A 56,314-nucleotide genomic window follows, 5' to 3' on the forward strand; every position below is an offset into this window, starting at 1 on the left:
GACCGAGTCAGCCCTAATTATCAGGGCAGGTCGTGGCTTGCATAAAACGCACCCAACACCTTCACCAGATGCGCCAGGTCATGGCTGCCGCACAGTTCGCGAATGGAGTGCATGGCGAACGTCGGCAGGCCGATGTCCACGGTGCGCACACCCAAGTGGCTGGCGGTGATCGGGCCGATGGTGGAACCACAACCCATGTCGCTGCGCACCACGAAGCTCTGCACCGGCACTTCCTGGGCCATGCACAGGTGGCGGAAGAACCCGGCGGTCTCGCTGTTGGTGGCGTAGCGCTGGTTGCTGTTGACCTTGATCACCGGGCCGGCGTTGAGCTTGGGGCCGTGGTTGGCGTCGTGCTTCTCGGCGTAGTTCGGGTGCACGCCGTGGGCGTTATCGGCCGACACCAGCAGAGATTTCTGAATGGTGCGTACGAATTCATCACCTTCCGGCAGCAAGCGACGCAGGGTCTGTTCGAGCATCGGGCCATCGGCGCCGCACGCCGAGCAGGAGCCGACTTCTTCGTGGTCATTGCACACCAGCACACAGGTTTCCTCGCTGTCACTGGTGAGCAGGGCCTGCAGGCCGGCGTAGCAGGACAGCAGGTTGTCCAGGCGCGCGCCGGCGATGAAGTCGCCGTTCAGGCCGATCACTGCGGCGCTCTGGGTATCGTAGAAGCTCAGCTCGTAGTCGAGCACCACGTCGGCGTTCAGCCCATGCTCGCGCGCCAGTTGCTCGGTGAGCACGGCGCGGAAGTCGACGCGCTCATCACCGGCAAATTGCGCGAGGATCGGCGGCAACTCGGTCTGGGCATTGATCGCCCAACCCTGGTTGGCTTCACGGTTCAGGTGAATGGCCAGGTTAGGGATGATGGCAATCGGCAACTTGAAGTCGATCAACTGGCTTTCGACCTTGCCGTCGCGGCGGAACGTCACGCGGCCGGCCAGGGACAGGTCGCGGTCGAACCATGGCGCCAGCAGCGCACCGCCGTAGACTTCCACGCCCAACTGCCAGAAACCCTGGCGTTGCAGCTCGGGCTGCGGCTTGACCCGCAGGCACGGGCTGTCGGTGTGGGCACCGACCAGGCGGATGCCGCCCTGCAGCGGCGAATGGCGGCCGAGCTTGAACGCGATGATCGAGGAGTCGTTACGGGTCACGTAATAGCGCCCGTTGGCCTCGGTGGTCCAGGTTTCGCGCTCGTCGAGACGCTGGTAGCCGGCGGCTTCCAGGCGCTGGGCCAGGGCCGCGGTGGCATGAAAAGGAGTAGGGGAGGCCTTGAGGAAGTCGATCAGGCCTTGATTCAACGCTTCGCGCATAAATAGCTCCAGACAGCAATGCGCGGAGTTTACCGTATTGGCTCGCGATTTGGCGTGAAGCTACCTTCTTGAGCAACACACAAAACTACTGTGGGAGCTGGCTTGCCTGCGATAGCGGTGTGTCAGTCAATACATTTGGCACAGATAGACCGCTATCGCAGGCAAGCCAGCTCCCACAATGTACTGCGTTCGCAGCTTTAAAAAGGGGCCGGGCACTCGAAGCGCAAACGCTCGCCACTCTGCGGGTGGGTGAAGCTCAGCATGCTGGCGTGCAGGCACAGGCGCGGCCAGGCGGCCAGGGCTTGCTCATGGGCATACAGGCCATCACCCAGCAGCGGGTGGCCAATGGAGAGCATGTGCACGCGCAACTGGTGCGAGCGCCCGGTGATCGGCGTCAGCTCGACGCGGCACCAGTCGCCGCAACGTTCCAGCACCTTCCAGAAGGTCAGCGCATGCTTGCCGAACTCGTGGTCCACCACGTGCCGGGGCTTGGTCGGCGGGTCGTAGCGCAATGGCAAATCGATACTGCCGCTGTCCAGTTCCGGTTGGCCCCAGGCCAGGGCGGTGTAGGCCTTTTCGGTTTCACGGTCGTGAAACTGGCGGGACAGTTCGCGATGGGTATCGGCGTCCCGAGCCAGCAGGATGATCCCCGAGGTTTCCCAGTCCAGGCGGTGCACGATTCGGGCTTCGGGGTAGCCGTTTTCCTGGAGGCGAGTGATCAGGCAGTCCTTGTTGTCATCGGCGCGGCCAGGCACCGAGAGCAGCAGGGTGGGCTTGTTCACCACCAGGACGGCGTCGTCCTGATACAGGATGTGGATATTGGACAGCGGCATTCAACAGCCTCGTAACAAACGCCAACGGCGGCTCGCCCACCCGACCCGTAAAACGGGTCAGGGTGAACGAGCCGCCGTGGCGGCCGCCTGTTCGATCAACGATCAGGCAGGGTGATATTGAGTTCCAGAATCGAGCAGCTGCCGTCATTTTCCAGGGCGACGTGCACGTCATCGTTGCCGATATTGACGTACTTGCGGATCACCTCGACCAGTTCCTTCTGCAAGGCTGGCAAGTAGTCCGGCGTGCTGCGTTGGCCGCGTTCGTGCGCCACGATGATCTGTAGACGCTCTTTCGCTACCGACGCGGTACTTGGCTTTTTGTTGGCGCGAAAGAAGTCGAGAAATTTCATTGTTTAGTTGCCTCCAAAGATACGCTCGAAGAATCCCTTCTTCTTGACATCGAGGAAGCGATGTTCCACGGTCTTGCCCAGCAAGCGATCAACGGCATCGCTGTACGCCTGGCCGGCGTCGCTCTGGTCGTCAAGAATCACCGGAACACCCTGGTTGGAAGCCTTGAGGACTGCCTGGGATTCCGGGATCACACCCAGCAGGGTCACTGCGAGGATTTCCTTCACGTCTTCAACGCCGAGCATTTCGCCGTTGCTGACGCGCTCAGGGTTGTAGCGGGTGAGCAGCAGGTGCTCCTTGATCGGGTCTTCGCCTTTCTCGGCGCGCTGAGACTTGCTGGCCAGCAGGCCGAGCATGCGGTCCGAGTCACGTACGGAGGAGACTTCCGGGTTGGTCACCACGATGGCTTCATCGGCGAAGTACATCGCCAGGTGCGCACCGGTCTCGATACCGGCCGGCGAGTCGCAGACCACGTATTCGAAGGTTTCCTTCAGCTCGGCCAGGACCTTGCCTACGCCTTCCTTGGTCAGCGCGTCTTTGTCACGGGTCTGGCTGGCGGCCAGTACGTACAGGTTCTCAAGGCGCTTGTCCTTGATCAGGGCCTGTTGCAGGTTGGCTTCACCGTTGACCACGTTGACGAAGTCATACACCACGCGGCGTTCGCAGCCCATGATCAGGTCGAGGTTACGCAAGCCGACGTCGAAGTCGACGATAACTGTCTTGTGGCCGCGCAGCGCGAGACCGGTACCGATAGCGGCGCTGGTGGTGGTCTTACCCACACCACCCTTGCCGGATGTAACCACGAGAATCTTGGCCAAGGTGTTTCACCCCTAAGGAAAAAGGACTTTTCGGTCCCTGAAAAACATCTCTTGGAACTCGCTGCAGGCGGACAGCCTTTGTAGGAAAAAGATGGGGTTTCCCAGAGGAAACGCCTACTTCCAATTATTCCTACGCAAGTCTTGCCGGTTTCGCTGTGCTATCAGAGTCTAGAGATGCTTGGAAAATGCGGCAGTATCCGTTAAAGACGGATGATGTTCAACACATCGCCCGACAGGTTGACCTGCACCGAAGCCCCCCACAGCGGATCACGGCGCAAATCTTCTGAAACCTTGTACTGGCCTGCGATGGACACTAGCTCAGCGGTCAACTGCTGGCAAAAAATACGGGCCTTGGTATCGCCCTTGATGCCAGCGAGAGCACGTCCGCGCATCGGGCCGTATACATGGATATTGCCATCGGCCAGAAGTTCCGCCCCCGGACTGACCGAGGAGATCACCACAAGGTCGCCACCCTGGGCGTAAATCTGCTGCCCGCCGCGTACGGGCGAGGTGATGATCTTTGTAGGCTTGATCGCAGGCTCGGGTGGTTTTTCCGGTTTTTTCTTCTCTTCACCGACCAATGGTTCGAGCGGACGATCGCGCGCGCCGGACGGCGGCAGTACTGGCAGTTCAATAGCGATGGCAGCGGCAATGTCTTCAATACGGCTGGCGCGAATCGCCAGGGTGCGCAGGCCATGGGAGCGGCATACGCGCATCAGGCCGGGCAGGTCGATGCTGCCCTGGCCGGCGGGCAGTTTGTCCAGGGCCAGCACCAGCGGGGCATTGTTGAAGAAATTCGGCGCCAGGGCGACCTTGGCGGCGAGCTGGCGGTCCAGGGCGTCGAGGTCGTTGCGGGCGAGTTCCAGCACGGTGATGGCGAGCATGCTGCCTTTCAGCTGGAACACGGGATCTTGGTCTAGCGGTTCGGTTTGGCTCATGGTCGGCAAAAGCGGCTTGTCACGAAAAGTGTCGAGACTTATAACGAGAACACTCACGGGCCGCAAGCCGAGTCGAACCGTTGTAGAATGCGCGGCCCTTGTCTTTACCGGAATCTGTAATGGATCGCCCGCGTTTTCGAGCTGTATTTTTTCACCCGCGTTTTTGGCTGTTATGGCTGGGACTCGGCCTGCTGTGGCTGGTCACTCAACTGCCGTACCGTGCGCTGCTGACCATCGGTCGGCTGCTGGGGGCGGGCATGTACCGCGTGGCCGGCGAACGTCGCCGCATCGCCGCGCGCAACCTGGAACTGTGCTTCCCGGAAAAATCCGCCAAAGAGCGTAAACAGTTGCTCAAGGAAAACTTTGCCTCCACCGGCATCGCGTTCTTTGAAATGGCCATGAGCTGGTGGTGGTCGCGCCAGCGCCTGGCGCGCCTGGCCCACGTCGAAGGCCTGGAACACCTCAAGCAGGCGCAGTTGGATGGCAAGGGCGTGATCCTCATGGCCCTGCACTTCACCACCCTGGAAATCGGCGCCGCGCTGCTGGGGCAGAAGCACACCATTGACGGCATGTACCGCGAGCACGGCAACCCGCTGTTCGACTTTATCCAGCGCCGTGGCCGCGAGCGCCACAACCTCGATTCCCTGGCCGTGGAGCGCGAAGACGTGCGTGGCATGCTCAAGTTGCTGCGCGCCGGCCGCGCCATCTGGTACGCACCGGACCAGGACTACGGCGCCAAGCAAAGCATCTTCGTGCCGCTGTTCGGCATCCAGGCCGCGACCGTGACGGCCACCAGCAAGTTTGCCCGCCTGGGCAAGGCGCTGGTGGTGCCGTTCACTCAGGAGCGCCTGGCCGATGGCAGCGGCTACCGCCTGGTGATCCACCCGCCGTTGACCGACTTCCCCGGCGAGAGCGATGAAGTCGACTGCCTGCGCATCAACCAGTGGGTCGAAGCCTCGGTACGTGAATGCCCCGAGCAATACCTGTGGACCCATCGCCGCTTCAAGAGCCGGCCACCGGGTGAAGCCAAGCTGTACGAAAAACGCCGCTGATAAGACCGAACCTTCCCTTGATGGCCCACATGGAGTGACGCAATGCGCCCAGCTGAACCGGTTACAGGCTTGATTCTTTCCGGCGGTGGGGCGCGAGCGGCGTATCAGGTAGGGGTGTTGGCGGCGATTGCCGAGCTGTTGCCGCCAGGGGCGCCCAACCCGTTCCCGGTGATCGTCGGCACCTCGGCCGGCGCGATCAATGCCGTGACCCTGGCCAGTGGCGCCATGGACTTCACGGCGGCCATCCAACGCCTCACCGCGTTCTGGCAGGGCTTTCGCAGCCACCTGGTGCTGCGCAGCGATTGGCCCGGGGTGATTCGCCAGGCGAGCCGCTTTCTCATCCACAGCCTGCTGGGGATCGGTGCCCAGGTGCCGGTGGCGCTCCTGAACAGCTCGCCGCTGCGTGACTTGTTGCAGGAGCGCTTGAACCTGGACGGCATCGACGAGGCCATCCGCCACAAGCATCTGCACGCGGTGGCGGTGACGGCCTTCGGTTACGAGTCCGGGCAGGCGGTGACCTTCTACCAGGGCGGCGGCACCATTGACGCCTGGTTGCGCCATCGCCGCATCGGCGTGCCGACCCAACTGACGGTGGAACACCTGCTGGCCAGTTCGGCGATTCCGTTGCTGTTTGCCCCGGTGAAACTCGACCAGGAATATTTCGGCGACGGCGCCGTGCGGCAATCGGCGCCCATCAGCCCGGCCTTGCACCTGGGGGCCAGTCGCGTGCTGGTGGTCGGTGTCAGCGGTAACCCGCGAGGTAACGAACCGGCGACGCAACGCACCTACACCGGCCAGGAGCCGACCCTGGCGCAGATCGGTGGGCACATGCTCAACAGCACCTTCATTGACAGCCTGGAAAGCGATATCGAATTGTTGGAGCGCTTGAATCAATTCAGTCATGCCGCACCTGGGGTGGCGGCGGTGGACGTGCTGGTGATTGCGCCGAGCCAGCCGATCGATGAAATCGCGGCGCGGCACCGGCAGGAATTGCCGGCGGCGTTGCGTCTGTTCTTGCGTGGGCCGGGGGCGACCAAGACGAGCGGGGCAGGGGTGTTGAGTTATTTGCTGTTCGAGGCGGGGTATTGCAGCGAATTGATCGAATTGGGGCGGCGCGATGCGTTGGCCAAGCGTGAAGAGCTGTCGAGGTTCCTGGGCCTCACGCCGAACCTGTAGGCGCCCGGCTTGCCGGCGATGGCGTCCTCAGGACCGCTATCGCCGGCAAGCCGGGCTCCTACAAGGGTAGGGGCATGGAAATCAGCCAGGGTCAGAAGTGGTACTTGACCAGGAAGCTCGCCGTGTCCTGGTTGGTCTTGAACGCGCCGGAATCTTCGATCCCGTACTTGTTCTTCCAGTAGTCGTATTCAAAACCGACATACAACTGCTTGTCGCCCCAATGCAGCGCTTTACCCAGGTCATATTTGACCTGCGGGTTGAAGTGCAGGTTGGCGTGGTAAGTGCCACGGGCGTTCTTGTCGTTGTCGACTACCCAGTCCATGAAACCGTCGATCAGGATATTCGAGTTGCCCACCGGGATCGTGTACGACCACACCGGGGTGATCTGCCAAACACCGTCGCCCGGGCGATTGCCTTCGGTCTGGCGCTGGTAGAAGTTCAACTGGAAGTAATCGAAACCGGGGATGTTCAAGTCAAAGCCAGGGCCGACCAGGTACGACTCGTTATCGCCTTCGCCGAACTCGTAGGTGAGTGCCAGCAATACATCCTTGATCGGGCCGAATGACAGGTCCTTGTCCAGAATCTTGCCGAACGACAAACGCGGGCTGAACTCGCCGTAGTAAGTATTCGGGCCCACATTGCCGTCTTCCTTGCCGTTATAAAAGATGCGGTCGAGGAAGAAGAAGTTGTCGCCGTACTTCCAGGCATCGGCATGTTCGAACGTGACGGTTTGCTGGATCTGCGGGTTGACGGTGAAGCTCTTGCCCCACAAGTAAGTCAGGCTGTTGTTCTGCCACTGCAACAGGTCACCGGCCACGGCTTGGCCACCGGCCAGCAGGGATCCCGCCAGCATCAGGCCTTTGAACATAGGTTTCATTCGGTTGCTCCCGAGTTAAAGTTTTATGGTTTTTCTTCTACGCAAGCGCTCTGGTGTGGCGCCTTTTGGTTCGCTGCAAAAATCGTCTGTTCGGTCAGCTTTAATGCTTTTAGCAAGAGCTGCGCCAAGGTGTTTGAAAAGCCAAAAAATCCCCGTCGGCTGCATCGGATGCAGTCGAATTCAGAGGACTTTTGCGCACTTTGGCCGCAGACATAAGGCCGGGATAAGTTGGCCTTGCAGTCAGCTTTTACATTCGCTGTTTTTTTTTGAGTCGATTCGAGCGGGCGCGGAGAATACTGGCTCCAAAGCCTGGGCTCAAGTGCGCTGTAACAGAGCGCGTGGGGCAAGAATGGGGCACGGCTCGTGGCCGGCCCCAGGTCAATGGCGTGCATGTGGATGTTCCCTGTCTGTTGTTATTGTTTTACGAACAAAGGAATCAATGCGTGTGAGCAACGGCAGGCCGTTCAGCGCCGCCGAGAATGTTGAACAGGATATTCAGCGACAACGCGCTGAGGGTGGCCATGGCGATGCCACTGTGGGTAATCGGGCTCATCCACAGCGGCAACTGCGCGAAGAACTCCGGGCGCACTACCGGGATCAGGCCCATGCCGATGCTCACCGCCACCAGCAACTGGTTGCGACGGTCGGCGATGTCGGCTTCCTGGAGGATCTTGATCCCGGTGGCCGCCACCATGCCGAACATGGCAATCGCCGCGCCACCGAGTACCGCCGGTGGAATCGACGCCACCAGGTAGGCGGCCTTGGGCAGCAGGCTGAGCACGATGAGGAAGGCCCCGGCCATGATCGTCACCGAGCGGCAACGCACGCCGGTCATCTGCACCAGGCCGATGTTCTGTGCAAACGAAGAGTGGGTAAAGGTGTTGAAGAAGCCGGCCACGAACGACGCGCCCGCATCACATAGCAAGCCACGGCGCAGCATCTTCGGGGTGACCTCCTGGCCGGTGATCTTGCCCAGCGCAAGGAACATCCCGGTGGACTCGACAAAGATGATCACCACCACCAGGCACATCGACAAAATCGGCGCCAACTCGAACTTGGGCATGCCGAAGTGCAGCGGTGTCACCACTTGCACCCACGGCGCCTGGGCCAGGCCACTGAGATCGACCATGCCCATGGCCCCGCACAAGGCGTAGCCCAGGCCCATGCCGATCAGCACCGAAATGTTGACCCAGAAGCCGCGCATGAAGCGGTTGATCAGCAGGATGGTGGTCAGCACCAGCGCGGCAATCGCCAGGTAAATCGGTGAGCCAAACGTCGCGGCGGCGCTGCCACCCCCGGCCCAGTTCACGGCCACCGGAAACAGCGACAGGCCGATTGCGGTGATCACCGTGCCGGTCACCAGGGGCGGGAAGAAGCGCACGACTTTGGACATGAACGGTGCGATCAGCATGCCGAAGAACCCGGCGGCGATGGTCGCGCCGAAGATCCCCTGCAAGCCGATGCCGGGCATGCCGGCCATGGCGACCATGCTGCCGACGGCGGCGAAACTGGCGCCCATCATCACCGGCATGCGGATGCCCACCGGGCCGATGCCGAACGACTGCACCATGGTGGCGATGCCGGCCACCAGCAGGTCGGCGTTGATCAGGAAGGCGATTTCTTCACGGCTCAGGCCGGCGGCCTGGCCAATGATCAGGGGGACGGCGACGGCGCCGCCGTACATCAGCAAGACGTGTTGCAGGCCTACCAGAATCAGTTGCAAGAGGGGCAGCCGCACCATGGCGGGCGCGGCAGGAATCTGCGGTTCGGCTAACTCGGTCATGCAACACCTCGGATCTTTTTTATTTTTGTATTGTTTGGCATTCAATTGCCGGGTGGAACTCAATCTACAAACTTGCACGGTGCCAGCTGTGGGAGCTGGTTTATGTGGGAGCTGGCTTGCCTGCGATAGCATCACCTCGGTATATCTGATGCACCGAGGTGCCCGCATCGCAGGCAAGCCAGCTCCCACACAAGTCCTCTCCCACAGTTGGATTTGTGTGGATCAGTTAGTTGGTACGCGCCCCCTGATTGATCCAGGTGCCAATCAAATCCCGCTCCTGCTGGGTCATCTGCGTGATGTTGCCCAGTGGCATGATCTGGCTCGCCACGGCCTGCGCCTGAATGCGCGCTGCCTGCTGCTGGATCTGTGCCGGTGTGTCAAACATCACGCCAGCTGGCGCGGTGCTGAACAGCGGGCTGGTGGGCTTGGCCGAGTGGCACACGGCGCAGCGTTCCTGGATCACTCCGTGCACCTTGTCGAAATCAATCGTCGCCTGGGCGGGCGCAGCGGGGGCTGCAGCCGGCTCGGCAGGTTTCAGGCCACCACCCAATGCGGTTTCCGGCAATGGCTGGTATTCGATCGCCGCCGGTGCCTTGGCCACTTCTGGAGACGTTGACACCGGTTTTGGACCGGTCACATACGCCAGGCAAATCATCGCCAACGCGCCCACCGGCAAGGTCCACGCATACTTCTGGCTGTTATGCCGGGTGTTGAAGTAGTGCCGCACCAACACCGCCGCCACCGCGATGCCCGCCAGGATCAGCCAGTTGTATTGGCTGCCGTAGGTGCTCGGGAAGTGGTTGCTGATCATGATGAACAGCACCGGCAAGGTGAAATAGTTGTTGTGGCGTGAACGCAGCAGTCCTTTGGCCGGCAGCGCCGGGTCCGGCGTGCGGTTCTCCGCGATCGCCGCGACCAGCGCACGTTGTGCCGGCATGATGATGCGGAACACGTTGCCGACCATGATGGTGCCGATCACCGCACCCACGTGCAGGTAGGCGCCACGGCCACTGAACACTTTGCTGAAACCGTACGCGGCGGCAATCAACAGCACGAACAGGATGAAGCCGAGCAGGGCAGGGCGCTTGCCCAGGGCCGAGTCGCAGAGGAAGGAGTAGATGAACCAGCCGGCGAACAATGAGCCAATGCCCAGCAACACGCCTTCCGGACCACTGAGGCTGCTGCCCGGAGCCAGCAGGTACAGCGTGGGGTTCCAGTAGAACACCACGCACAGCAGTGCAATGCCCGACATCCAGGTGAAATAGGCTTCCCATTTGAACCAGTGCAGGTTGTCCGGCATGGTCGGCGGGGCCAGTTTGTATTTTTCCAGGTGGTAGATGCCGCCACCGTGGATCGCCCACAGGTCACCGGCCAGGCCGCTCCTGGGGTTGACGCGATTGAGGTTGTTTTCCAGCCAGACGAAGTAGAAAGAAGCGCCGATCCACGCGACGCCCGTGATCATGTGAACCCAGCGCACGCTCAGGTTCAGCCATTCCATCAAATGTGCTTCCACAGTCTTTACCTCTCGCCTGTCACCCTTGTTGTCGGGTGATCAGACCTTCTCTTATTGGTGGGGGGCGAGGATCAACCGCTCATCCTCTTTGAAAAAATGCTCATCGCAGTTATTGCCTGTGCCACTGCGATCAACCACCAGGAAGTCATCCCGCTTTTCGATCGTCAGCACCGGGTGGTGCCAGACGCCGCGATGGTAATTAATGCCCTGCCTGCCGTTGGTGACGAAGGCGCGGACCAAGCCTGATACAGGTGCATCGCCAAGTGGCGCGACCACGATCAGAAAGGGGTTGCCGAGCAGCGGAATGAAAGCCTGGCTGCCCAGCGGGTGTCGTTCCAGCATGCACACGGTCAGCGGCATATCCAGCGCGTCGGCGCGGAAGATGCTGATGATCGCGTTGTCCTCCGGCGTCGCGGTTTCCACCGTTGCCAGTTTGTGGAAGCGCATGGTCGACCCGTTGTTGATCATGAAGTGATCGCTGCCATCGGTTTCGATAACGTCTCCGAAAGGGGCGAAGGCTTCTTTGGTCAGGGGTTCGATCATCAGTGTGCGCATGGCTGTCTCTTATCCGAGTTCTGTGTTGTTTGTTCTATTGCTATCGCGGGCAAGCCCGGCTCCCACATTTTGATCTGCGAATACATTCAAATGTGGGAGCTGGCTTGCCTGCAATGGGCTCACCGCTTATTTAGCTACTTTGCCCAAGACCCGCAGGCGGCTCACGCCACCATCCGGGAACACATTCAGGCGGATATGGGTAATCGGGCCCAGTGCCTTGATCTGCTCGGCAAACGTGTGTTCAGCGTGCATTTCCAGCTTCTGCGCCGGCAGCAGTTCGCGCCAGAACAGCGATTGGGTTTCGATCTGGCTGTCGGTGCCGCCCTTCACGAACGCGCCCTGGATCGAGCAGGTGTCCGGGTAGTTACCCTTGAAGTGCAGGGTGTCGACGATGATCTTCTCGATCTCGCCCGGGTGGCCCAGTGCGACGATCACCCAGTCATTGCCCGGCGTACGACGACGCGCGGTTTCCCAGCCATCGCCCATGTTGATGCCACGGCCTGGGTTGAGGATGTTGCTCATGCGGCCGAAGTGTTCATCGGAGCAGGCCAGTGCGCGGCCACCGTTCAGGGCTGCGGCCAGGTCGACCTGTTCGTTGTCGCCCACGGCCGACCAGTCGCGGAACGGAATGCCGTACACACGCAGACGGGCCACGCCACCGTCCGGGTAGATGTTGAAACGCAGGTGGCTGAATGCCTGGTCGTTGTTGATCTCGTGGAAGTGATGGCTGTTGCCTTGCAGCTCGACAGCCGACAGCACTTCAACCCACTGGGTGTTGTCATCCGGCTCGCCGCTTGCGAGGAAGCAGGCTTCCAGGGACGCCGATGGCGGGAAGTTGCCGGTGAAGAATGAAGTGTCGATGTCCACGCCTTTGATCGAGCCCGGTACGCCCAGACGGATCACTGCGCTGTCGTAGCCTTCGAAGCGCTTGCGGCGCGACTCCCAGCCGTCCATCCACTTGCCGTTGTCATCGAAAACGCCCTCCTTCCACACGGCCGGGGTCGGCTGGAACAGGCGGTTGGCGTCGGCGAACCAGTCATCGGTGACAGAGATGATCTTGGTGCCCAGGCGGGCGTCGGCCAGGTTGACGAACTTCTCGAAAGGTACGGCGTAAGCTTTCATTCTTCTTGTCTGCCTTAGATAAAGTGGCTGGGGATGGTCGTTTAGAGGGTCAGTAAGCGGAACAACGCGATCTTGTTGATCTCGTCCAGCGCGCACTTGAACTCAGTGTCCACCGAGTTGTGAATGCGCGTTTCGAACGCGGCGAGAATCTGGTGCCGGTTGCTGCCTTTTACCGCCATGATGAAGGGAAACTTGAACTTGGCCTTGTAGGCATCGTTCAGCTCGGTGAAGCGCGAGAACTCTTCGGCCGTGCATTGGTGAATCCCCGCGCCAGCCTGTTCATCAGTGCTGGCTTGGGTCAGTTGGCCCTGGACGGCGGCTTTGCCGGCCAGGTCCGGGTGAGCGTTGATCAGCGCAAGTTGGCTTGCATGATCGGCGCTCAACAGGATGTCGCTCATGCGCTGGTGCAGGGTTTCGATCTGGTCGATCGAAGCGTCCTGGCCCAGGTCGAAGGCCTTTTCGGCCACCCATGGCGAATGCTCATAGATGTCGGCGAAGGCAGCGACAAACGCATCGCGGCTCAGGGTCGAGGGTTTCAAGGTCTGGAACGCAGTCATTTTGCTGCTCCCGTGTACGGGTGGGTTGCCTGCCAATGCCGGGCAATATCCACGCGGCGAGTGAACCACACCTGTTCGTGACTTTTGGCGTACTCGATAAAGCGCTTCAACGACGCCAGGCGCGCCGGGCGGCCGATCAGGCGGCAGTGCAAGCCAATGGAGAGCATTTTCGGTGCGTCCGCGCCTTCGGCATACAGCACGTCGAAGGCGTCTTTCAGGTATTCGAAAAAGTCGTCGCCCTTGTTGAAACCCTGGACCTGGGTGAAGCGCATGTCGTTGGTGTCCAGGGTGTAGGGGATCACCAGGTGCGGTTTGCCGGTCGGGTTGTTGGGTTCCCAGTAGGGCAGGTCGTCGTCGTAGGTGTCGCAATCGTAGAGAAAACCGCCTTCCTCCATCACCAGCCGCCGGGTGTTGGGGCCGGTGCGGCCGGTGTACCAGCCCAGTGGGCGCTCGCCGGTGAGTTCGGTGAGGATGCGGATCGCTTCGAGCATGTGCTCGCGCTCCTGGGCCTCGTCCATGTATTGGTAGTCGATCCAGCGGTAGCCGTGGCTGCAGATCTCGTGGCCGGCGGCGACCATCGCGCGGATAACGTCCGGGTGGCGCTGGGCGGCCATGGCCACGGCGAAGATGGTCAGCGGAATGTCGAATTCCTTGAACAGCTTGAGGATGCGCCACACGCCGGCTCGGCTGCCGTATTCATACAGCGACTCCATGCTCATGTTGCGCTCGCCTTGCAGCGGCTGGGCCGAGACCATTTCCGACAGGAAGGCTTCGGACTCTTTGTCGCCGTGCAGGATATTGCGCTCGCCGCCTTCTTCGTAGTTGAGTACGAAAGACAGCGCAATGCGCGCCTTGCCCGGCCAGTGGGGGTGAGGAGGGTTACTGCCGTAACCGATCAGGTCGCGTGGGTAGTCAGCGCTCACTGCAGTCTTCCTTCTTGTTCGTCGTAGTAGCGATGAGTGATTGTATACAACTTATCGTCGACTTTGTAAGCCTGCATTTCTGCATTTTTTCTGAACGGTGCGCACTGAAGCTACTGCAAGAAACCTGCCTGACTGGTCAGCTAAACGTCAAAAACTTTTTGCCGTACGCCCACCTGCAGGAGCTGGCTTGTCGACGAGCGTCTCATCTGGGTCTATTAGGTGTACCTCTATCGCCGTCACACCGGCGCCTGTGGGGCGCAGGATATTGGTTGAATTTATTGTGTACAATTTTTTTGAAAAATGTCTTAATCAGCCGTCGCCGGCTTTTTTGATGCCCTGAAAAAGTGCGGATCCTCTTTCTACTGATCACAGGAGGCGCGTAGACGCCATGGGACGTTTGACCACACACGTATTGGACGCCGCACACGGCTGCCCTGGCAGCGCGATCAAGGTTGAGCTGTACCGCGTCGAAGGCGCACAGCTGGAACTGGTCGCCACCGCGCTGACAAATAGCGACGGCCGCTGCGACGCACCGCTGCTGCAGGGCGACGACTACCGCAGCGGCGTGTACCAATTGCAATTCAGTGCCGGCGACTATTACCGCGCCCGTGGCGTGCAACTGCCAGAACCGGCCTTCCTGGATGTGGTGGTGCTGCGCTTCGGCATCAGCGCCGAGCAGGATCACTACCATGTTCCCCTACTGATTTCGCCTTACAGCTATTCCACTTATCGCGGTAGCTGAGCGTCACCTCGCTTCACACCCCCAAAGCTCTTCGTTGGTTTTTCGCCCGCCCACACTGCGGGCTTTTTTTTGCGCGTAGATAGTTCAACTATCTAGCGCCTTGTGTTTGCCGGTGATGCCTAGGCTGGGAGCTTTCGTCCTAGAGAAGAAAACTCCATGACCTTGGCCCCCGATCACCCGAGCGTTGCGCCCCCTTTTGATATGGACGACCCCGGCGAGTCTGCGTCCATTCGTGATCTGCTGGCTCGGCGGATCAACGCAGCCCCCCAGCCCAGCCGACTGATCAATCAGATCGTGCTTGCCGACTGGCGGTGTAAAGACTCGACGCAGGAACTTGCCCGCCTGATAGGGCGCTCGCCCAAAGTCCTGGCGGTGATTCGCACCGAATTGCGCAAAGCATTCGAGATCGATCCTGACAGCCTGTTGTTCACCGAGCCCAAACCGCCCGACCCGCCACGCAAAGTCGAGAGTTTGACCGAGCGCGCGTTGTCGTTGCTGGTCCTGCCGACGGTGGAGATCAACGTTAATCGGTTCACCGCTCTGAGCATTAAAGATGATCCGAACAGGCGTTTACCGTACAGGCCGCTGGAAGTATTGCAGCGGGTGATCGCGATGAGGCTCTTTGAACGACTGGATCACGCGGCCTCCAACTATTGGAACACCTTGGCGTTGGGGTCCTGGCGCACACGCCGCGAGCGTTGGGTCGAGTTGCAGAAGACGCTCTTCGCTGACCGCGCCTTCATGGCGCATCAGCTGGAGGAACTAACAAATGCAGGCATGGCCATGGTTCAAGCCCTGATCGATGCCCCGACCGCAGACGCGCGTGAGCGGGCAGGCCGGGAGTGGGCCAGCGTGAAAGTGAGTCAATTGATGTGGCCGGGTACTCCTGCTGTCGCGATTCCCGGTGCGTTGTATCTTTATCGAGAAGGCAGCCCCAGCGACGCGCCGCATGTGATTTACCTGCCGGGTGCGGTCCGGAATTTTTACGAGGCCGCGTCCTTCTCTGCCCTTCAGTGCACCTTGCTGGGGTTGAACCGCTCGCTGTTCCACCAACTCTGGCATTGCTTGCCGTTAAGTCGACGCAAGGCATTGCACCGGCCGGCAGATATGTCGCCAGCGACCGGCTTCATGTGTGGCCTGGAGGTGATGGACGATGCGCTGGCACAGGGCGCTCAGGCGTTGCTGGCCGGACAATGGGCCAACGAACTGGGGTGTGCCGTGAAGGTTTATTTTTCGCACGTATTCTCCGACACGCGACCCGTACCTCAACCACTGGATGCCGCAGATGTTCTCGCGCACGTTGAGCGTTCCAGGAAACAGCTGGTCGGGGGCGCCCGCCTCGGCGTCATTGGCGATCAATTGCTTAAGTGGGACCAGCAGCGACGTGCCGAAGAAATAGTCTTCGCCAGTGTGGCGCCGGGTTTGGCCCTGCGCACCGTAGAGCAGCAGGTCAAGCGCTACGAAAAAGGCCTGGTCGCGCTGCTCGACCCGGATGACCTCAGCGCAGAGACGCCAGCCTACCTGGGGGTCATGTCCCTTGTGGGGCAACTCGGCGTCCATACCTGTGATTTGAATACATTGATGCAAGCCGCGCCGTCCCGGCTGCTCGAGGTGGCTTTCTGGACGGAGCGCCCTACCCGGGAGTGTACTGCCAGGGAGTGCGCGGCCAAGGAGAGCCCTGCCATGGAGTGCACGGCCACGGAGAATCCCGCCAAGGAGTGTACGGCCAGGGAACGCCCTGCCGGGAAGTGCACGACCAGGCGTGTTTCCCTGTTTATGCAAGCCCAGACCGAGGCCCTGCTTTGCGAGGTTCAGTTGCTGCACCGGCTCAAGTTGATCGGTACGGCCCATCGAGACCTGGTGTTCGAAGTGATGGAGCAGCCCTTGGCAACCAAGCGCCCGGTCAGTGATACCCAGGTACTGTCGATCGCGGTGGGCAGCGAGCCGGACGCCTTCTACCCGCTCCATAATGTCTGGGTGATGACTACGGCGGCTGCGGTGAGGGTCCCGACCCGGCAGCGACCGGTAGTGCTCTACGCTTTCGGAGCGGAGGGTGGAGTAAAGGCCTTTGCCTGCGTGGACGCATTGACCCGAGGCCTCAAGGCCAGCCTGAGCAGCCCGGACGGCTCCGTGCTGTGGGGGGCTGTCGAGCGTGATAAGCGCTCCGACCTGCGTGCACATGCGGCACGTGGCACGCTCGCGGTTCGCTACCTTGAGATCAAGGGCCGTCCTTTGCTGGCCGCTCTCAAAAAACTGCTGGGTTGTCACCACCGCCTGTACAACAGTACCGAGGACATCGCGCGTATTTTCAGTGAGGTGAAGGACGCCGAGTTGAGTCGCGCGCTGTTAAGGGGGGAGCTGGAAGGGCAGCTGAAAATTCCCGTCAACAACGCCTTGGACCAGGCCAGGGCGAATGTCGAGCTGCTGCGCAAGACCGCGTCTGAAGCGAAGAAACTGCCCCCCTGGTTGGCGTATGCCACGCGCGCCCAACGTAAAAAATTCATGCATTTGCAGCGCCTGTATCTGAACAGCACCTATGCATTTGAAAACCGACGTGAACACGCTTTGCCCGACCTGGACACATTCGCCCGTCGCGCCTTGACGGCTCGATTGAGCCAGGATGGCATCTCGCCGTCGTGGGATATCGACCAGTGCTTTATTGATATGCCTGATGGTGTTTTCGGCAGCTTTTGTGGGGATTCACCCGAGTGCCCGGTGGGCGATCGAAACATAAAATTGACCGCTACCCCTGAGCGGACAACGTTCAGTCTGTTGAAACTGGCGTTGCATAACCTGGACCCTCAGGCACCCTGGACGAAGTGGCGATTCGACCGTGCCCGCTATCTGCAGCCTGACTGGAAACCGCGGCTGAGTGCCAGTTACCTGATCGGTCTGGTGTCTTCCCTGGATATTGGCGGCCAGTATGATGCGTTGATCAATAAGGTGTTTTACCCGCGCATTGACGCCCCCCACAGGCCCGACGAAGGACGTATTCCCGAGTTGTTGAATCGCGCCTTGCGCACCGGTTTTCAGTACCATCTTTTCCTGGCGACTCAGCAGGGCATGTCGGCGACCGCGCAGAGCATATTCAAGACGGCGATGGCGGCACGAACGCCACAGGACCTGTTGAAAAACCAGCATCAGTTGCAGCTGCATGTGCTTCATGTGGTGGGTCACACGATGCAGCATGATCGCTACATCGCGGGGATAGTGCTTGTGCACGACACGTCTTCCGGGGTGTGCGTGGTCTATTGGCCCGAGGCTCCGCCAGCCCTGGTCCTCACCGAATACGCCAGCCTGCAACGGGCCCATGACGAACTGAATCGTATCGGTGCATTGCCGGAGAACGTCAAGGTACTGGCACGACAGGTTGCTCCCGGTTGGGCATTTGAGGCCATTGCCCATCATCCGGAGGTTGCCGACAGACCCCGCCAGGCATTCAGTACGCTTCATCAATTACCTGTTTTTGTCATGAAGATGGGGATTTGGCAGGCGGGCAAGTTTATTCGCTCATTCAGCATCAGGCATGTGGAGCCGACGCCGTTAGAGTGCGAGGTCGAAAAACAAGCGATGGAACAGATTGCCAGTGATCCACAGCATTGGCTGGCTGTTGTCCCCACCTCTCTCGGCAACGCCCGGGCATTGCTGTACCGCGCCAGCGTGCTTGAACTGCAACGCCGGACCCAGGCGCTCAGTCAGTCCGGCAAGGAGTTGCAAAAATATCGAGTTCGTCGCCTTGGCGAGCAGAGCGATACCACCCGGCGGAGGTTGGTGGCATTTTTCTCTCCGTCATTCGGGCTGTTTAATGATGCTTATGAGCTGCTGCTTGCTGCGCGGCGCTACCATCGCTCTGGCGACCCCCATGATGCGGTCGATGTGGGCTTTATGACCGTCTTTTTGGCACTTGAGCTGTTATCGAACTTCATACCCGGCCCCAAGAAAGCGGGCACTGCATTGCCCCATGCTCCACGGCCGACACCGAGCACCCTGCTGGGACGGATACGTCGCTTGCGCATGACCGCACTCGGCGAGCCTTTGCGCTTGGCGCCCCCGTCGGTCACTCAACTCAAGGCCCTGGAGCGTTTCAAGATCAAGGGCGTGCCTGAGGGCGCTGTAGCGCTCAAAGGGGAGGGCGAGCATGGGGTCTACGTAAAAAATGGCGAATTTTTCGTGACGGATGACACTCACCACTATCCGCTTTACAGGCGCGGCAGCGAGCGGTCGTTGCGCGTGAAAAACCGGCAGTCGCCGGGTCAAGACGAACTGATTCTGAATATCCACCAGCCCAGGGAATGGTTACTGGGCGCGGATGCGCCGGTGGCGGGGCCGAGCTCGGGCAGGCTCAACCCTTGGCCGGGGCAAGTGCCAGCGACGCCAGACTGGTGGCCACCCAGTGTGCGCGCCGCTACAGAACTGCGCATACTCCAATCACCTGCGCCAGCCTCCGATTGGTTCGATTGGAGGGTTCAGATGCCTGCGGGGCAGGTGCCTGCTTTTTCGGCGCTCGGGACGTTTCACGTGAACATGGGCGCCGAGAGATTATCCTACGACGCCATCTACATTGGAGCGTGGTATGACACGCAGTCAGCCTCTGGGATCGGGTATTACAGGTTGCTTGATGAGGGGAGCAATGCGCCAAGGAGCGGCATTGCGTTTATTACTCCGGATCAACTGCTGGTCTCACGTGCCTACATTGATATTGAGCGTTGGACCACGATTGCGCTTGGGGAGCAGCCCATACCGGTATCGCGCACCGCGATGGGGGACTGGCAGTTGCATGCGCGCTTGTTTGACCGGCCTTTGGAGCGTTATGTAGGTGCTGCATTCCCCACTATGACCCTTCACAGCCAGAGAATGGCCGTCAGAAGGTTGATTGAATTGGCGGATACAACCTACGAGGCCACTGCCTCTCATCTGCTCAATATCCGTGCAACGCTGGACAATTGGTTGACTCCGCACACCATGGGCCTCGGCCAGACAGATGACTTGCTGAGAATGCTACGGACCACCGAAAGGCGCGGCACCTCGATCACCATCGGTAACGCGAGCCGGGCACCGGGTTTTACTCGCGTCGACTTCAGCGTGCAGGGGTTGGATTCGGCGTTGCGCTCCAGTGGAGCAGGGAAAAAAGAACAGCGAAACAGCGTGCAACGCGCGGCGATCCGCAACGTTCTGGAACAGCAGGGTTTCAACGTCTATGAAGTCGAGGTACGACGTACCGCCTATGCCATGCATGAACTGATCGCGATGCACCGATCCTCCAACTCAGGCAAGGTGTACTACATCACCCCCCAGTGGGTTGAGCGAGGGAGTGTTCAGATAAAGAAGAGGCTGACGGACCGGTGGTTGAATCACGCCATCAATGCTAATCCTGGTTCGCCTCCATTCGTGGCTGTCCAGCGTGCCATGCAGGAAAATCGATTGGTTCGGATAGTGGCGGGCGTTCAATGGCCCGTCGTTCAAGCGGACCCGCCCAGCGTCTATTTTGTGAGGGTGTGAGGCGTCAGCGGCTTAACAGAGAGGCTGCGCCGGCCCCGCTGAATAATACCGCGCTGACGCGGTTGAACCCGACCTGGCCCTTGCCGCTGCGCAGGTAGCGTGCCGCGCCCTGTGCACCAAGCCCGTAGGCCAACTTGCACAGCAGGTCGAGCAGGGCCCAGGTGGCGATCATGATCAGCAGCTGTGAGAGGAACGGCAGTTCGCTGCTGAGAAACTGCGGCAGGAAGGCGGCAAAGAACAGGATGTCCTTGGGGTTGCTGGCGCCCAGCACGAATGCGCGGCCAAACAAGGCGCGAAAACGCGGCGTAGCGACGGCCTGGGGCACTACCGCGCCCTGGGACGGTTGACGCGATTGCTGCCAGCTCTGCCAGGCGAGGTAGAACAGGTAGAGCGCGCCGATGATCTTCAGCGCGCTGAACAACTGTTCTGAGGCCAGCAGCAGCGCGCCCAGGCCAAGTGCCGAGGCGCTCAACAGGCAGACCGAGGCAAACACGCCTCCCAGAAACGCCGGGTACGAGCGACGCAGACCATAGTTGAGGCTGTTGCTGATCATCAGCAAGGACAGCGGGCCGGGGATCAGGATCACGATCAATGCAGCACCGCTGAACAGCAGCCAGGTTTCCAGGGTCATGCGTTACTCCTTCTTATAGAAATATGAACTTGGCGATGAAAATCGCGCACAGCACCCACAGGCTGACGGAAATCTCGCGGTACTTGCCGGTGCCCGCCTTCAGCGCCACATACGTGATAAAGCCCAGGGCGATACCGTCGGCGACCGAGAACGTCAGCGGCATCATGATCGCGGTGACGATCGCCGGGATGCTGTCGGTGGCTTCGTCCCAATTGATGTGGGCCATGCTAGCCATCATCAGCATCGCCACATAAATCAGCGCACCCGCAGTGGCATAGGCCGGAATCATCCCGGCCAGTGGCGCAAAAAACATCGCCGCCACAAACAGGATGCCCACGGTGACGGCGGTGAGCCCGGTACGACCCCCTGCAGCCACGCCCGCAGCACTTTCCACGTAGCTGGTCACCGGCGGTACGCCGACCATGGCGCCGAACACGCTGGAAGCACTGTCGGCCTTCAGCGCACGGGACAGGTTATCGATCCTGCCGTCGGCATTGACCAGCCCGGCGCGTTGCGCAACGCCCATCAGTGTACCTGCGGTATCAAACATGTGTACAAAAAGAAACGCAAATACCACGCTTATCATGCTGACATTGAACACACCTTTCACATCCATCGCCATCCAGGTCGGTGCCAGGCTGGGTGGCGTGGAGAGGATGCCGTTGTAGTGCACCAGGCCCAAGCCCCATCCGGCCAGGGTCACGGCGATGATGCTGATGAGGATCGCGCCGAACACGCGGTGGTAACTGAGGATGGCGATCAGCAAAAAGCACACCGCTGCCAGCAGCGGGGCGGGTTCGTGCAGTGAGCCGAGTTTGATCAAGGTCGCCGGGCTGTCGACGATGATACCGGCGGTCTTCAACCCGATCACCCCTAGAAACAAGCCGACACCGGCGCCCATGGCGTGGCGCAGGCTGACCGGAATGCTGTTGAGCAGCCATTCACGCACCCGCGAGAGCGTCAGGCCCATGAACAGCACGCCGGAGATGAACACCGCGCCCAGCGCGGTTTCCCAGGTGTAGCCCATGGTGCCGACCACTGTGTAGGTGAAAAACGCGTTCAAGCCCATGCCCGGCGCCAGGCCCACCGGCCAGTTGGCGTACAAACCCATCAACAGGCAGCCCAGCGCGGCGGCGATGCAGGTGGCGACAAAAGCCGCGCCATGATCGATACCGGCGTCGGCCATGATGTTCGGGTTGACGAAGATGATGTAGGCCATGGTAATGAAGGTCGTGAGGCCGGCAATCAGCTCGGTCTTCACTGTGGTGCCATGCAAGCGCAGTTTGAACAGGCGTTCCAGCCAGCCACTGTGCGTCGGTGAAAGATCCAGCGTTGGGGCATCGGATTTGCGGCTATCCACAGCGAGTACTCCTCAAGAGTTTTATTGTTATTTCCAGCGCCGGTCACACATGTGGGCAACAGCGCTTTGAGGTACTGGCGGGTTTTGTTGACCAATAGGTCAGGAACTCGCACGAAGCGAATTATGCTTTTGTATACAAAGAAAGCAAATAATGTTTTACGTTTGGCGTTCGAAAGAGATGAAAGGCGCACCCACTCGCCACAGGGATCAAGGTTGGTGTGCGAGCGCCTGGTTCACCGCCAGCCACCCGGCCACTGCGTCTTCGCCCGCGTCACTGAATGCGCGCTGCAACAATTTTACTTGCTCGCGGCGCAGTGACTGCTCGAAACGCAGACCTTCTTCGCTCAACGCCAACAGGCGTTTGCGTTTGTCGGTCTCGGACGCGACGCTGTCCACCAGGTGCATTTCCTGCAACTGGCGCAATGGCATGTTCAGCGCCTGCTTGCTCACGCCCAGCAGTTCCAGCAGTTCCTTCACGCTCAATGTTGGGTAGCGTGCGATAAAAAACACAATGCGCTGGTGCACCCGGCTCAGGCCGCGGCGCTCGAGCATTTCGTCAGCCTTGGCGGTGAACGCCTGGTAGCCGAAGAAGAATGCTTCCATGGCCTCTTGCTGGGCGGTTGGGTTTTTAAGGTCAAGCATATTGACGTATCCGTGCAAGTCATCGTAATTTCGGTCAACAAGTTTGACGTATTTTCCATCGTCTTCGCTACCGGTGACCCCATGGCCTTCTCTGAACGTGTTACGCGCCTCAAAAGCTCCTTGATCCGTGAAATCCTCGCGGCAGCCCAGCGTCCGGAAGTGATGTCGTTCGCCGGTGGCCTGCCCGCAGAAGCCATGTTGCCCGCGCTGGACTGGGATGACCTGCCGCTGAATATCGGCCAGTACGGCATGAGCGAAGGCGAACCGCAGCTGCGCGAGTTGCTCGCCGCCGAAGCGCGCGCGTTGGGTGTGCCGTGCCAGGCCAGCCAGGTGCTGGTGGTCAGCGGGTCCCAGCAAACCCTGGACTTGGCGGCCAAGCTGTACATCGACAAAGGCACGCAGATCTTGCTGGAAGGCCCGACCTACCTGGCCGCGTTGCAGATCTTCCAACTGTTCGGCGCGGACTGCCTCACCGTGCAACTGGAGGCCGACGGCCCGAACCTCAGCGCGTTGCGCACCCACCTCGAACGCCATCGGCCGGCGTTCATCTACCTGATCCCGACGTTCCAGAACCCCTCGGCCGTGCGCTACAGCGAAGCCAAGCGCGAGGCTGTTGCTGCGCTGCTCGATGAGTTCGGCGTGACGCTGATCGAAGACGAACCCTATCGCGAGCTGACCTTTGACGGCGGCAGCGCCAAACCCATTGCCGGGCGCCTGAGAAAGGCCAGCTGGATCTACACCGGCACCGTCTCCAAAACGTTGTTGCCGGGCCTGCGCGTCGGTTACCTGATCGCCAGCCCCGACTTGTTCCCGCACCTGCTCAAGCTCAAGCAGTCGGCGGACCTGCACACCAGCCGCGTCGGCCAATGGCAGGCGATGCAGTGGATCGGCACGCAAAAATACCAGCAACACCTGATGGAACTGCGCCGCTTCTACCGCGAGCGCCGCGATGCATTCCAGGCCGCACTCGAACGGCATTTCAGCGACCTGGCGGACTGGCAGGTGCCCCAGGGTGGATTATTCTTCTGGCTGACCTTGAAACAGCCGCTCGACACCCGCACCTTGTTGGCTCAAGCGCTCGACCAGAACGTCGCGTTCATGCCCGGTGAACCGTTCTTTTCCGAGCCAGACCGACACCTTGGCTCGTTGCGGCTCAATTTCAGCCATATCGACCCGGCCCGTTTGGACGAAGGTCTCAAGCGCCTGGCCGCGGTGGTCCGTCAAGCACAGCACGCGCAAGCGGCATAAGGGGAGCCCCATGTACAAGGTTTATGGCGACTACAAGTCGGGCAACTGCTACAAGGTCAAATTGATGCTCAGCCTGCTGGGCATCCCGTATCAATGGGTGGATGTGGACATCCTCAAGGGTGACACCCAGACCGCCGAATTCCTGGCGAAGAACCCCAACGGCAAGATCCCCGTGCTGGAGCTGGAAGACGGCACCTGCCTGTGGGAGTCCAACGCGATCCTCAACTTCCTCGCCGATGGCAGCGAGTTCCTGCCGACCGAGCCGCGCCTGCGCACTCAAGTGTTGCAATGGCAGTTCTTCGAGCAGTACAGCCACGAGCCGTACATTGCGGTGGCGCGGTTTATCCAGTTTTACCTGAGGCTGCCCGAGGAACGCCTGGAGGAATACAAGAAGTTGCACAAGGGCGGTTACAAGGCACTCAAAGTCATGGAGCGCCAGCTGCAGTTGACGCCGTACCTGGTGGGCGATCAGTTCTCCATCGCGGACGTGGCCTTGTATGCCTACACCCATGTGGCGAATGAAGGTGGTTTTGAGTTGGATGCTTATCCGGGTGTGCAGGCGTGGTTGAAGCGTGTTGCCAGCCATCCCAAGCACGTGCCAATGCTCGACTGAACCCCCCTGATCTGTAGGAGCCCGGCTTGCCGGCGATGCGTTTTCAATCGCGCCATCGCCAGCAAGCCAGGCGCCTACACAGGTCGCATTTCAGTGTTCAAGAGCTCGAAGCAGCGTTGCGCCGCCGGACTCAACCCCATCCCGCTGCGACTGATCAGCCCGATCTCCCGGTTCACGCCGGGGTGATCGATGTCGATGCGCTTCAACCCCTCCAGGCTGTCCGCCGCCGACTCCGGCAGCACACTGATCCCCAACCCCTGGCGCACCAATGCCAGCACGGTCGACATGTAGTTGGCCTCCATCCCCGCATTCATCGTCAGGCGTGTCTCATCGAACAGCGCGTCCACTTGTTCACGCACGCTGCTGTCACGCCCTGTGAGGATGATCGGTTGGTCCGCCAGTTGTTCCAGGGCCAGTGTGCGATGGCGGGTCAGCGGATGATCCACCGGCACAAATGCACACAAGCGATCATTCAGCACCGGCACGAAGTCCAGGCCATGGCTGAGCCGTGCGCGCACGCCGATGCCAAAATCCACTTCGCCGGAACGCACCTGGGCATGAATGCGATGGGCCACCAGGTCATGCAGGCGTACTTCAATCCCGGCAAAACGTTCACGGAACAGGCGTAGAACCGGCGGCAGAGTGCCGGCACACACCGAGGGCAGGGCGGCGATGGTGACCACGCCACGGCGCAAGGCGGCGAGGTCGCGGGAGCCGGTGACAATGTTGTCCAGGTCGAGCAGCAGTTTTTCCATCGGCCCGCGGGCGTCCTGGCCGGCGGCGGTGATGCTGACATGGCGCGGGCTGCGATCGAGCAGGGTGACGCCTAGCCAGTCTTCCAACTGTTGGACTTGCACCGTCAGCGCCGACGGCGACAGATGCAGCTCATTGGCTGCCTTGGTGAAACTGCCGGTGCGGGCGACCGCAAGGAACGCCTGAATGTGCTGGATGCTGTTCTTCATTTTGTTTTTCCGAACACTGGCTGGTGAATATTCCAATTTACAAAGACTAACCCGCTTCCAATACTTCAGGGAAAACAATAACCGGCCACCAAGGCCGCTCTGGAGTAACCCATGCTCGCTACCCTGGGTGTCATCACCATCCTGTGCCTGCTCGCTGCCGTCATGAGCAAACGCCTGTCACCGCTGGTGGCCCTGATCGCCTTGCCGATCATCGCCGCACTGCTCGGCGGGTTCGGCCTGCAAACCAGCGCCTTCATCATCACCGGTATCAAGAACGTCGCCCCCGTGGTCGGCATGTTTGTGTTCGCGATCCTGTTTTTCGGGATCATGACCGATGCCGGCATGCTCGATCCCATCATTGATCGCATCCTGCGCACGGTGGGGACGCGTCCTACACGGATTGTCGTCGGCACCGCGACCCTGGCGCTGCTGGTGCACCTGGACGGCTCCGGCGCGGTGACGTTCCTGGTGACGGTACCGGCGATGCTGCCGTTGTATACACGGCTGGGCATCGACAAACGCATCCTCGCCTGCGTCTGTGCGATGGCGGCCGGGGTCAACTTTTTGCCGTGGACAGGGCCGGTGCTGCGCTCGTCGGCGGCGCTGCATGTGCCGGTGGCAGACCTGTTCCAACCGCTGATTCCGGTGCAGATCGTCGGCCTGATTTTCGTGTTTGCCTGTGCCTGGTGGCTCGGCCGTCGCGAAGAAAAACGCCTGGGCCTTGGCGCCGGCGCCAGCGTTGATGCGGTGCCACAGCGGGTGCTCAGTGACGATGACATCAAGCTGCGTCGCCCGCGCCTGTTCTGGGTCAACCTGATCCTCACCGTGCTGGTGATGGTGGTGATGATCGCCGGCTGGGTCGACCCGGTGGTGATGTTCATGCTCGGCACCGTGGTGGCGCTGTGCATCAACTACCCGAACGTCGACGCTCAGCGCGCCCGCATCGACGCCCATGCAAAAACCGCCCTGACCATGGCCAGTATCCTGCTCGCCGCCGGGGTGTTCACCGGGATCATGCAAGGCACCGGGATGCTCAAGGCGATCGCCGAAGTGGCGGTGGCGCAGATTCCGGCCGGCCACGGCAAGCTGATCCCGGCTGTCGTGGGCTTTATTTCCATGCCACTGAGCATGCTGTTCGACCCCGATTCCTACTATTTCGGCGTGATGCCGGTGATCGCCGAAGTCGGCAAGGCCCTCGGCGTCGACCCGCTGCAAGTGGCCCAGGCCTCGTTGCTGGGCGTGCACACCACCGGTTTCCCGGTCAGCCCGCTGACCCCCGCGACCTTCCTGTTGGTGGGCCTGTGCAAGGTCGAGTTGGCCGACCACCAACGCTTCACCATTCCGTTTCTGTTTGCCGCGTCGGTGTTGATGACCCTGACGGCGTTGCTCCTGGGAGTTATTTGAGATGAAAACCTTGCGCATCGGTTCCGGCGCCGGCTATTCCGGTGACCGTATCGAACCTGCAGTCGAGTTGGCCGAACAAGGCGATCTGGATTATCTGGTCTTCGAATGCCTGGCTGAACGTACGATTGCCCTGGCGCAACAGGCGCGGATCAGCCACCCGCAGGGGGGCTACGACCCACTGCTCAGTGAGCGCATGCGCCGGGTATTGCCGTTTGTTGGCGCGAAGGCCGGGCGTCGTCGTTTGCGGGTGATCACCAATATGGGCGCGGCCAACCCGCTGTCAGCGGCTGTTGAAGTACGGCGGATTGCGAGCGAGCTGGGCCTTGATCTCAAGGTGGTTGCCGTGGTCGGCGACGATGTGTTGAACGTGTTGCAGCCCGAATGGTTGCTGGACAACGGCCAGACCGTCGGCGCCCTGGGTGAGCGGTTGATCTCTGCCAATGCCTACCTGGGTGTCGACGGCATCCTGGAAGCGCTGCGCGCTGATGCCGATGTGGTAATCACCGGGCGCGTGGCCGACCCTTCCTTGTTCCTGGCGCCGCAGATGTTTGAGTTCGGCTGGGCCGCGGACGATTGGCAGCGCTTGGGGCGCGGTACGCTGGTGGGGCATTTGCTCGAATGTGCCGGGCAAGTCAGCGGCGGCTATTTTGCCGACCCTGGTTTCAAGGATGTGGAGGACCTGGCTCGCCTGGGCTTCCCCTTGGCCGAGATCGATGCCGACGGCGAAGCCCTGATCACCAAGGTCGGCGGTTCCGGTGGGCGGGTCAGCCGCGCGACCTGCACTGAGCAACTGATCTACGAAGTGCACGATCCGGCGGCGTACCTGACGCCGGATGTGACGGCCGATTTTTCCCAGGTGGGGTTTGTCGAAGAGCGTGTTGATTGTATTCGCGCTGTGGGGGCAGATGGCCGTGCGCGACCCGAGCAGTTAAAGGTCAGCGTCGGTTACCTGGACGGTTGGATCGGCGAAGGGCAGATGTCCTACGGTGGCCCCGGTGCTGTTGCACGGGCGCAGTTGGCGCGGGATGTCGTCCTCAAGCGTCTTGAGTTGATGGGCGTGAAGATGCAGGACGTGCGCGCCGAACTGATCGGCATGGACGCGCTGCACGGGCCGCGCAGCACGGTCGAGCCCTGGGAAGTGCGCCTGCGCGTGGCGGCTCGCTGTGAAGAACGCAGCGATGCGGTGCGCGTGGGCAATGAAGTCGAAACCCTTTACACCAATGGCCCGTCCGGTGGTGGCGGCGCCAGCAAAAGCGTACGCCAGGTGGTGGCGGTGGCGTCATTGTTGCTGCCGCGTGGTGCGGTCAACCCGAGGATCGAAGCATGAAGCTGCACACGCTGGCCCATTCCCGCACAGGGGATAAGGGCGATACGTCGAATATCTCGATCATTGCGTACCGTGCCGAGGATTACCCGTTGCTGTGCGAGCAACTGACGGCCGAGCGCGTGGCAGCATTCTTTGCGGACCTGCTGGAGCCTGGCGCCGCACCGGTGCGGCGTTACGAATTGCCAAATGTGCAGGCACTCAACTTCGTGCTGCCGGGGATCTTGCGCGGCGGGGTCACCCGCTCGCTGGCGCTGGATGCCCATGGCAAGTGCCTGGGGTCCGCGCTGCTGGATTTAGACATCGACCTGCAGGCGCCCGGCTTGCCGGCGATGGGCTCGAAAGCCAGGCGGTGATTTTCTGGATGCCATCGCCGGCACGCCGGGCCCTACAGGAGGGCGGTGCCTGTCAGATCGCGGCGAAGCGCTTGTCGAGGTAATCGATGATCACCTTGGAGTCGTACATCCAGGTGGTCTGGCCGTTTTCTTCAATGCGCAGGCACGGCACCTTGATCTTGCCACCTTGCTCCAGCAGGGTCTGGCGGTCTTGCTCGTTGTTCTTCGCATCTTTCAACGCGACGGGCACATTCAAGCGGTGCAGGGTGCGGCGGGTCTTCACGCAGAACGGGCAGGCATGGAATTGATAGAGCGTCAGTGCCTTGGCCGCTGCATTGACCTGCGCCTGTTGTTCGGCAGGGCGTTGCTTTTTGCGTGGGCGGGTCAGGTAGTCGCCCGCGATGATGACGTGGCCGAGGCCCACTCGAAGTGCTTTGACGAACATGGCTGAAACCTCTTGCCCATAACTGAGGGGCGGCAGCTTACCTGAATTTTGCGGGCGAAAAAAAACCGGCGATGAACGCCGGCCTTTTCGTACGCAGCCTGTTACTTGATCAGGCTGAGGAATTCGCTGCGGGTGGCCGCGTTTTCGCGGAACTCACCCAGCATCACCGAGGTGATCATCGACGAATTCTGTTTTTCCACACCGCGCATCATCATGCACATGTGTTTGGCTTCGATCACCACGGCCACGCCCAGGGCGCCGGTCACCTGCATCACGGCATCGGCGATCTGGCGGCTGAGGTTTTCCTGGATCTGCAGGCGGCGCGCATACATGTCGACAATCCGCGCGACCTTCGACAGGCCCAGCACTTTGCCGCTCGGGATATACGCCCCGTGTGCCTTGCCGATAAACGGCAACAGGTGGTGTTCGCACAGCGAGTACAACTCGATGTCCTTGACCAGCACCATTTCGCTGTTGTCGGAGCTGAACAAGGCACCGTTGGTGACTTCTTCCAGTGTCTGCTCATAGCCGCGGCAGAGATACTGCATGGCCTTGGCGGCACGTTTTGGCGTGTCGAGCAGGCCCTCGCGGGAAACGTCCTCGCCGAGTTGGCCGAGGATCGCGGTGTAATTCTGTTCCAGGGACATGAAACTACCTGTGGGATTTTCGCAAAGCGCAAGGTTACGGTGGCGGGCACATCGCTGCAAGCCTGACGAGGACACTTGTTACTCGTCGCGGCCTTCCATCATGGTGCGCTTGAGCATCACGTACACCGCACCCGCGCCGCCGTGGCGGGCCTGGCACGAGGTGAAGCCGAGTACCTGGGTGTGCTGGCGCAGCCAGGTGTTGACGTGGCTCTTGATCATTGGCCGCTTGCCGTCCAGGCGTACGGCCTTGCCATGGGTGACGCGCACGCAGCGGATTTCGAACTTGGTGGCTTCGGCCAGGAAGGCCCACAGGGTTTCCCGGGCCTTTTCCACGTTCATGCCGTGCAGGTCGAGGCTGCCTTCGAACGGGATCTGGCCGGCCTTGAGCTTGCGCATCTGGCTTTCCTGCACGCCGTCGCGGGCCCACATCAGCTCGTCTTCGGGGCCGACATCGATCACGAACTGGTCCGACAGGCCGTCCACGGTGGTGGCATCGGTGCGCACGGTCGCGGCCTGGCGCAGCTTGGCGATCTGCGCCCGGTCAGCCTTGGGTTTGCCGGTGTCGGCTCGGTCGTGCTTGATCGGCTTGACGCCGCGCAGCTCGTTTTTGAACAGGGAAAAATCGTCGTCTTGCATGTCAGCCTCCGCGAAGGGCGGGCAGTTTACCTAAATCGCGGCGGCCGGGGCGCAGGAAACGCTATCCAAGCGCCATCAGTCGTGCTTTTTCATCAGGTGCGAAGCGATATTCAGTGACAACGGTTGGCGCATTTTCCGACGACTACGGCGCCACAACCAGACGCCCAACCACACTACCAGCAAGCCGATCACCAACAGAATCGCCGAGCCGCCGGGGCTGGCATTCAGTTCGCCAAGGGCCGGCGAATGACCAAACAGGCCGGCGCCACCAGCGCCGGTCAACAGCAGGCCTACGATCGCCAGCAGCGCGGCAATGCCGGCCACCAGGCGCAGACGCCAATTGCTCGGGCCCTTGGGGCGCAAGCGACGAGCGTCAAAACCATCGGATATCTTCATTCCGACCTTTCCTCCAGGGTATCGGCCCTTCGACCGGACAATACACAGGTTGTTCCTGTACCAGAGGCAATTGCGGCAAATGGCAGGCATTTGCGGATGAGCGGGGCCGTAAACAGGCCGCGCCGCTCATCAGAAGGTCGATCAGATCAGATCTTTGGTCAGCGCCAGGGTGGCGAAGTTGTCGGCCATGATGGCCATTTCGGTCTGCTGCACGTGTTCGGCGCTCAGGATGCCGCCTTTGTAAGGCAGGTCACGGGTGGCGCAGGCGTCTTCCACCAGGGTGCAGCGAAAGCCCAGGTTCTTGGCGGCACGCACGGTGGTGCTGACGCTGGAGTGGCTCATGAAACCGCAGACGATCAGGTCCAGGGAGCCTAGGTCCTGCAAGTGTTTTTCCAGCCCGGTGCCGTGGAAAGCGCTGGGCAGCAACTTGCCGATGATGGTTTCGTCGCCTTCAGGCTCAAGGCCCGGGATGAATTCGCCGCGTTCGCCCTGAGGGTCAAACAGGCCGCCAACGGTGCCCAGGTGGCGCACATGCACGATCGGGCGCCCGGCGTTGCGGGCCGCGGCGACCAGTTGCTTGATATTGCCAACCGCTGCGTCCATGCCCGAGAGGGCGAGTGGACCGCTGAGGTATTCCTTCTGGGCGTCGATGATCACGAGGGTCGCATGGCTGAGGTTCGCTGCTGCGTAACCACGACCGCTGAGTTGAAACATCGTCTTTGGAACGGACATTCTGGGGCTCCTGTGAGGGGGGCTTTTGTGACATTGTCCACTGGCTGAGCGGTTCTGTGAATCGCTACCATCGTAAGGTACGCCGTTGTTGACGTGCAGCCATGTCAAGAGGTGTGCTTGTTTAACCCAATGATGGCAATTTGGATGAAATCCGACAGATGGCGAAGGCGTTTCGTACATCGAAGGGACAGGCGAAGGCTGTTAGAATCGCCAGTCGTTTTTTCCAGGAGCTTGCCCCCGTGATCACATCCCGCCTGCGCACCGTGCGCGACCACATCCGTTGGGCTGTCAGCCGTTTCCATGGGGAAGACCTGTTTTTCGGGCACGGCACCGACAATGCCTGGGACGAAGCCCGTCAATTGGTGCTCGGCGCCTTGCACCTGCCGTGGGAGATTGCCGACAGCTATCTGGATTGCAACCTGGAAGAAGAGGAAATTTCCCACGTGCAGCGTTTGCTGCATCGCCGTATCCATGAACGTGTGCCCACCGCTTACCTGCTGAAGGAGGCCTGGTTCTGCGGCCTGTCGTTTATCGTCGACGAGCGTGTGCTGATCCCGCGTTCACCGATCGGTGAGCTGATCGAAAACCGCTTCGAACCCTGGCTGGCCCAGCCGCCGGCGCGCATCCTCGACCTGTGCACGGGCTCCGGTTGCATTGGCATCGCCTGCGCCTACGAGTTCCAGGACGCTGAAGTGGTGCTGGGAGACTTGTCCTTCGAAGCCTTGGAAGTCGCCAACCAGAACATCGAGCGCCACGGCGTCGACGAGCGGGTGTACACCGTGCAGGGCGATGGCTTCGACGGCCTGCCGGGCCAGCGCTTTGACCTGATCGTCTCGAACCCGCCGTATGTGGACGCCGAAGACTTCGCCGACATGCCGGATGAGTACCAGCACGAACCGGAACTGGGCCTGGCCTGCGGCGACGATGGTTTGAACCTGGTGCGGCGCATGCTGGCCGAAGCGGCGGACCACCTGACCGAGAAGGGCTTGTTGATTGTTGAAGTGGGCAACAGCCAGGTGCATGTCGAAGCGCTGTACCCGGAAGTAGACTTCGCCTGGCTGGACTTCCAGCGCGGTGGCCACGGCGTGTTCATGCTGACGGCCGAGCAGTGCCGCCAGCATCAGGCCGTCTTCGCCGCCCGAGTGTGACGCACGACCTGTAGGCGCCCGGCTTGCCGGCGATGGTACTCTTGTGGTCGCCATCGCCGACAAGCCGGGCTTCTAGCGTTGAATTACCGGTGTGTCGCAATCCAGATCAACAACCCCGCCTGAAACACCGTAAACGCCACCAGGCATGTGATGGTAAAGCGCAACCCGCTGTCTTCACGCTTGAACTTGGTGACCTTTTCTTCTTCCTTGCGCAGCTTCACTTCCTGCTCCGCCAGGTTCTGCTCGGCCTGTTGCAGCATCTGCGCGGCTTCGAGAATCTCCACGAATTGCAGTTTTTCGGTGTTCCAGCTGTCCAGCACATCGCTGACCTTACCCGGTTGCACGTTGCCCTTCAGGTGCTGTACGTCGGCGTAGGCCACGTCAAAACCCTGGATGCGCAGGAAATGATCGCGGCGCAGGCGGGTGGATTCGTTGAGTGCATCCTTGTTGGCCAGGTCGACGCCGTCGACGCGGTAGTGTGACCATTTCTTCTTCGCCCATGCAGCGCCCTGGGCCACCAGGAAGCGCCCGATGCCACGGTTGGCCGGTTCGATCTCCAGGCTGTTGCCCGGGCCGAAATGCACACGCTGCTTGTCATGGTCGACCCAGATATCCAGGTGATTCTGCTCGCGGCGCACCCGTTGCCCCGGCAGTTGGATGACCATGCGCAGCAGGCTGTGGTGTTTGTCATTGCGCTCGGCATAGCCGAACTGCACGAACCGCAACGGCCGCACGCCGGTGGCACGGTCGGTGGCCAGGGGCGCCAGGCGCAGCATTTTGAAATGCTCGGCCTGAACCTCCGTCCACGGCAGGGGCGCCGCGTCGACGGCCTCGGTTTTTTCAGCCGGGGTTTCGGCGGTAGATTCCGGTGTTGCTTCAGTGGTTGTCATGCGGCGCGATCCTGTCCAAACCCAGCGAGTCGACAGTCTTTTTGCTGTCGACTCTGGGCTTATCGGCCGCTTTTCTCAGGACTGGAGGCAAATTGTCGCTTAACGGGGGTGAAGTCCGTCGATAAAGCGTACCAGGCGGCTTCCGAGCTCGGCGGCGAGGGGCAGTTGCGGGTCATTGTAGGAAGCCAATTGCTGTTTTACCTCGTTGGGGACGATGCGCATCACGTGGTTCATGCCTTCGATGACGGTCAATTGCGCGTCGGGCTTGGCCTTTTTCAATCGCTCGGCATCACCGACGCCCACCTGGAGGTCGTTGGTGCCCTGGATGATCAGCGCCGGCATACGCAACCTGGCGAAGGCTGCCGAGGGATCGGCGCGGAACAGGCTGATCAGATAAGGCTGCACGCTGGGTCGGAAAATACCTTCCAGCGGGCCGGGCACCTCGGCGTCCACCTGGCCGGCCTTGAGGTGATCGAGGATTTGATTGCTGCGCAGCAGCAGGGCAGGGGGCAAGTGGTCGGCCAGTTGCTGGCGGATCACCTGGTCCACCGGCCGGGCGCTGCCGGACAATGAAATAACGCCGGCCGGGTCCAGTTGCGGCGCGGCGAGGGTTGCCACCAACGCGCCTTCGCTATGGCCGAGCACAATCAGCGGGCCCATGCGTTTGTCGGCCTTGAGCAGTTTGCCCCAGGCCACGGCGTCGGCCACGTAGGCGTCCAAGGTCAGGTTGCGTTCATCCGGCGTGGCCGCCAGGCTGGCGGCCACGCCGCGCTTGTCGTAGCGCACGCTGGCGATGTTGTGCCGCGCCAGCACCCAGGCCAGGCGCTTGAGGCTGTCGTTGCGCGCGCCGTCGGCGCTGTTGCCGTTGCGGTCGGTGGGGCCGGAGCCGGCGATGATCAGCACCACCGGCACGGGTGTGTCGGATTGGGGCAGTAACAGTGAACCAAACAGCTCGCCGCTGCCGGTGTCCAGGCTGATCGGCCGTTGCAGCACCACAGGGGAGGCGGCAAAGCCAAGGCTGGAAAACAGGGTGAGGGTCAAGAGCAGAACTCGCAGCATCATCGCGCCATCATGAGGAAGGTGCCGGTTGGACCAAGGTCTACCGGTAAGGTTTCGAGGATGAACTAGTCGGTTAGCCTGCGTATACTGGTCGACTTAAGTTATTACGGTTGACTTGATTCAACTGATTTCACGGAGCGCCCTGCATGTCCGGCAATACCTTCGGCAAGCTGTTCACTGTCACCACCGCGGGCGAAAGCCATGGCCCGGCGTTGGTCGCCATTGTCGACGGCTGCCCGCCCGGCCTCGAGCTGTCCCTGGACGACCTGCAGCGTGACCTCGACCGCCGCAAGCCCGGTACCAGCCGCCACACCACCCAGCGCCAGGAGCCCGACGAAGTCGAGATCCTCTCCGGCGTGTTCGAAGGTCGCACCACCGGTTGCGCCATTGGCCTGCTGATCCGCAACACCGACCAGAAGTCCAAGGACTACTCGGCGATCAAGGACCTGTTCCGCCCGGCCCACGCCGATTACACCTACCATCACAAATACGGCGAGCGCGACTACCGCGGCGGCGGCCGCAGTTCGGCCCGCGAAACCGCCATGCGTGTGGCCGCCGGTGCCATCGCCAAGAAATACCTGGCCACCCAGGGCATCATTGTCCGCGGCTACATGAGCCAACTGGGCCCGATCGAAATCCCGTTCAAGACCTGGGACAGCGTTGAAGACAATGCTTTCTTCAGCCCCGACCCGGACAAAGTGCCGGAGCTGGAGGCCTACATGGACCAGTTGCGCCGCGACCAGGACTCCGTCGGTGCCAGGATCACCGTGGTTGCCGAGGGGGTCAAACCGGGCCTGGGCGAGCCGATCTTCGACCGCCTCGATGCGGAGCTGGCCCACGCGCTGATGAGCATCAACGCGGTCAAAGGCGTTGAAATCGGCGCCGGCTTTGCCTGCGTGGCCCAGCGCGGCACCGAACACCGTGACGAGCTGACCCCGCAAGGTTTCCTCAGCAACAACGCAGGCGGCATTCTCGGCGGTATCTCCTCCGGCCAGCCGATCGTTGCGCACCTGGCGCTCAAGGCCACGTCGAGCATTACCACGCCGGGCCGTTCGATCGATGTGCACGGCAACCCGGTGGACGTGATCACCAAGGGCCGCCACGACCCGTGCGTCGGCATCCGTGCCACGCCGATTGCCGAGGCGATGATGGCCATCGTGTTGATGGACCACCTGCTGCGCAACCGTGGGCAAAATGCCGATGTGCGCGTGAGTACGCCGGTGCTGGGCCAGCTGTGACAGCCTGTAGTGTTGAGCGAGCTTGCTCGCGCTGGGCTGCGAAGCAGCCCCAAAAATCAACATGACGCCCCCACTTCCCTACTGGCGTCTCTCCAGCTTCTACCTCTTCTACTTTGCCCTGCTCGGCGCAACAGCGCCGTTCCTGGCGCTGTACTTCGACCATCTGGGGTTCTCCAGCGCGCGTATCGGTGAACTGGTGGCCATCCCCATGCTGATGCGCTGCGTGGCGCCCAACCTGTGGGGCTGGTTGGGCGACTACACCGGTCGGCGCCTGGCCATCGTGCGGTTTGGCGCGGTGTGCACCCTGGCGAGTTTTTCGCTGATCTTTGTCAGCCACACCTACGCCTGGCTGGCGCTGGTGATGGCGCTGCATGCCTTCTTCTGGCACGCGGTGCTGCCACAGTTTGAAGTGATCACCCTCGCGCACCTGCAAAGGCAGACCTCGCGCTACAGCCAGATCCGCCTGTGGGGCTCCATCGGGTTTATCCTCACCGTGGTGATCATGGGCCGCCTGTTCGACTGGCTGAGCCTGGACATCTACCCGGTGGTGGTCGTGGTGATCATGGCGGGCATTATCGGCGCCAGCCTGTGGGTGCCGAATGCGCAGCCCACTAATCTCGGCAATCGCCTGGCGGGTGATGGCTTCCTCAAGCAATTGCGCAGCCCTGGGGTCTTGGCGTTCTATGCCTGCGTGGCGTTGATGCAAATGAGCCACGGTCCTTACTACACCTTTCTCACCCTGCACCTTGAACACCTGGGCTACAGCCGTGGTGTGATCGGCATGCTGTGGGCCTTGGGGGTGGTGGCCGAAGTGCTGATGTTCCTGGCCATGAGCCGCATCCTCTCGCGCTTTTCTGTCCGTCGGGTGCTACTGGCCAGTTTCCTGTTGGCGGCGCTGCGCTGGCTGCTGCTGGGTTCGTTTGCCGAGTTTTTCGGGGTGCTGCTGTTGGCGCAGGTGATGCACGCCGCCACCTTCGGCAGCTTTCATGCCGCGGCGATTGCCTTTGTACAGCGCAGTTTCGGCGACCGCCAACAAGGCCAGGGCCAGGCGTTGTATGCCGCCCTGGCGGGCACCGGCGGCGCGCTGGGCGCGTTGTATTCGGGCTACAGTTGGAACCTGTTGGGGCCGACCCTGACCTTCAGCATCGCGAGCGTCGCGGCCCTGGCCGCCGCCCTTATCATCGGTCTTCGATTGCAAGAGCAGAACCAAGGAACCCTTCAATGAGTTATGTCGCTGTCTACTCCGCCGATTCACCGGACACTCCGAACAAGGTCCTGACCCATTTCGATGACATTGCCGCCACGCTGGCCGAGCAAGGCGTGCGCTTTGAGCGGTGGCAGCCGGTCCCGATTGAACAGGGCGCCAGCGATGCTGAATTGATCGCGACATACCAGGCGCAGATCGATGCGCTTGGCTACCGCTCGGTAGAAGTGCTCCGCGTGACCGCTGACCACGCGCAAAAAGACGAACTGCGTGCACAGTGCCTGGACGAGCGCCGATACAGTGAAGACGACGTGCGTTTTTTCATCGCCGGCCAGGGGCTGTTCGCCCTGCACATCGACAATTATGTGTATGCCGTTCGTTGTGAGAAGAACGACCTGCTGGTGATCCCCGCCGGCACAGCGCACTGGTTTGATATGGGCGAGAACCCGCACCTCGTGGCATTGCGCTTGTTTAATACATTGAAGGGGTGGGTCCCTGAGTTCACGGGTGACGATATTGCCCGGCGTTTTCCCGGATTGGACGATTAATTGCGAGCGATCAGAAACTTCAAGCCGTGTACGTTGGAAGTTTCTGTGGGAATAAACTTAAAACTCTGTAAGGCCCTGCTGTTTATGGCAGGGTCTACGCCTTAATCCCCTTCGTTATGTAACTCTCTTCGGTATTAACGTTTATATCACCTGTCAATAGGAGGAATCCGAAGGGTGATAAGGCGTCAGCCAATAAAAGAGGAGAGCGCTTAATGAGCGGCCCAGAGGAATCGTTTGCAGCACCGTTCTCGGTGTCCACTGCTGTCAGGCGACGGCTGAGTATGTCGGGCAAGCCGCTGACCCCGGCAGAGCTGGAGATCCTGCGTTGGGCCTCAGAGGGCAAGACAGTCTGGGAGATGAGCCGGATACGTGCCACGTCCGAGGCCGCGGTGAAATTCCACCTGCGCAACATCTACTGCAAGCTGAACGTCACCAATCGCGTGCAGGCGATGAATGAAGCTGCACGCCAAGGGCTATGTTGAAGGCATGAAAAAGGGCCGCGACACTTAACGGTGTCGCGGCCCTTTGCTGTTTCTGGAACTTATGCCGAATGGTAGGTCGGCAGGGCAAAGCGGTTCTGGCTTTGCAGCATCGAAATCTGCGGCAGGTCGCTGGCTTGTTCGGCAAGGTCGCGGCGAATGGCGCTGATCACCCAAGTCAACTGGTCTGCAGTGTGCAGCTGCTGGTACGAGATCGAGCGCTTGACCTGCTTGCCTTCGCTGTTGCGCAGGGTCAACAGGATGCCGCCGTCGGGGCGTGGCTGGGTAGTGACGTCGTAGTTGGAGAATACTGAAGCGAATTTATCTTGGATCAGGCTCATGTCTATCAGCTCCATTGGCTCAAGTGGGCAAGCATGGAGTGATAGGTGCAGTGATTGTGCCAGCTAGCGACTTAATAAAAATACGTTATAAATCAACTGCTTATAAAAAATACATATTTTCGGATTCGTGCAATTTGCATGAATGGCCATCATGCATCCTGCATTTTGCTTTGCTCGACACGGGCCGGCGGGCGTGCCGTTACCCCTAATGACTACCTTGGCGTCGCTAAATTCCTTTTTCCGGCAGTTGCTCATCGGGATACAAAACTTTTCAAATCCTGCGTGTACAGCCAAAGAACGGCTGACGTATTTTCCTGCAAGGCATCCGGCTTTTGCCCACAAAGCACTGCCCGGAAAAATGCCGGTGTTTCTGGATCATACGAAGAATAAGAAAAAGGACGTTCCCATGAGCCATTCGCAAAACGACATGATCACCTGGGGCATGATGCTGCGTAAGGTGCCTGCCATTGTTCGTGCCTTGCCACGGGTGGTACGCGGCATGCGTGCCGCCAATGTCACCGACCCCGCGCAGCCCTGTGGGCTCGGCTGGCATTTTGAACAAGCGGCGCTGCGCAACCCGGACGGTACCGCGTTGCTGTACGGCGACCGCGTGCTCAGTTACACCGAAGCCAATCAGCACGCCAACCGCATTGCCCATCGTCTGCAAGCCCAGGGCATCGGCAAGGGCGACGTGGTGGCGATCTTTATCGAAAACCGCCCCGAGTTGCTGCTGAGCGTGCTGGCCGTGGCCAAGCTGGGCGGCATCTGCGCCATGCTCAATACCGCTCAGACCCACGCGGCGCTGGTGCACAGCCTGAACCTGGTGAGCCCGGTGGCGATTGTGGTCGGTGCCGAGCTGGTGGCTTCCTACGAGGCCGTACGGGCTCACGTGCACATCCCGGTTGAGCGCACCTGGTTTGTCCCGGACCAGCAGGCCGGTGCGGTGCCCGACGGTTACATCGACCTGGTGCTTGCCAGCGCCGAGTGCCCGGTGGATAACCCTTCGAGCACCGCGCAGATCTTCTTCAACGACCCTTGCTTCTATATCTACACCTCTGGCACCACCGGCCTGCCCAAGGCCGGGATCATGAAGCATGGCCGCTGGACCAAGACTGCCGTCAGTTTCGGCAGCATTGCGCTGGACATGGGCCCGGACGATGTCCTTTATTGCACCTTGCCGCTGTACCACGCCACCGGTCTTTGCGTGTGCTGGGGCTCGGCGATTGTCGGGGCGTCGGGTTTCGCCATCCGGCGTAAATTCAGTGCCAGCCAGTTCTGGGACGATGCCCGCAAATACAAGGCGACCACCCTCGGTTATGTCGGTGAGCTGTGCCGCTACTTGCTCGACCAGCCTCCCAGCGAAAACGACCGCGACAACCGCGTGACCAAGATGGTCGGCAATGGCCTGCGACCTGGCGTGTGGGCGCAGTTCAAGGCGCGCTATGGCGTAGAGCATGTTTGCGAGTTGTATGCCGCCAGTGACGGCAATATCGGCTTCACCAACATCTTGAACTTCGATAACACCGTCGGCTTTTGCCTGCAGCATTGGGCACTGGTGGACTACGCCCATGACTCGGGTGAGCCGATACGGGGCAGCGATGGTTTCATGCATAAAGTGAAGAAAGGCGGGCAGGGGTTGTTGCTGGCCAGGATCGATGAAAAGTCGCCGTATGACGGCTACACCGACCCGGAAAAGAACCGCAAGGTGATCCTCACCGATGTGTTCGAGAAGGGCGACCGCTACTTCAACACCGGCGACTTGGTGCGCAGCATCGGTTTCGGCCATGCGCAATTTGTCGACCGCCTGGGGGATACCTATCGCTGGAAGGGCGAGAACGTCTCCACCACCGAAGTGGAGAACGTCCTGCTGCAGCACCCGCAGATTGCCGAAGTGGTGGCCTATGGTGTCGAAATCGAAAACACCAACGGCCGCGCCGGCATGGTCGCGATCACCCCGAGCGAGTCCCTGGCGTCCCTGGACATGCGCGAGTTGCTGCAATTTGCCCACGGCCAGTTGCCACACTACGCGGTGCCGTTGTTCCTGCGGATCAAGGTGAAGATGGAAACCACCGGCACCTTCAAATACCAGAAGGTCCGGCTCAAAGAGGAGGCATTCGACCCGGACAAGGCGGGCAATGACCCGGTCTACGCCTGGTTGCCGGGTTCGGACTGCTACGTGCCCGTGACCGGGCAGTTGCTGGCGCAGATTCAGGGCGGACAGTTCCGTTATTGAATATGCCTATGGAGGCTTTTGACAAAAAAGCCATGACAGGGGGGAACTCCATCGCGACACTGGCGCCTGTATCCAGTACTAGACGCGTGCACCAGAAAGGAGTCCCCCATGTCAGACCAAGCCAAACAGATGACCGAAGACGAAGCCGCCGAGTTTGCCGAGCAGGTATTCGATGTGGCGCGCAAAGGCGATGCTGCCATGCTCGCTGCGCTGCTGAACAAGGGCTTGCCGGCCAACTTTCGCAACCACAACGGCGACACCTTGCTGATGCTCGCGGCCTATCACGGCCATGCCGAGGCGGTGAAAGTGTTGCTCGAGTTCAAGGCCGACCCGTTGATTGCCAATGACAAGAACCAACTGCCCATTGCCGGCGCAGCGTTCAAGGGCAACCTGCCCGTGGTCAAGGCCTTGATCGAGGGCGGTACGCCGGTCGAGGCCGCCTCGTCCGATGGCCGTACCGCGCTGATGATGGCGGCGATGTTCAACCGTGTCGAAATGGTCGACTACCTGCTCAGCCAGGGCGCCAACCCCAAGGCCATCGACGCCCAGGGCGCAACCGCGCTGGCGGCGGCACAGACCATGGGGGCGGTGGATACGGCGGCGCAATTGCAAAAACTGGTGTAGGCTTTGCGCCCTCGAAAACCAGCCCGCCACAGGATCACCCCATGAAAACCGCCCTCGTCGAACTTATCAGCAAAATCAGCGCCGGCGTGATGGGCGAAGACGAGGTGGCGCGTATCGCCGATGAAGCGGCCCAGGCCTACGCGGACCCGGCGGCGTTTCTGACGGCCAACCCGGATATCAACTACGACGACACATTCCCCATTCCGTTGGGTGAATGGGTCGTGGTCGGCAGCCTGCCGGACACCGTGCTGTTCCAGGCCGACACCTACGGTGACCTGTTTGCGCAGATCGTCGCATCGTTCGGCCCGGGCGTGGCGTTCAACCTCAAGCCCAAGCAGTTGGCCAAGACCGAAGCCCTGACGGCCCTGAACCGCATTCAGATCCAGATGAGCGCCCTCAGCCCGGAAGACGGCGGCTATGTGCTGCTCGACTTCAGCCAGCCGCTGGATGACGAAATCCAGGCGGTGCTGGTCTACGGCAACGACCTGACGCGTGTGCTGGCGCTGTGTGCCGAAGTCGGCATCAAGGGTGAACCTTCCCTGGAAGCCTTGAAAGTGGCCGTTCACGTCTGAAATAAAACGGAACCCCGTGCAAGGCTGACTATCCTAAGGGGGCATACCCTTACTTTAGGAGCGACACCATGGGTTCCACTTTTAATGGCTTGATCGGTCTGATCATCCTGGCGCTGGATATCTGGGCAATCATCAACGTCTTCAAAAGCGGCGCGAGTACAGGCGCCAAGGTGCTGTGGATCCTGTTGATCCTGCTGCTGCCGGTGCTGGGCCTGATCATCTGGGCGATTGCCGGGCCGCGGGGGAATGTGCGGATTTGAAGTTGATGTAGCACGGTAAATGTGGGAACGGGCAAGCTCGCTCCCACATTGGTTTCGGTACATCCCTCAGATTTGTGTGTCGAAATATTCGCTGCACAGAATTTTCACATCCCATCCAAGACAATTCGCCGGCTTTATTTCCCTGCCAAGGCTCTATCTCAAGTGCCACTAAAGGCGGGGCAGTGGTGCACGTTCAGTAATTTATAGCCTTGCTGCCATTGATCGGGCACCATTCGCGCCACTGCACTACTTCGTCACTTAAACTTCCAATGGGTCCTGAAACGACATGGCAAACCCGGACGCCCTGAGTCAGCAGCGAGCTTCTAATCGCCTGCTGCAACCGACCGTCAAATCCCATCTGGCATACACGCTGCTCTGCGCACTGGTCATGATGGTGATGTTCTCCCTGCTGCGCCTGGCGCTGCTGGTCTACAACCGTGAGATGATCCTCGACACCCCGGCCTCGACCTTCCTGGAGGCGTTCGCCAATGGCCTGCGCCTGGATATCCGCCTGGTGGTGTACCTGCTTATCCCGTTACTGCTGGCACTGTTCAGCGTGCGGGCCATGGCCGCGCGCGGGTTCTTCCGTTTCTGGCTGACCGTTGCGTCCAGCATCGCCCTGTTCCTGGGCCTGATGGAAATGGACTTCTACCGCGAGTTCCACCAGCGCCTCAACGGCCTGGTCTTCCAGTACGTGAAGGAAGACCCGAAAACCGTGATGAGCATGCTCTGGTACGGTTTCCCGGTGGTGCGCTACCTGCTGGCCTGGGCCGTGGGCACGTTGATCCTGAGCATCGCCTTCAAGGGCGCCGACCGTGCGACCCGCCCACGCGGCCCGTTCAGCGGTGGCAGCATCGGTACCCGCCAGGTTGCGCCGTGGTACTCGCGCATCGCGGTGTTCGTGGTCTGCCTGCTGATCGCCGTGGTTGCCGCCCGTGGCACTCTGCGCCAGGGCCCGCCACTGCGTTGGGGTGACGTGTACACCACCGACTCGAACTTCGCCAACCAACTGGGCCTCAATGGCACCCTGTCGCTGATCGGTGCGGCCAAGGCACGTTTCTCCGAGCATCGTGATAACACCTGGAAAGCCACGCTGGAACAGCCGCTGGCGACCCAGACCGTGCGCGATATGCTGGTGCTGCCGACAGAAAAACTGGTGGACACCGACACCGCCGCCGTGCGCCGCGAGTTCACGCCGCCGGCCGAGAAAACCCTGCCGATCAAGAACGTTGTAGTGATCCTGATGGAAAGCTTCGCCGGCCACTCGGTGGGCGCCCTGGGTCGTCCAGGCAACATCACGCCGTACTTCGACAAACTGTCCAAGGAAGGCCTGTTGTTCGACCGCTTCTTCTCCAACGGCACTCACACTCACCAGGGGATGTTCGCCACCATGGCGTGTTTCCCGAACCTGCCGGCGTTCGAATACCTGATGCAGACCCCGGAAGGCAGCCACAAGCTGTCGGGCCTGCCGCAGCTGCTCAGCGCACGCAAGTTTGATGATGTGTATGTCTACAACGGCGACTTCGCCTGGGACAACCAATCGGGCTTCTTCAGCAACCAGGGCATGACCACCTTCATTGGTCGCAACGACTTCGTCGACCCGGTGTTCTCCGACCCGACCTGGGGTGTGTCCGACCAGGACATGTTCAGCCGTGGCCTGGAAGAGTTGAAAGCCCGCGAAGGCGGCAAGCCGTTCTATGCCTTGCTGCAAACGCTGTCGAACCACACGCCGTATGCCTTGCCGACGCCATTGCCGGTGGACAAGGTCACGGGCCGTGGCAGTCTCGACGAGCATTTGACGGCAATGCGTTACTCCGACTGGGCCCTGGGCCAGTTCTTTGAAAAGGCCCGCAAGGAGCCGTACTTCAAGGAAACCCTGTTCGTGATCGTGGGCGACCACGGTTTCGGCAATGAACAGCAGATCACCGAAATGGACCTGGGCCGCTTCAACGTGCCGATGCTGATGATCGCGCCCGGCATCCAGGAGAAGTTCGGCGAGCGTGACCACACCGTGGGCACCCAGATCGACATCGTGCCGACCATCATGGGCCGCCTCGGCGGTGAGACCCTGCACCAGTGCTGGGGCCGTGACCTGCTGAACCTGCCGGAAGGCGACAAGGGCTTTGGCGTGATCAAGCCGTCGGGCAGTGACCAGACCGTGGCATTGCTCACCGGCGACCGCGTGCTGGTATTGCCCAAGGAAATGCCACCGAAGCTGTGGGAGTACGAACTGGGCGCCAACCCGACCGGTAAAGTGATTCCTGAGTCGCCGGACGAGGGCGCATTGAGGCAGCAACTCGAGTCGTTCCTGCAGACAGCGACCAAGAGCCTGCTGGATAACACTGCCGGTGTGGTTGACGGCAAGCCGGACTAATTAACCGGCAATAAAAAAGAGGCCTTTTAAAGGCCTCTTTTTTTGCTTTTTTTACGGCAGGAGCGGTGTTTATATCCGGCCGAGCAACAACAGCACCAGCAGGACTACCAATACGACGCCCAGGATACCCGACGGGCCATAACCCCAGTTACGCGAGTGAGGGAACACTGGCAGACCACCGACCAGCAGGAGGATCAAGATAATGATCAGAATGAGGCTCATGGTTTTTTTCCTTATTGGCCTGCAAAGACCGGTTATTTAACGATAGGCCCGAAAGTTTAATATCGGACGCCTTAACAACTCCGACTGGTAACCTTCGCGAAAAATTCAGTATTTTTTTAAAGCATTTCGCAAACGTGCTTATTTCTTTTAATGCGTTCGCAAATACGCCCGATTAGTTGAAAAATATTGAACTTGGGCTAAGTGCGCAACCTGCGACCCGGTCGCTGGTTTGCCAACGGCATTCATCACTCTGATGGTGGATGGGGGCAGGAAAAACCTTCGCTACACTGCCGGTCACTTCTTCCGTGAACCACAAGGCTACTTTCTATGCAAAATCGCATGATGATCACTGGCGCCGGGTCCGGCCTGGGTCGCGAAATCGCGCTGCGCTGGGCCCGTGAAGGTTGGCAATTGGCCTTGTCGGATGTCAGTGAACCGGGCCTGCAGGAAACCCTCAAGCGGGTGCGCGAGGCCGGCGGCGATGGGTTTATCCAGCGTTGCGACGTGCGTGACTACAGCCAGCTCACCGCGTTTGCCCAGGCGTGCGAAGTGAAACTCGGCGGGGTCGATGTGATCGTCAACAATGCGGGCGTGGCCTCGGGTGGGTTCTTTGCCGAACTGTCCCTGGAGGACTGGGACTGGCAGATCGCAATCAACCTGATGGGCGTGGTCAAAGGCTGCAAGGCGTTCCTGCCGCTGCTGGAAAAGAGCAAGGGCCGCATCATCAATATCGCGTCCATGGCCGCCCTGATGCAGGGCCCCGCCATGAGCAACTACAACGTGGCCAAGGCCGGCGTGGTGGCGCTGTCGGAAAGTCTGCTGGTGGAGCTCAAGCAGCAGGAAGTCGGCGTGCACGTGGTATGCCCATCGTTCTTCCAGACCAACCTGCTCGACTCGTTCCGTGGGCCGACCCCGGCCATGAAGGCACAGGTGGGTAAATTGCTCGAAAGCTCGCCGATTTCAGCCGCGGACATCGCCGACTACATCTACCAGCGTGTCGCCGAGGGCGAGTTCATGATCCTGCCCCACGAACAGGGGCGCATGGCGTGGGCGTTGAAGCAGAAAAACCCGCAGTTGCTCTATGACGAGATGACCAGCATGGCCGATAAGATGCGTGCCAAGGCTCAGGCTGCCAAGAGCTGAGTCGGTAGTGCGGTCTGTCAGGCAATTTACCTACGTATGTAGGGTTTGCCTGAATTATTGGCAAGCCATTGATGCACCTACACCGAGCGCGCATGGTCGAGGTCCTTTCATTGCTAAAAGGATTACCGCCATGCTGGTCTTAAGCCGCGCCGTGGGCGAAGTCATCTCCATCGGCGATGACATCGCCTTGCACATTCTTGAATTGAACGGTAACCAGGTTAAGTTCGGTGTGGACGCGCCGAGCGGGGTGCATGTGCACCGTGCGGAGGTCTACCAGAAGATCCGCGACCGCCAGGGTGTCGCCACCCATCCGGTTACGGTGCCCAATCTCTGAGGTCAGTCGAACAGATGCTTGGGCACGTCGTGCTTGAGCATCAACTGGCACTGTTCGCTCTCCGGGTCGAACACGATCAGTGCCTGGCCCTTGGTCAGCGCCTGGCGCACGCGCAACACGCGGGTTTCCAGGGGCGTGTCGTCGCCATTGTCGGTGCCGTCACGGGTGACGAAGTCTTCGATCAGGCGCGTCAGGGTGTCGACTTCAAGTGCGTCGTAGGGAATCAGCATACAAGCCTCGGGTGATGGATCCCGGCGATCCTACTGCGCCGGGACCGGAGTTGCCAGTCTCAGGATTTGTTGCCCACCAGGCTGTCCACCGACGGCACCCGCGTGTCGCTCTCCATCTGCGTCTCGTGCTCGATCTGATGACTGAACCGATCCAGGGAACCCTGGGCCGGCTGCGCATCGCTGGCGAACACGGGCGGGCTGAGAATATAGGCGCCCAACAGACGACTCAGCGCCGCGAGGCTGTCGATATGCGTACGCTCGTAGCCGTGGGTCGCATCGCAGCCAAAGGCCAGCAAGGCGGTGCGGATATCATGGCCAGCGGTCACCGCGGAGTGGGCGTCGCTGAAGTAGTAGCGGAACAGGTCACGGCGTACCGGCAACTCGTGGTCAGCCGCCAGGCGCAGCAAATGCCGCGACAGATGATAATCATATGGCCCGCCGGAATCCTGCATCGCCACGCTTACCGCGTGCTCGCTGGAGTGCTGGCCGGGAGCGACCGGGGCGATGTCGATGCCGACAAACTCACTGACGTCCCAGGGCAGGGCGGCCGCTGCACCACTGCCGGTTTCCTCGGTGATGGTGAACAGCGGGTGGCAGTCGATCAGCAAGGGCTCGCCGCTGTCGATAATTGCCTTGAGTGCCGCGAGCAGGGCGGCGACGCCGGCCTTGTCGTCCAGATGACGGGCGCTGATGTGCCCGCTCTCGGTGAACTCCGGCAGCGGGTCGAAGGCCACATAGTCACCGATGCCGATCCCCAGCGAATCGCAATCGGCACGTGTGGCGCAATACGCATCCAGGCGCAATTCAACGTGATCCCAACTCACCGGCATTTCATCCACGGCGGTGTTGAACGCATGCCCGGAGGCCATCAACGGCAACACGCTGCCACGGATCACGCCGTTATCGGTAAACAGGCTGACGCGGCTGCCTTCGGCGAAGCGGCTCGACCAGCAGCCCACCGGCGCCAGGCTCAGGCGGCCGTTGTCCTTGATCGCACGCACGGCGGCGCCGATGGTATCCAGGTGCGCGGACACCGCGCGGTCGGGGCTGTTTTTCTGGCCCTTGAGGGTGGCGCGAATGGTGCCGCGCCGGGTCATTTCGAAGGGGATGCCCAGTTCTTCCAGGCGCTCGGCGACATACCGCACGATGGTGTCGGTAAAGCCGGTCGGGCTGGGAATGGCGAGCATTTCCAGCAGCACTTTTTGCAGGTAGTTCAAATCCGGTTCAGGGATGGTTCGGCTCATAAAGACTCCTGATTACATGTGGAGATGGGGTGCCATTGAGGGCCTTATCGCGGGCAACCCCTCGATAAGGCCGGAATAGACAACCCCTCGCTCAAGCCATCGATTAACTGTGAGGAAACAACAAATCCACAAACCGCTCAGCCGTAGGCTGCGGTTCATGATTGGCCAGGCCGGCCCGTTCGTTGGCTTCGATAAACACGTACTCGGGTTGATCGGCGGCGGGCACCATCAGGTCCAGGCCCACCATGGGGATGTCCAGGGCGCGGGCGGCGCGCACGGCGGCGTCCACCAGCGTGGGGTGCAGGATGGCGGTGACGTCCTCCAGGCAACCGCCGGTGTGCAGGTTGGCGGTACGGCGCACGGCCAGGGTCTGGCCGCGGGGCAGGATGCTGCTGTAGTCATAGCCGGCGGCTTTCAAGGTGCGCTCGGTCTCGCCGTCGAGGAGGATTTTGCTTTCACCGTCGGTAGCGGCCTGACGGCGGCGGCTCTGGGCTTCGATCAGCGCACCGATGGAATGCTGGCCGTCACCGGTCACCTCGGCCGGGCGGCGGATCGCGGCGGCCACCACCTCGAAGCCGATCACCAGGATGCGCAGGTCCAAGCCTTCGTGAAAGCTCTCCAGCAGGACACGGCTGTCGAACTGGCGCGCCGCTTCAATCGCCTGCTGCACCTCTTCGATGCTCTGCAAATCCACCGCCACGCCCTGGCCTTGCTCGCCGTCCAGCGGCTTGACCACGATGCGTTGGTGCTCGTCGAGAAACTCCAGGTTGTCATCGGCACTGCTCGCCAGTTGCTGGGACGGCAGTTGCAAACCGGCGGCCTTGAGTACCTTGTGGGTCAGGCTCTTGTCCTGGCACAAGGTCATGCTGATCGCGCTGGTCAGGTCGCTCAACGATTCACGGCAACGCACTCGGCGCCCGCCATGGCTGAGGGTGAACAAGCCGGCGTCGGCATCATCCACCTGCACATCGATGCCGCGCCGATGGGCTTCTTCGACGATGATCCGCGCATAGGGGTTGAACCCCGCCTGCGGGCCGGGGCCGAGGAACAGCGGTTGGTTGATGCCGTTCTTGCGCTTGATCGCAAAGGTGGTCAACGCACGAAAGCCGAGCTTGGCGTAAAGATTCTTGGCCTGGCGGTTATCGTGCAGCACCGACAGGTCCAGGTAGCTCAAACCACGGCTCATGAAGTGCTCCACCAGATGGCGCACCAGCACTTCGCCCACGCCGGGGCGCGTGCATTGCGGGTCGACCGCCAGGCACCACAGGCTGCAACCGTTTTCCGGATCGTGAAACGCCTTCTGGTGATTAAGGCCCATCACGCTGCCGATCACCGCGCCACTGTCTTCGTCTTCTGCCAGCCAATACACCGGGCCACCTTGATGGCGCGGCGTCAGGCGTTCGGCGTCGACCGGCAACATGCCGCGGCCTTGATACAACTGGTTGACCGCCTGCCAATCGGCGTCGGTCTGCACCCGGCGAATGCGAAAGCCGCGAAACACACGGGTGGCAGGCCGATAGTCGCTGAACCACAGGCGCAGGGTGTCGGACGGGTCGAGGAACAGTTGCTGCGGGTCGATCCCGAGGATCTGTTGTGGCGCCGCCACGTAGAGCGCGATATCGCGCTCGCCAGGTTGTTCATTCAGCAGTTCCTGGGCCAGGCTCGCCGGGTCGGGAAAGGTATGCCCGATCAGCAACCGGCCCCAACCGCAATGCACGGCAATCGGCTCGGCGGCCAACGGGCTGCCGTCTTCTGCCAGGCGGGCTTGCAGGCGCTCATAGGTGGGGGCCTGGCCTTTGAGCAAGCGTTGGCTATAAGCCGCTGCATGGGGTTTCATCGATCAGATTCCTTGTTCGCTGAGCCACAGGTTCAGCGCCGCCAGTTGCCACAGCTTGGAGCCGCGCAGCGGGGTCAATTGGCCTTGGGGGTCGGTGAGCAAGCGGTCGAGCATCGCCGGGTTGAACAGGCCGCGGTCCTGGCTTGGGTCGAGCAGCAGCTCGCGTACCCAGTTCAAGGTGTCGCCCTGCAAATGCTTGAGGCCGGGCACCGGGAAGTAACCTTTCTTGCGGTCGATGACTTCGCTCGGGATCACGCGGCGCGCGGCTTCTTTCAACACCTGCTTGCCGCCGTCGGGCAGTTTGAATTTGCCCGGTACGCGGGCCGACAGTTCCACCAGGCGGTAGTCGAGGAACGGCGTACGCGCCTCCAGGCCCCAGGCCATGGTCATGTTGTCGACACGTTTGACCGGGTCATCCACCAGCATCACCGTGCTGTCCAGGCGCAGCGCTTTATCGACGGCTGCATCGGCGCCGGGCATTGCGAAATGCTCGCGCACGAAGTCACCGGCGGCGTCGTTGGCGGTCAGCCATTTCGGCGCGACGGTGGCGGCGTAGTCGTCGTAGCTGCGGTCGAAAAACGCCTCGCGATACGCAGCGTATGGATCGGCGGCGCCGTCCACCTGCGGGTACCAGTGGTAACCGGCGAACAGTTCGTCGGCGCCCTGGCCGCTCTGCACCACCTTGCAGTGCTTGGCCACTTCCCGCGACAACAGGTAGAACGCGATGCAGTCATGGCTGACCATCGGCTCGCTCATGGCGCGGAAGGCGGCTGGCAGTTGCTCGATGATCTCGCTTTCGGCAATGCGCAGTTGGTGGTGACGGGTGCCGTAGTGCTTGGCGATCAGGTCCGAGTACTGGAACTCGTTGCCGGCTTCGCCACCGGCGTCTTCAAAGCCGATGGAAAAGGTCGACAGGTCCTGCACGCCGACTTCGCGCAACAGGCCGACCAGCATGCTCGAATCCACCCCGCCCGACAGCAGCACACCCACATCCACGGCAGCCCGTTGACGGATGGCCACGGCCTCGCGGGTGCTATCCAGCACGCGGTCGGTCCAGTCTTCGAGGGTCAGGTGTTTTTCATCGTCATGCGGGCCGTAGGGCAGGGTCCACCAGGTTTTCTGTTCGGTGTTGCCGTTGGCGTCGATGCGCATCCAGCTGGCTGGGGGCAGCTTTTCGATGCCGGCCAGCAAGGTGCGCGGTGCCGGTACCACGGCGTGGAAGTTCAGGTAGTGATTGAGCGCCACCGGATCGAGGATCGGGTTGATGTCGCCGCCCTTGAGCAGCGCCGGCAAGGCCGAGGCAAAGCGCAGGCGCTGGCCGGTGCGCGACAGGTACAACGGCTTCACGCCAAGGCGGTCACGGGCGATGAACAGGCGCTGGGCGTCGCGCTCCCAGATGGCAAACGCGAACATGCCGTTGAGCTTGGGCAGCAGTGCTTCGCCCCAGGCGTGATAACCCTTGAGCAGCACTTCGGTGTCGCCGCCGGAGTAGAAGGCGTAGCCGAGGGCTTCCAGCTCTTCACGCAACTCCGGGAAGTTGTAGATGGCGCCGTTGAACGCCAGGGACAGCCCAAGCTGGGCGTCGACCATCGGTTGGGCCGAGCCATCCGACAGGTCCATGATTTTCAGGCGCCGATGGCCGAGGGCGATCGGCCCTTGGGCATGAAAGCCCCAGGCATCGGGGCCGCGAGGGGCCAAGTGATGGGTGATGCGCTCAATGGCTGCCAGGTCGGCAGGTTGGGCATCGAAACGTAACTCGCCAGCTAATCCGCACATAAATTCCTTACCGGTTTTTCCGTTGGGGAGGGGCAAAAACTCACTGCGCCCAAAGGGCGCGTACCCAGAAACTGACACGCGCCTCTGGTGGGAGTTTTAGAACAATCGGTTATAAGGCAAAGGGCCTTGACCGCTCGGACACCGGGCTGCGGATCCCGGGGCGTTGGCGTAAAAGGCGGTAAATAGCGCAGGGAACCATACAAATAGTGCGGGGTTGGGGCGCCTGATCGGCCCGGTATTTGCGTCAATCGGCAGCGGCTGCGGCGCTATCGTAAAACGTCATTATTCAACGCAATAAGGAAGGTTGCCGATGGCCGCACCTCAGGACTCAAATCAAACCGTCAAGCCCGTGGCACAGGCAGACATTACCGCCGCACTGCTGGAAATCACCGGCGATCTGGATAAAGCCCAGGTGCTGCAAGACAGGTTGCCCGCGTGGTGGCTCAGTACCGATGCCGCCACTCGCGACGCCCTGCAACAAGCCCATGAAGACAGCCAGCGACCACATGAAGCCGCGGCGCGCCTGTTAGGGCGAGTCAAACCGCTCAAGGTATTTTGCGCTGAACGGCTCAAGACGTTTCTGTCCGCCAAGGGCCATGCGTCACTGAATGTCGAGCGCGACACGCTCGACGTGCCGCGGCGCTATTTGGAATTGAATGCCTCTGCCGGACCGGTCATCGAAGTGATCAAGACGCAGAAACACAGTTTACTGCAGGCTGCCATGCAAAACTTCGAGCAGGCGCTCGCCGAGCCGGGTGGGATGCCGGCGGGGTCTGTCATTCGTTCGGGGCACACGGTCGTGCAAGGTCTCAGTGCCGAAACCTTCGCAGGCTATTGCCGTGAACTGGACCTCGGTAGCGCCTATCAGCAGCATCTGCAGGCCGTGTTCAACCTGCGGGCTCCCGGCGAATCGACAGAGGCGGAGCACGCTTATAACCCTGCCGTCTCGACCTTGGGGCAATCCCGACGTATGGACATGCAGACGGACCTGCATATCGCCTACGCCAAGGGTGATATCAGCCAGCCGACCTACACCGTGCTGCTGGCGCTGATCAGGGCAAATGCGCCTGCTGACCAGATGCAACATCTGCTGTTTCATGGCAAACCGCTGGTCTGGCAAGGACTGAATATCGGTGAGACCTGCGTATGGGGCGTCATGGTATTGGCCCATGCGGCAACGGAGGGTTTTTCCTCGGGGCCCGTGGTGTTGTACATGCCCAATGAGCCGGTGCGGCCCTGGTACGAATACCCGTCGCTGGATGACTTCAAACAGTACCTGACGCTCAAGCTCCAAGTGCAATCGTACCGGCGCTTCTTTACCGGCTACCTGGACGAGTCCGAACGTTTCGGGTTTTTCCAGCGGTTTGACCCGCATCGGACACTGGGGCGCATGGAACCGGTGGCGGAGACGGGCAACCTGTCGAGCTTCTTTTTCAATGTCTGCACCGGCAAGCTGTTGCTCGACGCGCACGTGCTGGCGGTGCCCACTGCGCAAGCGGATGAAGACGCCCTCCAGCAGCGTCTGCAGAACTACCTGCACGCCGGTTTGAACGTGCTCAACATCGCAGGTTTTTTGGTGCCGGCGGTGGGGCTCTTGATGACCGGGGTCGGAATCGGTCAGTTGCTGGGCGAGGTGTTCGAGGGCATCGACGACTGGAACCACAATGAAAAGACCGAGGCTCTCGGGCATCTGGTCAATGTGGCTGAAGGCATTGCCGGCCTGGCTCTGTTTGCGGCGGGTGCGAAAACCCTGGGTGCGGCCACGCGGCTGGTCACTCGGCCCGCCGATTTTTTTGATGGCATGGAGGCCGTCAAAGGGCCTGACAGCCCTGTAAAGTTAGGGCAGCGTCGGTCAACGGCCTATCGTCAGTCCCCGGACGTTATCGCCGGGGCTGCAGCCGACAATGCAGGGGTGTACAAGGTGCATGGGCGGTCTTATGCCAAGATCGACGGCGGCGTGTATTCGATTGCATTCGACGCTGACGCCAGGCAGTGGATGGCCCTGCACCCACAGCGCAGCGGTGCGTATCGTTTGCCGCTCGAACACAACCGCATGGGCGGTTGGCGGTTTGCGTGGGAGCGGCCCGAGGACTGGGGAAATCTTGCCTACATCATCAACCGGTTACATCCCGTTCTTGGCGCGTTCAGTGACGAGCGCTTGAAGGAAATTGCCTGCATCGCCGATTTGTCCCTGCCCGAACTGCGCTACAGGGCTCAGGAAAACCTGCCATTACCCGAGCGCTTCAGGGATTGGGTGTTGCGCTTTATTCAAGAGCAGAAAGTCCGCGATCTGACTTGGCAACTTGAGCATCAGGCGCAGGTCGACGCCAGTACAGCGCGCACGCTCATGTATGCATTGCCGCATATGCCCGGCTGGCCCACAGGGCGCTTTTTCGAGGTGCTGGACAGTCAGGACAATCTGCTTGAGAGCTACCCCATTACGTCGCCTTTTGACTACGAAGACTTGAGCATTCACATCACCGAGCAACAGTTGGCAGACGGCAAGGTGATGCCCGCGTTGCTGGAGGCATTGGACGCGGAGGAAACCCAGGCATTATTGGGCGGCGTCGTGGCGCCTGGCCAGGCCGAGGCGACGTTGGCACGCCGTCTGCTCGCCTCACTTCAGCGCAGCCATCGACCGGTGTATGAACAACTGTACAGGGATGCCGATGTAATCGAACCTGGCGATCATGATGCGCTCAAGTCGCACTACCCGAAGTTGCCCGGTCGGTTGGCCTGGGAGCTGCTGTCAAACACGCCGACCGCGCAGCGCGTGCGCCTGCGTGAAACCGGGCGGGTGCCGCTGGTACTGGCGCAACAGGCTCGGGAGACGTTGCAAATCCTTGAAGAGGATCAGGCACTCAGTGGTTTGTACTGGCCTCGACAAGCCACCGAAGCAACCCTGCGCCTGGCTATCGGGCTGCTGGCGCGAGTGCCCGGTTGGCCGCAGGCGATGTCGCTGCACGTGCGCCGTGACGCGCTCATGGGCGAATTGATTTCGCAACTGGGGGCGCCGGACGCGGCTCTGCGTCGGACCGTGGTCGCGTCTGCGGGCGGCTACCAGGCGTTTGATGGGCAGGGTAAGGCCTTGGGGGCTCTTGCCACAGGTGACGACAGTTTTTACCAGGCCCTGACCGATACGTTGACGGCCGATCAAAAGGCCACGCTGAAGGTGACAGGCGCTCAGCGTAGCAGCTTCCTGCTGCACGAGTTGCAAGCCGCGGCCGAATCGGAGCGCAGCACGCTCGCGCGTTATCTCTGGCCCGAGCGCCCGCCCCCCAAACCGGCCCTGGCGTGCATCCAGGCGGTATTGGAAGAACCACCGAAACTGCCGGCGGCGTTGCTGCGCAAGGGACGCACACTCTACCCCAGGCTCGACGCCGGCCAGCTCGCAAGATTACTGCATGACTTGGGCCCGGATCATGTGTCGCGCGCCACCGCCGTGAAAAAATTGGAAGGCCAACTCAAGCTGCTGCAACAGACGTTGAAGCAGTGGTCTGGCGACAAGGCGGCCGTAAGAGGAATGACGACCTCGGCCAAGCGGGATTTTCGCGAAGCGCGCCATTGGGTCGTGAAGGCGATTGAGCGCAGTTGGAAACGTAAGACACTATTGTCCGATGAGTCGGGGGCGCAAATACCGGGGCTGAAGCTCGATGGCATGTTGGCAGGCCCCTTGCCGTCGCTGCCTGCCGAAGTCGACTTTGGTCATGTGCGAGAGTTGTCGCTCAAGCACATGGCGCTCAGCAATGAGGTCACACGCTTCCTGGAACACTTCAAGGGCCTGAATACGCTGGATCTGGCTCACAACAAGCTGACCGAGCTTCCGCACGCGCTGACGCATATGCCTGGGCTGCAGCGCTTGTACCTGAACGACAACCAGCTGCAACTCACCGCAAGCTCCCGCGAGACACTCGGGGGGCTGACCGAACTCCAGGTACTGAACCTGAGAAACAACCCACTGCTGAACGCGCCGACGGTCAGTCGGATGCTGGATTTGCGCCTGTTGTTTCTCGATAACTGCATGCTTCAGGAACTGCCTGCCGGGTTGCGCAGGCCGCCGTACCTGGAAAGGGTGAGCCTGCGCAGCAACCCGATCCGGGAGTTGCCTCAATGGCTCTCCACTGTCTCGCGCGATGTCGCGCAAGCCCTTGACCTTGCGGGTAATAATTCCCTGAGTACCGCGAGCAAACAATTGCTGAGGGACTACCGGGCTCGCATCGGCATCGGCATGGGCTTTCTGGAAGATGACATCGCCCGCATGACTGAGCAAAAGGCGCGGGAGTTATGGTTGAAGGATGTGGGGACGCTTTTGACCACCCGGCAGGCAACCTGGAACGCGCTCAGGGCAGAGCCGGGCTCCGATGGGCTGTTCACGCTACTGGCCGAGTTGGGTGGCGTTGCCGATACCAAGAAGGTTCGCGAGGACATGAGCCGGCGTGTGTGGTGGGTGCTGAACGCTGCAGAGGCCGATGCCGGCTTGCGCAAGGAAGTCTTTGAGCGTGCGGCCACGCCGCTCAACTGTGACGATGCCGCTGCCGTGAGTTTCAGCAACCTGGAGGTGCTGACCCATGTTCACGAGGCCTCGATAGCGATCGAAGGCGCACAGTTGTCGGCCGAAAAGTTATTGCATTTGAGCAAGGGGTTGTTTCGTCTCGACCGACTTGAGCGCTATGCCCAGAGCCACAGCGAGGCACACCCCAGCGCCGATCCTCTGGAGGTGAGCCTGGCGTTTCGAAAGGGGCTGGCTGACCTTTTCTATTTGCCGGGCCAGCCCAGGCATATGCGTTTCGAAAGCCTGGGCCAGGTAGCGCCCCACCACTTGACGGCTGCCGCAGATCGGCTCCGGACCGCGGAGCTTTCACCCGAGTTGCTCAATTATCTGGTCGAGTTGCCACTGTGGACCCGTTATCTGAAAAAAGCCTACAGCACCCCGTTCGAGCGCTTGGCCGCGCCGTTCGAGGCGCGTATGCAGGCGGTGTTCGAACGGGGCGAAACCCTGACCGATGGCGAATACCGCAGCCAGATGAACGTGATTGTGCAGGCACGGGCCCAGGCGGAGTCCGCCGAGATCAGGCGCCGGACCATGGAAATGCTCAAGCCTGGGGCCACCGCCGGATGCTCGGTGCCGTTACTGTGA

53 protein-coding genes (1 of these 53 cut by a window edge) are annotated in these 56,314 nt (G+C 61.0%); 22 read left to right on the forward strand and 31 right to left on the reverse strand.

All coding sequences use genetic code 11. The features are described from left to right. Positions 1-20 precede the first annotated feature (20 nt). From BM70_RS0105005 to minC, 5 genes are all read right to left on the reverse strand, one after another. Positions 21-1,310 carry a M18 family aminopeptidase gene (locus BM70_RS0105005; protein ID WP_025854984.1) on the reverse strand — a complete coding sequence of 430 codons (1,290 nt, stop codon included), beginning with the start codon at positions 1,308-1,310 and terminating at the stop codon, positions 21-23. Between the two features lie 197 nt (positions 1,311-1,507). After that, the gene (locus BM70_RS0105010) at positions 1,508-2,143 is read right to left on the reverse strand and encodes an RluA family pseudouridine synthase (protein ID WP_010208822.1); all 636 of its coding nucleotides are present in this window, start codon (positions 2,141-2,143) and stop codon (positions 1,508-1,510) included. 95 nt (positions 2,144-2,238) lie between these two features. Continuing rightward, positions 2,239-2,493 carry a cell division topological specificity factor MinE gene (minE, locus tag BM70_RS0105015; RefSeq protein ID WP_003175252.1) on the reverse strand — a complete coding sequence of 85 codons (255 nt, stop codon included), beginning with the start codon at positions 2,491-2,493 and terminating at the stop codon, positions 2,239-2,241. Between the two features lie 3 nt (positions 2,494-2,496). Then, positions 2,497-3,309, reverse strand: coding sequence for a septum site-determining protein MinD (gene minD, locus BM70_RS0105020; RefSeq protein ID WP_003209098.1), 813 nt, complete (start codon positions 3,307-3,309; stop codon positions 2,497-2,499). A 200-nt stretch (positions 3,310-3,509) separates the two neighbouring features. Further along, a complete protein-coding gene (gene minC, locus BM70_RS0105025) occupies positions 3,510-4,247 on the reverse strand; it encodes a septum site-determining protein MinC (RefSeq protein ID WP_025854985.1) in 738 nt (245 codons plus the stop codon). A gap of 119 nt (positions 4,248-4,366) precedes the next feature. Between minC and BM70_RS0105030 the strand changes: the two genes are divergently transcribed. Together BM70_RS0105030 and BM70_RS0105035 are read left to right on the forward strand one after the other, a co-directional pair. After that, the gene (locus BM70_RS0105030) at positions 4,367-5,299 is read left to right on the forward strand and encodes a lipid A biosynthesis lauroyl acyltransferase (RefSeq protein ID WP_025854986.1); all 933 of its coding nucleotides are present in this window, start codon (positions 4,367-4,369) and stop codon (positions 5,297-5,299) included. Positions 5,300-5,341: 42 nt separating this feature from the next. Next, entirely contained in the window at positions 5,342-6,475 is a 1,134-nt protein-coding gene (locus BM70_RS0105035; RefSeq protein ID WP_025854987.1) for a patatin-like phospholipase family protein, read from the forward strand. Positions 6,476-6,566: 91 nt separating this feature from the next. Here BM70_RS0105035 and BM70_RS0105040 read toward each other — a convergent pair whose 3' ends face one another. The 8 genes from BM70_RS0105040 to puuE all read right to left on the reverse strand — a co-directional run bounded on the left by BM70_RS0105040 (position 6,567) and on the right by puuE (position 13,805). Then, a complete protein-coding gene (locus tag BM70_RS0105040) occupies positions 6,567-7,352 on the reverse strand; it encodes an outer membrane protein OmpK (protein WP_025854988.1) in 786 nt (261 codons plus the stop codon). 23 nt (positions 7,353-7,375) lie between these two features. Further along, positions 7,376-7,744, reverse strand: a complete 369-nt coding sequence (locus BM70_RS32995) for a hypothetical protein (RefSeq protein WP_155952122.1) — start codon at positions 7,742-7,744, stop codon at positions 7,376-7,378. 44 nt (positions 7,745-7,788) lie between these two features. Further along, on the reverse strand, positions 7,789-9,135 hold the full coding sequence (locus BM70_RS0105045) for a nucleobase:cation symporter-2 family protein (RefSeq protein WP_025854989.1): 1,347 nt from the start codon (positions 9,133-9,135) through the stop codon (positions 7,789-7,791). A 226-nt stretch (positions 9,136-9,361) separates the two neighbouring features. After that, entirely contained in the window at positions 9,362-10,648 is a 1,287-nt protein-coding gene (locus tag BM70_RS0105050; protein ID WP_025854990.1) for a urate hydroxylase PuuD, read from the reverse strand. 51 nt (positions 10,649-10,699) lie between these two features. Further along, positions 10,700-11,203: an ureidoglycolate lyase gene (locus tag BM70_RS0105055; protein ID WP_025854991.1), complete on the reverse strand. Its 504-nt coding sequence runs from the start codon at positions 11,201-11,203 to the stop codon at positions 10,700-10,702. 126 nt (positions 11,204-11,329) lie between these two features. After that, positions 11,330-12,325: an allantoicase gene (gene alc, locus BM70_RS0105060; protein ID WP_025854992.1), complete on the reverse strand. Its 996-nt coding sequence runs from the start codon at positions 12,323-12,325 to the stop codon at positions 11,330-11,332. Between the two features lie 41 nt (positions 12,326-12,366). Continuing rightward, positions 12,367-12,882, reverse strand: coding sequence for a 2-oxo-4-hydroxy-4-carboxy-5-ureidoimidazoline decarboxylase (gene uraD / locus BM70_RS0105065; protein ID WP_025854993.1), 516 nt, complete (start codon positions 12,880-12,882; stop codon positions 12,367-12,369). Then, the gene (gene puuE, locus BM70_RS0105070; RefSeq protein WP_025854994.1) at positions 12,879-13,805 is read right to left on the reverse strand and encodes an allantoinase PuuE; all 927 of its coding nucleotides are present in this window, start codon (positions 13,803-13,805) and stop codon (positions 12,879-12,881) included. The genes uraD and puuE overlap by 4 nt, the downstream gene beginning before the upstream one ends. A 388-nt stretch (positions 13,806-14,193) precedes the next feature. Between puuE and uraH the strand changes: the two genes are divergently transcribed. Beyond that, a complete protein-coding gene (uraH, locus tag BM70_RS0105075; protein ID WP_025854995.1) occupies positions 14,194-14,547 on the forward strand; it encodes a hydroxyisourate hydrolase in 354 nt (117 codons plus the stop codon). A gap of 156 nt (positions 14,548-14,703) precedes the next feature. Further along, complete coding sequence (locus BM70_RS33290) at positions 14,704-20,046, forward strand: dermonecrotic toxin domain-containing protein (protein WP_025854996.1); 5,343 nt, start codon at positions 14,704-14,706, stop codon at positions 20,044-20,046. Between the two features lie 4 nt (positions 20,047-20,050). Here BM70_RS33290 and BM70_RS0105085 read toward each other — a convergent pair whose 3' ends face one another. From BM70_RS0105085 to BM70_RS0105095, 3 genes are all read right to left on the reverse strand, one after another. Continuing rightward, entirely contained in the window at positions 20,051-20,677 is a 627-nt protein-coding gene (locus BM70_RS0105085; protein WP_025854997.1) for a LysE family translocator, read from the reverse strand. A 13-nt stretch (positions 20,678-20,690) separates the two neighbouring features. Continuing rightward, positions 20,691-22,037 (reverse strand): NCS2 family permease, encoded by a 1,347-nt coding sequence (locus BM70_RS0105090; protein ID WP_025854998.1) that lies wholly within the window; start codon positions 22,035-22,037, stop codon positions 20,691-20,693. A 207-nt stretch (positions 22,038-22,244) separates the two neighbouring features. Beyond that, positions 22,245-22,679 (reverse strand): MarR family winged helix-turn-helix transcriptional regulator, encoded by a 435-nt coding sequence (locus tag BM70_RS0105095; protein ID WP_025854999.1) that lies wholly within the window; start codon positions 22,677-22,679, stop codon positions 22,245-22,247. A gap of 81 nt (positions 22,680-22,760) precedes the next feature. Between BM70_RS0105095 and BM70_RS0105100 the strand changes: the two genes are divergently transcribed. After that, on the forward strand, positions 22,761-23,927 hold the full coding sequence (locus BM70_RS0105100) for a PLP-dependent aminotransferase family protein (RefSeq protein ID WP_025855000.1): 1,167 nt from the start codon (positions 22,761-22,763) through the stop codon (positions 23,925-23,927). A gap of 10 nt (positions 23,928-23,937) precedes the next feature. After that, positions 23,938-24,540, forward strand: a complete 603-nt coding sequence (locus BM70_RS0105105; RefSeq protein WP_025855001.1) for a glutathione S-transferase family protein — start codon at positions 23,938-23,940, stop codon at positions 24,538-24,540. A 74-nt stretch (positions 24,541-24,614) separates the two neighbouring features. Here the strand turns inward: BM70_RS0105105 and BM70_RS0105110 are convergent, their stop codons facing one another. Continuing rightward, positions 24,615-25,502, reverse strand: coding sequence for a LysR family transcriptional regulator (locus BM70_RS0105110; RefSeq protein ID WP_025855002.1), 888 nt, complete (start codon positions 25,500-25,502; stop codon positions 24,615-24,617). 111 nt (positions 25,503-25,613) lie between these two features. On the opposite strand from BM70_RS0105110, the gene BM70_RS0105115 reads away from it, so the two are divergent. The 3 genes from BM70_RS0105115 to BM70_RS0105125 are packed head-to-tail and all read left to right on the forward strand — an operon-like array spanning position 25,614 to position 28,586. Further along, complete coding sequence (locus BM70_RS0105115; protein ID WP_025855003.1) at positions 25,614-26,906, forward strand: CitMHS family transporter; 1,293 nt, start codon at positions 25,614-25,616, stop codon at positions 26,904-26,906. A 1-nt stretch (position 26,907) separates the two neighbouring features. Next, positions 26,908-28,233: an acyclic terpene utilization AtuA family protein gene (locus tag BM70_RS0105120; RefSeq protein ID WP_025855004.1), complete on the forward strand. Its 1,326-nt coding sequence runs from the start codon at positions 26,908-26,910 to the stop codon at positions 28,231-28,233. After that, the gene (locus BM70_RS0105125) at positions 28,230-28,586 is read left to right on the forward strand and encodes a hypothetical protein (protein WP_025855005.1); all 357 of its coding nucleotides are present in this window, start codon (positions 28,230-28,232) and stop codon (positions 28,584-28,586) included. Before BM70_RS0105120 ends, BM70_RS0105125 begins: the two co-directional genes overlap by 4 nt. Before the next feature lie 52 nt (positions 28,587-28,638). Here BM70_RS0105125 and BM70_RS0105130 read toward each other — a convergent pair whose 3' ends face one another. From BM70_RS0105130 to BM70_RS0105150, 5 genes are all read right to left on the reverse strand, one after another. After that, positions 28,639-29,010, reverse strand: a complete 372-nt coding sequence (locus tag BM70_RS0105130; RefSeq protein ID WP_025855006.1) for a glutathione S-transferase N-terminal domain-containing protein — start codon at positions 29,008-29,010, stop codon at positions 28,639-28,641. A 101-nt stretch (positions 29,011-29,111) separates the two neighbouring features. Beyond that, positions 29,112-29,657, reverse strand: a complete 546-nt coding sequence (gene folE / locus BM70_RS0105135) for a GTP cyclohydrolase I FolE (protein ID WP_025855007.1) — start codon at positions 29,655-29,657, stop codon at positions 29,112-29,114. A 78-nt stretch (positions 29,658-29,735) separates the two neighbouring features. Then, positions 29,736-30,293 (reverse strand): Smr/MutS family protein, encoded by a 558-nt coding sequence (locus tag BM70_RS0105140; RefSeq protein WP_025855008.1) that lies wholly within the window; start codon positions 30,291-30,293, stop codon positions 29,736-29,738. 75 nt (positions 30,294-30,368) lie between these two features. Continuing rightward, on the reverse strand, positions 30,369-30,689 hold the full coding sequence (locus BM70_RS0105145; protein ID WP_025855009.1) for a hypothetical protein: 321 nt from the start codon (positions 30,687-30,689) through the stop codon (positions 30,369-30,371). Positions 30,690-30,830: 141 nt separating this feature from the next. Beyond that, complete coding sequence (locus BM70_RS0105150) at positions 30,831-31,421, reverse strand: cysteine hydrolase family protein (RefSeq protein ID WP_025855010.1); 591 nt, start codon at positions 31,419-31,421, stop codon at positions 30,831-30,833. A 239-nt stretch (positions 31,422-31,660) separates the two neighbouring features. On the opposite strand from BM70_RS0105150, the gene prmB reads away from it, so the two are divergent. Then, positions 31,661-32,569 carry a 50S ribosomal protein L3 N(5)-glutamine methyltransferase gene (gene prmB / locus BM70_RS0105155; RefSeq protein WP_025855011.1) on the forward strand — a complete coding sequence of 303 codons (909 nt, stop codon included), beginning with the start codon at positions 31,661-31,663 and terminating at the stop codon, positions 32,567-32,569. Positions 32,570-32,652: 83 nt separating this feature from the next. Here the strand turns inward: prmB and BM70_RS0105160 are convergent, their stop codons facing one another. Both BM70_RS0105160 and BM70_RS0105165 read right to left on the reverse strand, forming a co-directional pair. Beyond that, positions 32,653-33,459, reverse strand: coding sequence for a hypothetical protein (locus BM70_RS0105160; protein WP_025855012.1), 807 nt, complete (start codon positions 33,457-33,459; stop codon positions 32,653-32,655). A gap of 99 nt (positions 33,460-33,558) precedes the next feature. Next, positions 33,559-34,521 carry an alpha/beta hydrolase gene (locus tag BM70_RS0105165; protein WP_025855013.1) on the reverse strand — a complete coding sequence of 321 codons (963 nt, stop codon included), beginning with the start codon at positions 34,519-34,521 and terminating at the stop codon, positions 33,559-33,561. Positions 34,522-34,664: 143 nt separating this feature from the next. On the opposite strand from BM70_RS0105165, the gene aroC reads away from it, so the two are divergent. The 4 genes from aroC to BM70_RS0105185 all read left to right on the forward strand — a co-directional run bounded on the left by aroC (position 34,665) and on the right by BM70_RS0105185 (position 37,990). Beyond that, positions 34,665-35,756 (forward strand): chorismate synthase, encoded by a 1,092-nt coding sequence (gene aroC, locus BM70_RS0105170; RefSeq protein WP_025855014.1) that lies wholly within the window; start codon positions 34,665-34,667, stop codon positions 35,754-35,756. A gap of 61 nt (positions 35,757-35,817) precedes the next feature. Then, complete coding sequence (locus BM70_RS0105175) at positions 35,818-36,981, forward strand: MFS transporter (RefSeq protein ID WP_025855015.1); 1,164 nt, start codon at positions 35,818-35,820, stop codon at positions 36,979-36,981. After that, positions 36,978-37,508, forward strand: coding sequence for an acireductone dioxygenase (locus tag BM70_RS0105180; RefSeq protein WP_025855016.1), 531 nt, complete (start codon positions 36,978-36,980; stop codon positions 37,506-37,508). Before BM70_RS0105175 ends, BM70_RS0105180 begins: the two co-directional genes overlap by 4 nt. Positions 37,509-37,720: 212 nt before the next feature. Next, on the forward strand, positions 37,721-37,990 hold the full coding sequence (locus BM70_RS0105185) for a response regulator transcription factor (protein ID WP_025855017.1): 270 nt from the start codon (positions 37,721-37,723) through the stop codon (positions 37,988-37,990). A 59-nt stretch (positions 37,991-38,049) separates the two neighbouring features. On the opposite strand, the gene BM70_RS0105190 is transcribed toward BM70_RS0105185, so the two are convergent. Next, on the reverse strand, positions 38,050-38,328 hold the full coding sequence (locus BM70_RS0105190; RefSeq protein ID WP_010208870.1) for a DUF3509 domain-containing protein: 279 nt from the start codon (positions 38,326-38,328) through the stop codon (positions 38,050-38,052). Between the two features lie 406 nt (positions 38,329-38,734). Here BM70_RS0105190 and BM70_RS0105195 point away from each other — a divergent pair, with 406 nt between their 5' ends. The 5 genes from BM70_RS0105195 to BM70_RS0105215 all read left to right on the forward strand — a co-directional run bounded on the left by BM70_RS0105195 (position 38,735) and on the right by BM70_RS0105215 (position 44,391). Beyond that, the gene (locus BM70_RS0105195) at positions 38,735-40,561 is read left to right on the forward strand and encodes a long-chain-acyl-CoA synthetase (RefSeq protein WP_025855018.1); all 1,827 of its coding nucleotides are present in this window, start codon (positions 38,735-38,737) and stop codon (positions 40,559-40,561) included. Positions 40,562-40,669: 108 nt separating this feature from the next. Next, positions 40,670-41,185 carry an ankyrin repeat domain-containing protein gene (locus BM70_RS0105200; protein WP_025855019.1) on the forward strand — a complete coding sequence of 172 codons (516 nt, stop codon included), beginning with the start codon at positions 40,670-40,672 and terminating at the stop codon, positions 41,183-41,185. Positions 41,186-41,226: 41 nt separating this feature from the next. Further along, entirely contained in the window at positions 41,227-41,757 is a 531-nt protein-coding gene (locus BM70_RS0105205; RefSeq protein ID WP_025855020.1) for a hypothetical protein, read from the forward strand. A gap of 68 nt (positions 41,758-41,825) precedes the next feature. After that, on the forward strand, positions 41,826-42,017 hold the full coding sequence (locus BM70_RS0105210; RefSeq protein WP_003172956.1) for a PLDc N-terminal domain-containing protein: 192 nt from the start codon (positions 41,826-41,828) through the stop codon (positions 42,015-42,017). 286 nt (positions 42,018-42,303) lie between these two features. Continuing rightward, complete coding sequence (locus tag BM70_RS0105215) at positions 42,304-44,391, forward strand: LTA synthase family protein (protein ID WP_025855021.1); 2,088 nt, start codon at positions 42,304-42,306, stop codon at positions 44,389-44,391. 69 nt (positions 44,392-44,460) lie between these two features. Here BM70_RS0105215 and BM70_RS32165 read toward each other — a convergent pair whose 3' ends face one another. After that, entirely contained in the window at positions 44,461-44,613 is a 153-nt protein-coding gene (locus BM70_RS32165; RefSeq protein ID WP_015885095.1) for a DUF3309 family protein, read from the reverse strand. Positions 44,614-44,940: 327 nt separating this feature from the next. On the opposite strand from BM70_RS32165, the gene BM70_RS0105225 reads away from it, so the two are divergent. Both BM70_RS0105225 and csrA read left to right on the forward strand, forming a co-directional pair. Further along, positions 44,941-45,756, forward strand: a complete 816-nt coding sequence (locus BM70_RS0105225; RefSeq protein ID WP_025855022.1) for an SDR family oxidoreductase — start codon at positions 44,941-44,943, stop codon at positions 45,754-45,756. A 130-nt stretch (positions 45,757-45,886) separates the two neighbouring features. Beyond that, positions 45,887-46,090, forward strand: coding sequence for a carbon storage regulator CsrA (gene csrA, locus BM70_RS0105230; RefSeq protein ID WP_025855023.1), 204 nt, complete (start codon positions 45,887-45,889; stop codon positions 46,088-46,090). A 2-nt stretch (positions 46,091-46,092) separates the two neighbouring features. Here the strand turns inward: csrA and BM70_RS0105235 are convergent, their stop codons facing one another. The 4 genes from BM70_RS0105235 to BM70_RS0105250 form a co-directional block, all read right to left on the reverse strand. After that, positions 46,093-46,320 carry a YheU family protein gene (locus BM70_RS0105235; protein ID WP_003192759.1) on the reverse strand — a complete coding sequence of 76 codons (228 nt, stop codon included), beginning with the start codon at positions 46,318-46,320 and terminating at the stop codon, positions 46,093-46,095. Between the two features lie 59 nt (positions 46,321-46,379). After that, positions 46,380-47,564, reverse strand: a complete 1,185-nt coding sequence (locus tag BM70_RS0105240; protein ID WP_025855024.1) for an osmoprotectant NAGGN system M42 family peptidase — start codon at positions 47,562-47,564, stop codon at positions 46,380-46,382. 103 nt (positions 47,565-47,667) lie between these two features. After that, a complete protein-coding gene (gene ngg / locus BM70_RS0105245) occupies positions 47,668-49,401 on the reverse strand; it encodes an N-acetylglutaminylglutamine synthetase (RefSeq protein WP_025855025.1) in 1,734 nt (577 codons plus the stop codon). Positions 49,402-49,404: 3 nt separating this feature from the next. Next, on the reverse strand, positions 49,405-51,177 hold the full coding sequence (locus BM70_RS0105250; RefSeq protein WP_025855026.1) for an N-acetylglutaminylglutamine amidotransferase: 1,773 nt from the start codon (positions 51,175-51,177) through the stop codon (positions 49,405-49,407). Positions 51,178-51,487: 310 nt separating this feature from the next. On the opposite strand from BM70_RS0105250, the gene BM70_RS0105255 reads away from it, so the two are divergent. Then, positions 51,488-56,314, forward strand: coding sequence for an NEL-type E3 ubiquitin ligase domain-containing protein (locus tag BM70_RS0105255; protein ID WP_025855027.1), 4,827 nt, complete (start codon positions 51,488-51,490; stop codon positions 56,312-56,314). Further along, positions 56,306-56,314 carry the 3' end of a bifunctional tRNA (5-methylaminomethyl-2-thiouridine)(34)-methyltransferase MnmD/FAD-dependent 5-carboxymethylaminomethyl-2-thiouridine(34) oxidoreductase MnmC gene (gene mnmC / locus BM70_RS0105260; RefSeq protein ID WP_025855028.1) on the reverse strand. It continues 1,971 nt past the right edge of the window, so 9 of the gene's 1,980 nt are visible here — the last part of the coding sequence; its start codon lies off the right edge, out of view; the stop codon is at positions 56,306-56,308. The genes BM70_RS0105255 and mnmC overlap by 9 nt on opposite strands.

The sequence above is a fragment of the Pseudomonas sp. CHM02 genome (assembly GCF_000612585.1).
Taxonomy (GTDB): domain Bacteria; phylum Pseudomonadota; class Gammaproteobacteria; order Pseudomonadales; family Pseudomonadaceae; genus Aquipseudomonas.

Excerpts from the sequence above, each read along its gene's own strand:
- BM70_RS0105005 (WP_025854984.1), bottom strand. The coding sequence starts at position 1,310 with ATGCGCGAAGCGTTGAATCAAGGCCTGATCGACTTCCTCAAGGCCTCC.
- BM70_RS0105010 (WP_010208822.1), bottom strand. The coding sequence starts at position 2,143 with ATGCCGCTGTCCAATATCCACATCCTGTATCAGGACGACGCCGTCCTG.
- minE (WP_003175252.1), bottom strand. The coding sequence starts at position 2,493 with ATGAAATTTCTCGACTTCTTTCGCGCCAACAAAAAGCCAAGTACCGCG.
- minC (WP_025854985.1), bottom strand. The coding sequence starts at position 4,247 with ATGAGCCAAACCGAACCGCTAGACCAAGATCCCGTGTTCCAGCTGAAA.
- BM70_RS0105030 (WP_025854986.1), top strand. The coding sequence starts at position 4,367 with ATGGATCGCCCGCGTTTTCGAGCTGTATTTTTTCACCCGCGTTTTTGG.
- BM70_RS0105035 (WP_025854987.1), top strand. The coding sequence starts at position 5,342 with ATGCGCCCAGCTGAACCGGTTACAGGCTTGATTCTTTCCGGCGGTGGG.
- BM70_RS0105040 (WP_025854988.1), bottom strand. The coding sequence starts at position 7,352 with ATGAAACCTATGTTCAAAGGCCTGATGCTGGCGGGATCCCTGCTGGCC.
- BM70_RS32995 (WP_155952122.1), bottom strand. The coding sequence starts at position 7,744 with ATGCACGCCATTGACCTGGGGCCGGCCACGAGCCGTGCCCCATTCTTG.
- BM70_RS0105045 (WP_025854989.1), bottom strand. The coding sequence starts at position 9,135 with ATGACCGAGTTAGCCGAACCGCAGATTCCTGCCGCGCCCGCCATGGTG.
- BM70_RS0105055 (WP_025854991.1), bottom strand. The coding sequence starts at position 11,203 with ATGCGCACACTGATGATCGAACCCCTGACCAAAGAAGCCTTCGCCCCT.
- alc (WP_025854992.1), bottom strand. The coding sequence starts at position 12,325 with ATGAAAGCTTACGCCGTACCTTTCGAGAAGTTCGTCAACCTGGCCGAC.
- uraD (WP_025854993.1), bottom strand. The coding sequence starts at position 12,882 with ATGACTGCGTTCCAGACCTTGAAACCCTCGACCCTGAGCCGCGATGCG.
- uraH (WP_025854995.1), top strand. The coding sequence starts at position 14,194 with ATGGGACGTTTGACCACACACGTATTGGACGCCGCACACGGCTGCCCT.
- BM70_RS33290 (WP_025854996.1), top strand. The coding sequence starts at position 14,704 with ATGACCTTGGCCCCCGATCACCCGAGCGTTGCGCCCCCTTTTGATATG.
- BM70_RS0105085 (WP_025854997.1), bottom strand. The coding sequence starts at position 20,677 with ATGACCCTGGAAACCTGGCTGCTGTTCAGCGGTGCTGCATTGATCGTG.
- BM70_RS0105095 (WP_025854999.1), bottom strand. The coding sequence starts at position 22,679 with ATGCTTGACCTTAAAAACCCAACCGCCCAGCAAGAGGCCATGGAAGCA.
- BM70_RS0105100 (WP_025855000.1), top strand. The coding sequence starts at position 22,761 with ATGGCCTTCTCTGAACGTGTTACGCGCCTCAAAAGCTCCTTGATCCGT.
- BM70_RS0105105 (WP_025855001.1), top strand. The coding sequence starts at position 23,938 with ATGTACAAGGTTTATGGCGACTACAAGTCGGGCAACTGCTACAAGGTC.
- BM70_RS0105110 (WP_025855002.1), bottom strand. The coding sequence starts at position 25,502 with ATGAAGAACAGCATCCAGCACATTCAGGCGTTCCTTGCGGTCGCCCGC.
- BM70_RS0105115 (WP_025855003.1), top strand. The coding sequence starts at position 25,614 with ATGCTCGCTACCCTGGGTGTCATCACCATCCTGTGCCTGCTCGCTGCC.
- BM70_RS0105120 (WP_025855004.1), top strand. The coding sequence starts at position 26,908 with ATGAAAACCTTGCGCATCGGTTCCGGCGCCGGCTATTCCGGTGACCGT.
- BM70_RS0105125 (WP_025855005.1), top strand. The coding sequence starts at position 28,230 with ATGAAGCTGCACACGCTGGCCCATTCCCGCACAGGGGATAAGGGCGAT.
- BM70_RS0105130 (WP_025855006.1), bottom strand. The coding sequence starts at position 29,010 with ATGTTCGTCAAAGCACTTCGAGTGGGCCTCGGCCACGTCATCATCGCG.
- folE (WP_025855007.1), bottom strand. The coding sequence starts at position 29,657 with ATGTCCCTGGAACAGAATTACACCGCGATCCTCGGCCAACTCGGCGAG.
- BM70_RS0105140 (WP_025855008.1), bottom strand. The coding sequence starts at position 30,293 with ATGCAAGACGACGATTTTTCCCTGTTCAAAAACGAGCTGCGCGGCGTC.
- BM70_RS0105145 (WP_025855009.1), bottom strand. The coding sequence starts at position 30,689 with ATGAAGATATCCGATGGTTTTGACGCTCGTCGCTTGCGCCCCAAGGGC.
- BM70_RS0105150 (WP_025855010.1), bottom strand. The coding sequence starts at position 31,421 with ATGTCCGTTCCAAAGACGATGTTTCAACTCAGCGGTCGTGGTTACGCA.
- BM70_RS0105160 (WP_025855012.1), bottom strand. The coding sequence starts at position 33,459 with ATGACAACCACTGAAGCAACACCGGAATCTACCGCCGAAACCCCGGCT.
- BM70_RS0105165 (WP_025855013.1), bottom strand. The coding sequence starts at position 34,521 with ATGATGCTGCGAGTTCTGCTCTTGACCCTCACCCTGTTTTCCAGCCTT.
- aroC (WP_025855014.1), top strand. The coding sequence starts at position 34,665 with ATGTCCGGCAATACCTTCGGCAAGCTGTTCACTGTCACCACCGCGGGC.
- BM70_RS0105175 (WP_025855015.1), top strand. The coding sequence starts at position 35,818 with ATGACGCCCCCACTTCCCTACTGGCGTCTCTCCAGCTTCTACCTCTTC.
- BM70_RS0105180 (WP_025855016.1), top strand. The coding sequence starts at position 36,978 with ATGAGTTATGTCGCTGTCTACTCCGCCGATTCACCGGACACTCCGAAC.
- BM70_RS0105185 (WP_025855017.1), top strand. The coding sequence starts at position 37,721 with ATGAGCGGCCCAGAGGAATCGTTTGCAGCACCGTTCTCGGTGTCCACT.
- BM70_RS0105190 (WP_010208870.1), bottom strand. The coding sequence starts at position 38,328 with ATGAGCCTGATCCAAGATAAATTCGCTTCAGTATTCTCCAACTACGAC.
- BM70_RS0105195 (WP_025855018.1), top strand. The coding sequence starts at position 38,735 with ATGAGCCATTCGCAAAACGACATGATCACCTGGGGCATGATGCTGCGT.
- BM70_RS0105200 (WP_025855019.1), top strand. The coding sequence starts at position 40,670 with ATGTCAGACCAAGCCAAACAGATGACCGAAGACGAAGCCGCCGAGTTT.
- BM70_RS0105205 (WP_025855020.1), top strand. The coding sequence starts at position 41,227 with ATGAAAACCGCCCTCGTCGAACTTATCAGCAAAATCAGCGCCGGCGTG.
- BM70_RS0105210 (WP_003172956.1), top strand. The coding sequence starts at position 41,826 with ATGGGTTCCACTTTTAATGGCTTGATCGGTCTGATCATCCTGGCGCTG.
- BM70_RS0105215 (WP_025855021.1), top strand. The coding sequence starts at position 42,304 with ATGGCAAACCCGGACGCCCTGAGTCAGCAGCGAGCTTCTAATCGCCTG.
- BM70_RS32165 (WP_015885095.1), bottom strand. The coding sequence starts at position 44,613 with ATGAGCCTCATTCTGATCATTATCTTGATCCTCCTGCTGGTCGGTGGT.
- BM70_RS0105225 (WP_025855022.1), top strand. The coding sequence starts at position 44,941 with ATGCAAAATCGCATGATGATCACTGGCGCCGGGTCCGGCCTGGGTCGC.
- csrA (WP_025855023.1), top strand. The coding sequence starts at position 45,887 with ATGCTGGTCTTAAGCCGCGCCGTGGGCGAAGTCATCTCCATCGGCGAT.
- BM70_RS0105235 (WP_003192759.1), bottom strand. The coding sequence starts at position 46,320 with ATGCTGATTCCCTACGACGCACTTGAAGTCGACACCCTGACGCGCCTG.
- BM70_RS0105240 (WP_025855024.1), bottom strand. The coding sequence starts at position 47,564 with ATGAGCCGAACCATCCCTGAACCGGATTTGAACTACCTGCAAAAAGTG.
- ngg (WP_025855025.1), bottom strand. The coding sequence starts at position 49,401 with ATGAAACCCCATGCAGCGGCTTATAGCCAACGCTTGCTCAAAGGCCAG.
- BM70_RS0105250 (WP_025855026.1), bottom strand. The coding sequence starts at position 51,177 with ATGTGCGGATTAGCTGGCGAGTTACGTTTCGATGCCCAACCTGCCGAC.
- BM70_RS0105255 (WP_025855027.1), top strand. The coding sequence starts at position 51,488 with ATGGCCGCACCTCAGGACTCAAATCAAACCGTCAAGCCCGTGGCACAG.